Raw genomic sequence first — 57,671 nt, 5'->3', positions numbered from 1 at the left:
CTGCGCGTTGAAGCCTCTTCCAGCGATGATGTTGATTCCCAGCGTGGGGAAGAAGTCGTTGCCAACGGTGTTGAAGTCCTCCGCCGTAAATTTGTTTTTCACGACCTTCTCGCCCTCGGGCAGAAAATCGGAGTTGCTCATGGAACCCGCAAGATAGGCCGTAGCTGACGGCGTTACATGCGCCACGCCGGGCAAACCTGCCATTCTGGCCTCGAGCTGCTGGTGCAGCGCCACATCTTTTCCGGCCGGGTAGCGGGCTGCGGGGGGACTGACGTCGAAGAGCACCAGGTGGTCCGTGTTGAAGCCGACATCCTGCGAGTCGAGCGCCGTCAGCGTGCGCAGAAAGAGGCCGGCACCGATCACCAGCATGGTCGAAAGCGCAATCTGCAGCCCTACGAGGGCCTTACCGCTGAGGCCGCGTCTGCGGCGGGTCGTGGTCTGGGCCGATTCCTTGAGACTGCTCGAGACCTCTGTTCTTGCTGCGAACAGAGCCGGCGCCAGTCCGAAGAGAATTCCGGTCGCCAGAATGATGAGCGCTGTGCAGGCAAACACCGCCCAATCGAACGGAACGCGGATGTTGAAGTCTTCCCACGAATTCGTCAGCAGGCGCGGAAGGACATTGCGGCCCACATAGCCCAGCAGCAAGCCGCCGCAGCCGCCCAGCAAAGCCAGTAGCAGGCTCTCAGTGAGCAACTGCCGAGCCACGCGCGCACGCGCAGCTCCCAGCGCCATGCGCACGCTCATCTCGCGCTGCCGGTGGGCTCCGCGCGCCAGCAAAAGATTTGCTACGTTTGCGCAGGCAAGCAGCAGAACCAGCCCCGTGAGACCGAGCAACACCATCATGGGCTTCTTGAACATGCGGTCTGCCCAGTGCAGGCCGCGGCTGCCATCCACGAGTTGAAGGCGGGGAATCGTGTCGCCCTGCTTGACGGTGGCCAGCGCCCGAACCACCGCCTCAAACTGCACGCCGAGGCCTTGCTGGGCTTCGGTTTCCGGGATGCCGGGCTTTACGCGGCCTACAATATTCAGCCACCAGAAATCGGGGTTGACGAGATCGGAGCTCTTTTCTCTCTGCACGGTCAGCAGAGGCTCCAAGCTGATGGGCACGAAGAGGTCCGGAGATTCCAGCACGTTCTTGGCGCCCGTGAAGTGCGCGGGATTCACACCGACAATCGTCAGCTTCGCCTGGTTCAGAGTGATGGTCTGGCCAAGCGCATCCGGCGAGCGGCCGAACTCGCGGCTCCACAACCCATCGCTGATGACTGCCACGTTGCCCGATTCCGAACTGGTTTCATCAGCGAGCTGAATCGCCCTGCCCAGCTGCGGGCGGACCCCGAGTGTGTCGTAGTAGTTTCCTGTCACCTCCGCGACCGTCACGCGCCGCGCCGTTCCGCGCACGGTGGCGTTCATACCGTCTTCCTTGAAACCGGCAAGACTCTCCATGCCGGCGGGGTGCAGGCTCATCTCGCGGAAGATGGGGAAGGGAAACACGCTGCTCGTCTGCGAGCGGTCCGGCAAGGTATCGAAATCTCCCCACGAGTGGTGCGCGATGACCTTGTCGTCGCCGATCCAGCGCAACATCTTCAGCTGCTCGGCATTCGGAATCTGCAGGCGGTCGTACAAGAGCACTTTGGCAACCGAGAAGATCGCCGTATTTGCCCCGATCGCCAGAGCCAGCGAGCCGGCGGCGATTGCCGTGAACCCGGGGCTCTTGCGGAGCATGCGGGTCGCGTAGCGTAGGTCAGCTCCGAGCTCGTCGAACCAGCGCAGTCCCAGCGAGGTCCGCATCCCCTCCTTGTGCGTAAGCGCGGTGCCGAGTGCGATGCGAGCCTGTCTCGCGGCTTCCTGCGGCGACTTCCCTGCCCGGATCAGATCCGCCGTGACCGCCTCGAGATGAAACTCAAGTTCGGCGTCCATCTCCTGCTCCACGCGTCTGCGCTGCGTCACGGCCTTAAGCCAGGAGCTCAACTCTGCCGCCTTACGGCTCGCCCAGCTTTGCCCGCTCATAGGCTCCCCGGCGTCGCGCTGAGGATTCCGGCGATGATGCCGGCCATGCGATTCCACTTCTCGGTTTCGGCGTCCAGACGCTTCTTCCCGGCCGTGGTCAGCCGGTAGTACTTGGCGCGCCGGTTGTTTTCACTATCGCCCCACTCGCTTGCGATGGCGCCCTGATGCTCGAGCCGGTAAAGCGCGGGGTAGAGAGAGCCCTGCTGGACGATCAGCTCTTCGCCCGATATCTGCTGGATGCGCAGCAGGACTCCGTAGCCATGCAGCGGCCCCAGCGACACGGCCTTCAAGATCAGCAAGTCGAGCGTGCCCTGCAGCAGTTCTGTCTGTTTCTCTTCCGGTTTAGCGACCACGGGCTTCTCTCCTTGACTGTCTAGGAAAGAAGCCTACACGCACTCTCCTAGGCCGTCAAGGAGAGCGGCGAGAAATGTTACGAGCTGTGACCTCTACGCGGGCGGGCGAATCCGCATCTTACTTGCTGCTGTACGGAACTCGGAGAAAAGTGTAGTCGTTTGCTGGGTTTGCGGTGTATGCTCCCTTGCTGCAGAAGGACTGACGTCAAACTCATCCCCCAAACGGTCCACTATTCCAATCTGTTTCACAATCCCATCAACCAAGGAGGAACAAGAATATGGGTCATGGATTGATTGCCTGGATCATCATCGGGGTTATCGCAGGCTGGCTCACAGGAAAGCTCATGAAGGGGTCCGGATTCGGCTTCTTCATGGACATGATCGTTGGACTCGTCGGCGCGCTGGTCGGCGGATTTCTCTCAAGCCACATGGGCATGGGTGGCGTCGGCGAGCACGGGCTCATCATCAGCATCGTTATAGCGGTCATCGGCGCTGTGCTGCTCACCGTCATTCTGCGCCTGATCACCGGCAACCGCTCAGCCGAGCTGTAACTCCCACGCCATTACCAGTCCCGTTCATCGCGAAGCTGTGCCCCGTGTATCGCGGGCATCTTCGCGATGAGCGGAACGTTGTCTTCATCGCGATTCAGCGTGTACCTTTCGCGTTCTGCTCTTTCAACCACTGATAGAGCGGAGCAAAGTAGTCGAGCATCGGCTGCGCGTCGAGATGATCGGTGCCGGTCATCGCCTTCAGCGTCTCCTGCCACGGCTTCGACTGCCCGGCCTCGAGCATCTGGTTGAGCTTGTCACCTGCGGCTTTCGAGCCGTAGAAGCTGCACCGGTTCAGCGGCCCCTTGTATCCGCTCGCGTCGCACATGGCCTTGTAGAACTGGAACTGGTAGATCCGCGCGAGGAAGTACCGCGCGTACGGGACGTTGGTTGGCACATGATTCTTTGCGCCGGCGTCGAAGTCGGCCTCGGTCCTCTCGACGGGCGGAGCCACGCCCTGGTACTTCTCCCTTAGCGTCCACCATGCCTTGTTGTAATCACCCGGCTTGATCTCGCCGGAGAAGACTTCCCATCGCCACTTGTCCAGCGCCAGCGCAAACGGCAGAAAGGCAACTTTGTCCAGGGCTGTGCGCAGCTGCAGCGGGATGTCTGCGTCGGCCGGCGGCTCAGTGTCGGTCAGTCCCAGGTTTTTCAGATACGCCGGCGTGATCGATAGTGCAATTGCATCGCCGATCGCCTCGTGGAATCCGTCGTTCGCGCCGTTGCGGAAAAGGAACGGCTGCTTGTTGTAGGCCCGCTGGTAGAAGTTGTGTCCCAGCTCGTGATGTACCGTGGTGAAGTAGTCGGCGTTGACCTCGATGCACATCTTCACGCGCAGATCTTCGGCGTTGTCCACGTCCCACGCCGACGCGTGGCACACCACCTCGCGATCGCGCGGGTGAACAAACTGCGACCGTTCCCAGAATGTCGCAGGCAGCGGCGCGAAGCCAAGCGATTTGAAGAAGTCCTCTCCGTAGCGCACCATGGCGCGACCGGCAGCCAGGCTGGCCGCATGGCCCGTGTCGGACGTAAGGTCGACACCTTCTTTGAATGCCGGCGCTGCTGCCGGATCTTTCTCCGCGATTTGCTGCTTCAGCGCCGCCTCAAGATCGACCGGCTTGAACTGCGCGAGCTTCGGATCTGTGGGCGCAACGATGTCGTAGATGTTGCCCCACTCCTGCGCCCACATGTTGCCCAGCAGCTGCGCCGGAATCATGCCATCGGACCGCTCTGCCGCCTTGCCGTACTTTGCGATGAGCCGGCTCCGCACGTACTTGTGCAGCTCGCGATAGAGCGGCTCGAGCTGCGCCCACGCACGGTCCACCTCCGCCGAGAACTGTGCCGGAGTCATATCGTATCCCGCACGCCACAGCTCGCCGGTATCGTGATAGCCCAGTTCTTTGGCGCCGACATTCTGCAGCTCGATAAAGCGCGCGTACTTGTTGCGCATCGGCGCCCCCACTGCGTGCCAGCCGACCCATAGCCGGGTCAGCTCTTCGGGGTCGCGCGAATGCGCCATGATGTTCGAGACCGCATCGATGCCGAGGCACTTGCCTTGCTGCGGACAATACTTGCCTTTGCCGTACATGCCGGTGAGCTGAGCCGCAAGCTGCGTCTGCTCCTCCAGCAGATTCGGCTCCTTCGGGGCTGCCGGCGTTCCCAGCTGCAGCAGCTTCATTTGCCGCTGAAGGTCCGGCGGCAGCTCGGCCTTCAGTTTGTCCCAGCGATGGCTCTCTGCCGCGAGCGCCAGCATGCGCGCCGTGAATTGCTGGTTCAACAGAGCAGTGGTCGATTCCGTGTCTCCGGTGATGTCCGTCTCCGCGGTCCATGCGGCCCGGGATGTCTGCGCCGAAAGCTTCAGAAGCTCCGCATTGGTTTTGTCGATGAAGTCCCTGGCCTCAGTGGAAGACGTCGTTTTTTGTACGTGTGGTTCTTGAGCAAGAATCGCTGGAACGGCCGCCATGCAGAGAAGTAGTCCCGGGATAACGTGAGCACGCATGATCGGCAGTATAAAAGTTTCGACCCGGTGGCGGCAGTGACCCGCTGCAGCGCGCCTCAGTCAAGCTTCATCTCATCCCAAAAGATCCCCTGATCCCCTCTGCGTATGAGAGACTTGCCGGAGGCGCACACCCCCGAGCGCCATCGAGCACCTGCCAGCGAGGTCACAACCTTGAGCCTGCTTCGAGATCTGCAGTTCTCTCTTCGCCAGTTGCGCCGCGCCAAAGTCTTTGCCGCCGTTGCGATTCTCACGCTCGCGCTCGGCATCGGGTCGAACACCGCGATCTTCAGCGTTTTCTACTCGGTGCTGCTGCGCCCGCTCGGCTTCCGCGACGCCGATCGGATCGTGATGGTGAACGAGCGCGCAAAGCAGTTCCCCAGCCTTTCCGTATCGTGGCAGAACCTCAGGGACTGGGAGACGCAGAGCACGTCGTTTGAAGAATTTGGTGCGGCACGTGTCTTCACCATGGCGCTGACCGGCAATGGCGAGCCCGAGCAGGTGCCGAGCGAAATGATCAGCGGCAACCTGCTGCATCTGCTCGGCGTGAATGTTGCCGCCGGCCGCGGCATCAGCCCTTCCGACGATCAGCCCTCGTCTTCAGCCGTCGCGCTGCTTGGATACAACTTGTGGCAGCGCAAGTACTCGGGCTCGACGGACGTGCTGGGAAAATCCATCACCCTCGATCGCCAGAGCTACACAATCGTCGGGATCATGCCCAAGGGCTACGAACTCCTGCAGCAGACGCCGGACGTGGTGATCGCGATGGGGCCGTGGGCCGCAAAACTGCCCGACGATCGCTCGTGGCATCCGGGCATCTTTGCCATCGCGCGGCTCAAGCAAAACGTGACGCTCGCGCAGGCTCGCGCCGAGATGAGCACCATCGCGCACCGGCTGTATGAGAAATATCCCAACGACAACATCGCGATCGATGCCGTCGTGAACCTCATGCACGAGCAGCTCGTGAGCCAGTCGCGGCCTGCCCTGCTGACGCTTCTCGGAGCCGTCATCTTCGTGTTGCTGATCGCGTGTGGCAACATCGCCAACCTGATGCTCACGCGCGCGACGGCGCGAAGGCGCGAGTTGTCTATCCGTATCTCACTCGGTGCATCGGACTGGCAGATCATCCGCCAGCTCATCCTTGAAGGGCTTTTGCTGTCGCTGATGGGAGCAGTCGCGGGCGTCGCTCTGGCCTATGCGCTTTTGCCTTCTTTGATTCGGCTGGCGGGAACCTCGCTGCCGCCGAACGCCGATGTCCGCATCGACATGCACGTGCTGCTCTTCACCGCGCTGCTTTCGATTTGCGCCGGAGTGTTCTTCGGCGTGGCTCCGGCGGGGCACGTCCGCATATCGGATCTGCGTTCAATCTTGAATGAATCGGAACGAGCCGGAGTCGGCCGGCAGGCTCGCGCATTGCGTAACATTCTCGTCGTCTCCGAAATCTCGCTGGCGCTTCTGCTGCTGATGGGCGCAGGACTCTTCGTGCGCAGTCTCAATCGGCTCTCGGCGGTGAGCCTCGGCTTTTCCGACGATCACATCCTGGTCGCCGACCTTCAGGTTCCGCCGCCCTCCCCTGTGCCTGCCGACGCCCACCGCAACATGGACTTCTACGAGAACACGCTGCGCGAACTGCACTCGCTGCCGGGCGTGCGCTCCGTGGCTGCGGCTTCCGTGCTCCCCGTCAGCGGACAAGGCTCCGTGATTCACTTCAACATCCAGGGCCGCCCGCCGCGCAACGGCTCTGAATACATCATGGCCAACTACCGGACCGTGAGCGCTGAATACTTTCAGACGCTGCGGATCCCCCTGCTGCAGGGCCGCTGGATCGAGACCACCGATCGCGAGAACATGCCGCCCATCGTCGTCATCAACGAGGCGATGGCAAAGACATACTTTCCAAACCAGAACCCCATCGGCAAGAAGATGCAGATCGGCGCAACACCGGAGAACGACGTACCGTGGATGATGATTGTCGGCGTGGTCGGTAATGTGAAGCAGTCGCTCGTGGCCGACATGCCCACCGAGTTCTACGTTCCCTACCGCCAGGCCAACGAAGTACTCCCCGTGCGCACCATGTCCGTCGTTCTCCGCACCGAGGTGGATCCGCGCGCGCTAATTCCCGACCTCCGCGCCACCGTGCATCGCGTCAATCCCAATCAGCCCGTCGTGAAAATCCGAACGATGGAAGACAACGTCGCGCAGAACTTCTCGCAGCCGCGCTTCCGCACTCTGCTGCTCGTCGTGTTTGCTGGAATCGCGCTACTCATTGCAGCCGTCGGAGTGTACGGCGTGATGGCCTACGCCACCGTCCAGCGCGCCGGTGAGATGGCGATCCGCATGGCCCTCGGCTGCAGCGTCGAGAAAGTGTTCATGCTCGTCGTCACCGACGGCCTTCGCCTCACGCTCATCGGCATCGCGATCGGTACAGCCTTCGGACTTGCACTGAGCCGGTGGCTGAAATCGCTCCTGTTTGGGGTGTCCGCTACGGATGCGCTGACATTGGCCGGGTCGATTTGCGTAGTGCTTGTTGCGGGCGTCGCGGCTACGTTGATTCCAGCACGAAGGGCTTCCAGAATCCAGATTGCCACCATGATGCGCGAAAACTAGTGAGAGAATGGTTCGGTGAAGAAACAGTACAAGCTGAGTGCGGACCAGATACAAACTCTAGTCACAGCGCGCGGGTCGTGTATCGCAAGTGATCGCATCACCGTGGACGGAATGCGTGTCGGCTATATGTATCGCGAGAAAAGTCAGGATCCTTCTGACAGCGGCTGGAACTTCTTTTCCGGCGACGAGCCGCAGGATTACGTAGACGACCCGCGGAACTTGGGGATGTACAACGTCAACACAATCGCCAACTACGACCCCGACATCGTTCCGCTGTTAGACAAGCCGTTCGGAACCGCTTGGGCACGCGACGAGAAGGGAGAATTCGTCGAGGATCAGATCAACCCAATCGAATGACTGTTGAGACAACGAAGACTCTCGGCGCTTATCGAGCTATGATCCCGGTCGCAACCTGACAAACACCGACACCCCCGCCGGATCCGATCCATACACCGCCTGCAGCGGCTTGCCGACTCCATACGCCGTGACCTGAGCCCCAAGCGCGGTGGACAATCCGCGCCAGCGCGAGACCTCGCGATCGTATCCAGCCGTATACGCCTGGACATGCGTTAACGGCTCTTCGTGAAATTCCGCAGGTAGCGGCTGCTCTCCCAGCAACAGCTCATTCGTCCGCCCCGCATTCTCGATCCGCGTCCACGCATAGTTGCGATCCCTGAACCGAAGTGTCGACTCGAGCAGGTAGCTGTTTTCTCTGGCATCATCCGCCAGCGACCGCGTCCGTCCCCACAGCAGCGTGTTCGCCCAATTCCCATGCGCAACCGGACGGTTGTACATCACGGAAGCCGTCGTACGCGCCTGGTCCTCATCCGGAAACAGCGCCTCCGGGCTCTTGATGCGCGCATACGATACCTGCCCGCTCCAGTTTTGCCCAGGCTGCACAGTGAGCCGCGTCGCCCATGAATCGATTTTGCCCTGATCGATGTTCCAGCGGTGCTCATCCGGCTCGCGCCCGTGAAATCCGCCCGCCTCGACGCGGACGATGCCCTTCGTGTAGCCGATCGTGATTACATCGTTGGCAATGTGGGTCGAATCCTGCTGATGATGACCCAGCGTCCCCACTGGATTCTCCGAAGCCGAAGCACGGTGCGGGTAAGCTGTCGGCCCGATTGCCGGATCTCCGATCGGCGCCGCATAGATACTCAGCAGCTGATCTTTGCCGAGATGCAGGTCATAGATCGCCGCCAGCTCCATGAAGAAATCATGCGGATGCTGCCCGTCGGCAATTGGAATCCCATAGGCCGTTTCGCCCTGCTGAAAGAGCAGCGGATAGCGCTCTGATGTGACGGTCGCCGGCTCCAGGCTGAACATTCCGCGCACTGTCAGCTGGCCCGGACCCAGCTCGCGCTCGGCCATCGGCATGAACCAGTTGGTGGAGAAAAGCTTGTCCCCGCCGCGCTGGCTCGACTGCTGCGTGTCCAGCACAAAGGCGTTTGCGTGGAACATCAGCATCCACACGCCTTTCATGCTCATCACCATTGGCACCGGCGTCGAATTCGGCTCCGCGCTCGTGCCTGAAGAAGCATGATGCTCGATCGCTTGCACGAACGTCTTCGGATGCATCTCGCCCATCAGCCGCATCATGCCTTGATCTTTGCCCGAGTCCATCCCACCCATGGAGTGCGCAGGCTGTTGCTGCCCACGGCCAAACAAAGAGAACATCAATAGCAAAATGAAGACTGCGTAATGAACGAGACGATTAAGCATTCACCCTTTCGATGCACCACCCGCACCACGGATTCCAATCTCATTGAAGTACACGCGGCCGGCGCACTGATCATGGTTTTACCACGCTCCATCACAGCGTCATCGCGATGAGGGGAATCGGGCAGGAGTCCGCGCGAGCATGCTTACAAGCCGGAATGAAACATCCGGCTTCGCCGGCTTGCTCGCGCTTGGTAACTTCATCTCACTCCCTCGTCCCACGGGCGAGGACTTCCCCATTCCCCAGGAGAAAAGTACGACATGCACGCCCTCCCCCGCACTCTCTCGGCGCGGTACGCAACCATCGCGCTTCAGCGCGGACTGAACCTCGCTACCCTGCTTGCATTCAGCTTCGCAACACTCTCGCTTAGCGCATCTCCGAGCCAGCCCATTCAAGTTCCCATGGCGCCGGAGAGCTTTGTGCTGTCAACTCCCAACGGCAGTTCCGCAACCAGCCCACAATTCGTAGAGCATCTCGGTCGTGAGGCCGTCGACCTTCCGTCAGGCCTTCTCAACGTGAAGGACTCGAAGATGCGCGACGGAATCATCGACGTAGACATCGCAACCAAGCCCAACGCCCTCTTCGCCGGGATCGCCTTCCGCACAGAATCTGACGCAAATCTCGAGATGGTGTATATCCGGCCGGGCCTCACCGACACACTCGAAGCCATGCAGTACACCCCGCGTCTGAATGGAGACGCAATCTGGCAGCTGCTCAACACGAACCACGAAAAAGCCAGCGCGCATTTTCCTAAAGACCAGTGGTTCCATATCAAGTTAGTGGTCAGCGGCCGCACCTGCGTGGTCTTCATGAACAACAGCCCGGATCCCGCAATGACAGTCACCAATCTTCGCCGAGGAGACAGCGAGGGAGCCATTGGACTGTGGGGTCTCGGCGGCGGCGCTTATTTCAGCAATCTGAGCTACACTCCCGCGCCGGACAGGACACAGCTTGCTGACTTGCCGCCTTTCCAAGAGGCCGGAGTTATTTCGCATTGGGAGCTCTCTGCTGCGTTTGACGCTGCCGACGTGGATGCGACGACTTACCCGACGTCCATCTCACAATGGGACAGAGTCCAGGCTGAGGATCCCGGATTCGTTCTGATCAACCGCTACCGCACCAGCCCAGCTATATTTCCCATGCCGCCTCGTGAGGAGATGCAAAAGGGCCGCGTCAAGGGCGCGAAAGTCGTCTTCGCCCGCGCCCACGTCGCTTCGGGCAGCGCCGCAGACAAGATACTCACGATCGGATACAGCGATGACATCGTCGTTTATCTGAATGGGAAGCAGGTTTTCTCGGGCAAGAACGCGCTCGGCTATCGCAGTGACGACGCGCTCGGCGTCTTCGGGCTCAATGACCAGGTGCCCATCCACCTGAATCCAGGCGATAACCAACTTCTGGTCGCCGTAACCGAGTACAACGGCGGCTGGGCTTTTGAATGCAAGCTTTCACAATGAATCGGGTGCCCATGGTCCCTCGCAGATTTGGGACCAGGGATCGTCGGTTCGGACGAAGACTCAGCCACAAACAAAAACGCCCTGCCGATTTGGCAGGGCGTTTCATTCGAATTAATGCCGGCGATCACCTAATCTCCCACACAGTCACCCGTGCAGTACCATCGGCCCAGCGAGGCTTAACTTCCGTGTTCGGGATGGGAACGGGTGATCCCTCGCAGTATGGTCACCGGCAAGGTTGGTAGCGCCTGGCGGGTGGTTTCCCGCAGCTTACTGCACCCGGCTTGTTCTGTCCGGGGCGGGGTGTTCTACAGCATGCCAGCGCTAAAACTTTGCTCAGCCTTTGAGCTGATTGACACGAAATTGATTGAGCCGTACAAGGCTTTGTCTGAAGAGTATCCGCGAACAACCTGTACTGCGCGGAGTTAATTCTATGGACAAGCCGAACGGGCGATTAGTACTGGTAAGCTGCACGCATTACTGCGCTTTCACATCCAGCCTATCAACCAGGTGGTCTTCCTGGGCCCTTCGGGGAGATCTCATCTTGGAGCGTGCTTCCCGCTTATATGCATTCAGCGGTTATCACAACCGAACTTCGCTACCCAGCCGTGCCCTTGGCAGGACAACTGGAACACAAGAGGTTCGTTCATCCCGGTCCTCTCGTACTAAGGACAACCCTCCTCAAATCTCCTACGCCCACAGCAGATAGGGACCGAACTGTCTCGCGACGTTCTGAACCCAGCTCACGTACCGCTTTAATAGGCGAACAGCCTAACCCTTGGAACCTTCTACAGCTCCAGGATGCGATGAGCCGACATCGAGGTGCCAAACCATTGCGTCGATATGAACTCTTGGCAATGATCAGCCTGTTATCCCCGGCGTACCTTTTATCCGTTGAGCGATGGCCCTTCCATACAGAACCACCGGATCACTAAGGCCTGCTTTCGCACCTGCTCGACTTGTAGGTCTCACAGTTAACCACTCTTATGCCTTTGCACTCGACGGCTGATTTCCAAACAGCCTGAGAGTAGCTTCGCGCGCCTCCGTTACATTTTAGGAGGCGACCGCCCCAGTCAAACTACCCGCCTAACTATGTCCCTCTCCCGGATCACGGGAGGAGGTTAGAATCACAGCACTCGCAGGATGGTATCTCACCGTTGGCTCCACCAAGTCCGAGAACCTGGTATCAAAGCCTCCCATCTATCCTGCGCAGCGAGAACCGTAACTCACAGTTAAGGTGTAGTAAAGGTGCACGGGGTCTTTCCGTCTAGCTGCGGGTAACCGGCATCTTCACCGGTACTACAAGTTCGCCGAGCAACTCGTTAAGACAGTCGTACGATCGTTACGCCATTCGTGCAGGTCGGAACTTACCCGACAAGGAATTTCGCTACCTTAGGACCGTTATAGTTACGGCCGCCGTTCACCGGGGCTTCAATTCAAAGCTTCGCTTGCGCTAACCTCTCCTTTTAACCTTCCGGCACCGGGCAGGCGTCAGCCCCTATACGTCGTTTTCGACTTAGCAGAGACCTGTGTTTTTGTTAAACAGTCGCCGTACGCGCTTCACTGCGGCCCACTTGCGTGGGCGCTCCTTCTCCCGAAGTTACGGAGCCAATTTGCCGAGTTCCTTAACGAGCTTTCACTCGAGCGCCTTTGGATATTCTCCTCGTCTACCTGTGTCGGTTTGGGGTACGGTTCCCTCTGTTCTCCTTAGAGGTTTTTCTCGGCAGCGTGAAATCAGCATCGTAAGCCCCATACGGGACTGTGTAACACCTCACTGTTAATGACCTGACGGATTTGCCTACCAGGTCCAGCTTACGTGCCACAACCGCAATAGCCATAGTGCGGCATGCTTATCCTTCTGCGTCACCCCATCGTGATAACGAACATTGGGAGGAACGGAATATTAACCGTCTGTCCATCGACTACGCCTTTCGGCCTCGCCTTAGGGACCGCCTAACCCTGAGCGGATTAACCTTCCTCAGGAAACCTTAGACTTTCGGCGCGGAGGGTTCTCACCTCCGTTATCGCTACTTATGCCGGCAGGGTCTCTTCGCAACGCTCCATCAGTCTTCTCAGTCTGACTTCGCCGCTGTTGAGAATGCTCTCCTACCACGCACGACCTAAATCGTGCATCCGCTGCTTCGGTGTACAGTTTGAGCCCCGTTGTATTGTCGGCACCGGACCGCTTGACCAGTGAGCTATTACGCTTTCTTTAAAGGATGGCTGCTTCTAAGCCAACCTCCTGGCTGTCTGAGCGTTCCGACTTCCTTTCCCACTTAACTGTAACTTGGGGACCTTAGCAGGCGGTCTGGGCTGTTTCCCTCTCGACGATGAGGCTTAGCCCCCACCGTCTGACTCCCGGACTGGTTGTCACTGGCATTCGCAGTTTGGTTGGATTCAGTAAGCCGGAAAGCCCCCTAGTCCATCCATCTCTCTACCACCAGTGCAAATCATCCGAGGCTAGCCCTAAAGCTATTTCGGAGAGAACGAGCTATCACGGAATTTGATTAGCCTTTCACCCCTACCCACAGCTCATCCGAGCTTTTTTCAACAAACACCGGTTCGGTCCTCCAGTGGGTGTTACCCCACCTTCAACCTGGCCATGGGTAGATCATCCCGCTTCGCGTCTATTCCTGCCAACTGAATCGCCCTATTAAGACTCGCTTTCGCTGCGGCTCGCTTACGCTTAACCTTGCTGACAAGAATAACTAGCCGGCTCATTATGCAATAGGCACGCGGTCAGACATTCCCTTGCGGGCATAGTCCTCCCACTGCTTGTAGGCACACGGTTTCAGGTACTTTGCACTCCCCTCGACGGGGTTCTTTTCGCCTTTCCCTCACGGTACTGGTTCACTATCGGTCAGAGACTAGTATTTAGCCTTGCGGAATGGTCTCCGCGGATTCAAGCAGGGTTTCACGTGCCCCGCCTTACTCAGGTACCGGCTTCGAGTCTGGAGTATTTTCGCCTACGCGCCTGTCACGCTCTATGGCTCCCCTTTCCAGAGGATTCGGCTAACACCCAGATTGGTAACTCTACTGTTGCCGGCCCTACAACCCCCGAAGCACCGAAATGCTACGGGTTTGGGCTGTTCCGATTTCGCTCGCCACTACTTTCGGAATCGAGGTTTCTTTCTTTTCCTTCAGGTACTGAGATGGTTCACTTCCCTGAGTTCGCTCTAGCCTGCCTATGTATTCAGCAGGTAGTTCTCGAGGTTTGCTCGAGAGGGTTTCCCCATTCGGAGATCTCCGGTTATAACGCCTGTGTGCGGCTTACCGAAGCTTATCGCAGCTTGCCACGTCCTTCATCGCCTGTCTCTGCCAAGGCATCCACCGTGCGCCCTTAGTAGCTTGACCATAGAATTAACTCCAGCGCAGGGAGCTGAATCGCTTCAGTCCTGCCTCAAGTTAGTCCCAGTTATTCGCCTTGAGAGCAACCACAACCGCATTCACATGCGTTCGGGCTGCAACTCCTAAAGACACTCTTCTTACTTGAACACTTGCCTGAATCATCGCTGATTCAATGCTTGTGCTCGGCCTTGTATGTATACGCCCTTGGAAACTTTTGCTGCTGACCTGTGCGCCTCACGGCGGACACGCAGCTTTCCAAGTGCGTTACCCAATCAATTTCGTTGTCAAACATCCAAACCCTCTCTTTCGCCGAGAAGGGCCAGCCCTGAGGCTGATGAAACCTGCTGCCAATCCGAAGATCGCAGCCTGCTTCCAGATTGAAGTCTCTATCAGTAGATGATCGAGGCTTCGATCTGGACGCAGCCGAATGACTGATTTGGTGGAGCTGACCGGGATCGAACCGGTGACCCCCTGCTTGCAAAGCAGGTGCTCTCCCAGCTGAGCTACAGCCCCACAAAAGCTTTCAGCTCGTAGCCGTCAGCTATCAGGAGAACTGCTCTGAAAGCTGAGAGCTGAAGGCTGACAGCTTGCAAAGTGGTGGGCCTGGGTAGAGTCGAACTACCGACCTCACCCTTATCAGGGGTGCGCTCTAACCAACTGAGCTACAGGCCCGCGTTGCGCGCTCCCCCGCCGAGAAAAGCCGGCGGCTCGCCCAAATCTCATTCAGTGCTTTCTAAATGGGTTTCGAGGACAAAGGTTGAACATGCTGAGCAGCTACGCCGCTCATGACCATCGCGAAAATGCGATCGGTAAAAGAAGGCTTGTATCGTATTTTCTGCTCTGCCAACTAATCAGCACAACAGAATGGATGGGAACTTATCCGATCACCCGAGGTGACTCCGCCATCGCGGAAGGAATAAGCGCGCCATCGTTTCTCTTTTAGAAAGGAGGTGATCCAGCCGCAGGTTCTCCTACGGCTACCTTGTTACGACTTCACCCCAATCATGAATTACACCTTGGGCGGCTGCCTCCTTGCGGTTGGCTCACCGACTTCTAGTGCAACCCACTTTCGTGATGTGACGGGCGGTGTGTACAAGGCCCGGGAACGTATTCACCGCGGCGTTCTGATCCGCGATTACTAGCGATTCCAGCTTCATGGAGTCGAGTTGCAGACTCCAATCCGAACTGAGGCCGGCTTTTTCCGATTAGCTCCCCCTCACGGGTTTGCGACGGTTTGTACCGGCCATTGTAGCACGTGTGTAGCCCTGGACATAAAGGCCATGAGGACTTGACGTCATCCCCACCTTCCTCCCCGTTATCCGAGGCGGTTTCGTCAGAGTGCTCAACTAAATGGTAGCAACTGAAGATAAGGGTTGCGCTCGTTGCGGGACTTAACCCAACATCTCACGACACGAGCTGACGACAGCCATGCAGCACCTATATACAGGTCCCTTGCGGGACGCCAATGTTTCCACTGGATTCCTGTACATTTCGAGCCCAGGTAAGGTTCTTCGCGTTGCGTCGAATTAAACCACATGCTCCACCGCTTGTGCGGGCCCCCGTCAATTCCTTTGAGTTTCAGCCTTGCGACCGTACTCCCCAGGCGGACTGCTTAACGCGTTAGCTACGGCACGGCGGGATTGGGTACCCGTCACACCAAGCAGTCATCGTTTAGGGCTAGGACTACCAGGGTATCTAATCCTGTTTGCTCCCCTAGCTTTCGTGCATCAGCGTCAGTTATGGTCCAGTGAGCCGCTTTCGCCACAGGTGTTCCTCCTGATATCTACGCATTTCACCGCTACACCAGGAATTCCACTCACCTCTCCCACACTCAAGCCCGGCAGTTTCCGATGCAGACTATGAGTTGAGCCCATAGATTTCACATCAGACTTACCAAACCGCCTACGCACCCTTTACGCCCAATAATTCCGAACAACGCTCGCCCCCCTCGTATTACCGCGGCTGCTGGCACGAAGTTAGCCGGGGCTTCTTCTTCCGGTACCGTCATAATCGTCCCGATCGAAAGGAGTTTACGTCCCGAAGGACTTCATCCTCCACGCGGCGTTGCTGCGTCAGGGTTTCCCCCATTGCGCAAAATTCCCCACTGCTGCCTCCCGTAGGAGTCTGGACCGTGTTTCAGTTCCAGTGTGTCCGTGCGCCCTCTCAGGCCGGATACCGATCATCGTCTTGGTAGGCCATTACCCTGCCAACTAACTAATCGGCCGCGACCCCCTCCAGAAGCGAATTGCTCCTTTGACCCGTAGGTGTTATGCGGTATTAGCTAAGGTTTCCCTCAGTTATCCCCCACTCCTGGGTAGGTTAGTCACGTGTTACTCACCCGTGCGCCACTTTACTCATGGATTGCTCCACTTTCTCGTTCGACTTGCATGTGTTAGGCACGCCGCCAGCGTTGATTCTGAGCCAGGATCAAACTCTCGTTTGAAACCTAGTTGTCGTCCTCTCCGACGGAGGTCAGAGAAGGATCGACTCGTCCGCGCATCACTGCGCAGGACGTCTTACTTACCTTGTGAGAATGATCAAGCCAAACCTGATCGTCTTCTCACGACTGGCACGTTCAACCTTATTGTCAAAGATCCTTATGACTGACCGCCTGAGCGGAGTCGCTTGGATCGAGGCCCGGACTGTGACGTCAGGGTTGTCCTCGAACTTGGTGCGCCTGGCTGATCTGCACTTCACTGCAATCTCAACCGTTTTTGCGCGAACTTTTTAAAACTATCGAACTTCGGCTACCGTGTCAAGCAACGATTCTTACAGAATCTTTTGCGTAAACACCTGCCTGAATGCTCGCCAGAATCGAAGGTTTTGCCTTCGTCCTTTGCTGTCGCACTGGGTCCTAAAGGACTCAGTCACGATCCATTCGCACAAGCGCCAATTCTCAAAGAACGACCAGCGACTTAATCGCCCCGCGCATTTCGCGCGCACAGAAGGACTCGCCTTCTGGGTCTTGCAATGGGTTTGTTCTCTGCGGGATTCCCTACAGGGGTCAGGGGCGCGGTATCCGCTACCTCTATCTAACCCTACGAACCGGCTTCCCACTTCCCTTATCGGGCAGGTCCTTCATCTACCAGCGCTTTCGCGCTAAAGGGACCACCGGGAGGCTCCACTGCTACATCTGCAACTTTTTAAGAGTAACACAGGCTACTCTTCAGTGCAACTCGCGATTGGCCTTGTTCTTAGCACCGTTTCGCGACTTACTGAGAATACCAACGACTCCCCTATCCTGCAACTCCGCCTGGCTGTGGAAAGGAGCCCGATTCTGTGGGAAAGCGCCTCAAACCCGCGCCAATGCAGGTTCACACGATGTTGCACTCGCAGGCGGCCTGCGCGGAAGAGTTGAACCGCTTCGGTTCCTGAAGGCATCTAAAGTCCTTAGATTCAGGAGACTTGCGCCGCACTCAACGGACAACTTCTGGGTTCTGTGATTTCCCTTAAGAATCATGATCTGTTCTGTCATGGAGGTTTCAGATGGAGGAAAAGTTCGATTTCTCCCAGCCCGGTGACGCGCCCCTCGATATCGCGCTCGCCGAGCTCTGCAGGAGGGTGGAAGCGCTGGCCCAGGGCTCGAGAACCGGGGTCTGCATCGCCAGCCCCGACCACGCAAAGCTCGAACGGGCCGTTTTTCCCAGCCTACCCGCAACCTTTCAGGCCACCCTCACCGATCTGCCCATGGGGCCACCCTATATCGGCTGCTGCACTGCGGCTATGGATGGCAAGGAAGTCATCACCTCGCATGACCTCACGCACGAAAGCCGTTTCAGCGAGGCCTTTATCGCTACGTGCCTCGAACACGGCATCAAGTCGCTCCAATCCCGTCCCGTCTATGGCCGCGATCAGCAGCCGATCGGCACCTTTGTGATGGGATACGGCGAACCCAGCGAGGACCAGCGCTTCGCCGCCCCGTACATGGAGTTCGCCGCCGACGCCGTGGCCGCTCTTCTGCAGGAAGAACTGGATAAAACAGAGAAATAGGCCAGACGATCGGGTCAGCAACCGCTGCGATGTCTGATCACTGATCCCTGACCACTGAACACTGCTCTACCGGTACACCAGCTCTTCCCTGCTCGGCTGCGCCGCCTTTGAAGCCAGATACAACGACAGCACCGTGATATCGTCCGTCTGCCCGAAGTGCTTGGCCGTTTGCGCAATGTACCGCGCCGATTCATTCGCCACCTGCTGCGTCCGCTCAAACCCAAAAAGCTCGCCCTGATCGTTCTGCGCCTCAACCACGCCATCGGACAGAAACACCAGCCGGTCTCCGCGGTTCAGCTGAAACGTCGTCGCCTCGTACTCCGCTTCCGCGATCACGCCCAGCGGCAGGCTCGGCATCAGCGCCACTTCGCGTCCGTCGCGATACGGACTCAGATGCCCCGCATTCGCAATCGTCACCGTGCCGTCGGGATACACGCGCGCGCAAAGGCACGTCGCATAGCACGGCGCGCAATCCAGCTCCTTCACCGCCGTTCCCGGCGACGCCACTGCGCCGATCAACACGTGATTCAGGTGCTTCAGCACCGTCGCCGGATCGTGCGAAAGCTCATTGCGCAGCGCTCCTACCAGCGTGCTCGAGTTCATGGCCGCCTGCAGCCCCTTGCCGCTCACATCGCCCACAACGATCAGCAGCGATCGTCCTTCAGCGGCAGCACCTGGAAGAAGTCGCCGCCCACCCCATGCACCGGCAGATACGCGCTCTCCAGCATGTAGTTCTCGTTCGACGGCAGCTGCGTCGGGATCAACAGCGCCTGCACGCTCTTTGCGGCCGATATCTCCGCGGCCGACTTCTGCTCCTCCTGGCTGATGTGCACGAACCGGTACAGGATCACCGCAATCAGGCTGCTCAGAAAGATCAGGTCTGAGAGATTGCCGATGTTGTACTCAATCGGCCCGACGTGAAACACCGGTGCGCCAAACTTCTGCGCAATCCAGTTCCGGCTCGCCGCCAGTGAAAGAGCCATCGTGATCAGGTCGGTTGCCGCCGCCAGAAAGAACGGCACCAGCATCGCGCCGGCATCGCCCCGCCCTCTCCTCCATGACCGGTACAGAAGCGCCGTCACCGCAATGCAGAACACGCCTTCCGCAATCAGCCACACCGCCGTCGTGAACGCATCCCATGGCAGGAACTGCAGAAACGGCACAACGAGCGCCAGAATCTGCAACGCCCTCACGACGCGCTTCGATTTGCTCTCGGTAAACCGCAGAACAAATTCCAGCGTGATCGCCATGAAGATGAATCCGGCAAAACTGCTCGATATCGAGAAGGCCCGCAAGGACATCACGCCGAGCCCAAAGATCACATGGATGATCCGCTCGGTCGCCGCCGCCACGCACAGGATCGCGAGCCACATGTACTCGCTGTGCCCCACCTGCGCGAGATAGAGCGCGCCGCCCAGCACGGCAACGCAGAGAAACAGGAACGCCAGCACCAGCCCGAAGGTCGCCAGCCTGTTCCATTGCTGGCCGATCGCCATCGATTGCCGCTCGGCCAGATCGGTCGCACCGCCGATCTCGACCCGCTGCAGAATGCCGCGGCTCACCGTCACCTTCGGCCCGGTCCACGTTCTCACCGCAATCACCACGGGCCCCGGATTTACCGTAGGGAAAGCAAGAAGCAGCGGGGCGGATTCGTACTCCGTCGGAGAGTCCGTCAGGCCGCGCGTATGGCCGATCTCATAGCCGTTCACGAACGCCGAAAATTGCCCCACCGAGTTGCCGGTCACCAGCAGAGCCAGCGCCTGTCCGCCAGTCATGCTGCTGAACTGAGCCAACTGCGCCGGCTGGAGCTTCAGCCGGTACCAGGCGTATCCCGTGTACGTGTCGAATCCCTGCTCGGCGAGCGACTGGCTGAGATTCACCGGCTGCCAGCTTGAGTCATCCATTGCTGGATCGGCCCAGGACGGGTCATCCCCGGCGCGAAACCTCCACTGGCCGTCCAGGTTCACGGCCCCGTGCAGACCGGCAAGGGGATTTTGCGTTTTCGCGTCGGATGCCGGCACGCTCGGCGCACTATTCTGCTTCGCGGCCGCTTGCTGCGCCGGTGAACCAGCCGCGAAGAAACCGGCAAGCAAAAACGAGCAGAGAACCGCTCGCCAAAAGAGCTGTCCCGCTGCTCGTCGATTCACTCGCATGCGTGTCAATGAAATTAGAGCACGGCCCGACCGTCCCGTCTCACGCTTCAGAAGACGAACCGGCCTACGCTGCCGACCTGTCAGGTTGTACGAGTTTCGATCCGGATCCGTTCCTACCGCCGCGCTTTCACCGCCTCTTTCGCCTCGGCATGGCCCGTCGCTGGAACCTCGGGCACCTCGGCTTTCGCCGCTGCCCCAATCCCAAGCTTCTTCCGCACCTCGCCATCCATCCTGGCGAAGATGTCGCGATTCTCCTTCAGGAAATTGCGCGTATTCTCGCGGCCTTGGCCGATGCGCTCGCCGGAGTAGCTGTACCACGCGCCTGACTTCTCCACGATGTTGTGCGCCACCGCCAGGTCCAGCACGTCGCCTTCGCGGCTGATGCCTTCACCGTAAAGGATGTCGAACTCAGCCTCGCGGAACGGCGCCGCCACCTTGTTCTTCACAATCTTTACCTTGGTGCGATTACCGACAACCGAATCGCCTTCCTTAATGGCTGCGATTCTGCGGATGTCGACTCGGACGGAAGAGTAGAACTTCAGCGCGCGACCACCCGTTGTCGTCTCCGGATTGCCGAACATCACGCCGATCTTTTCGCGAATTTGATTAATAAAGATCAGGCAGGTCCGCGACTTCGAAACTGTGCCGGTCAGCTTGCGCAGCGCCTGCGACATCAGCCGTGCCTGCAATCCCACGTGCGAATCGCCCATCTCGCCGTCGAGTTCGGCCTTCGGCACCAGGGCAGCCACAGAGTCCACCACCAGCACGTCGATTGCGCCCGAGCGCACCAGCGCCTCCGTGATCTCAAGCGCCTGTTCGCCCGAATCCGGCTGCGAGACCAGCAGGTTGTCGACATCCACGCCCAGCTTCTTCGCGTACGCAGGATCGAGCGCATGCTCGGCGTCCACAAACGCCGCCAGGCCGCCGTTCTTCTGCGCCTCCGCGATGATCTGCAGCGTGATAGTCGTCTTGCCCGACGACTCCGGCCCGAAGATCTCGATGACGCGGCCCCGCGGCACGCCGCCCACACCGAGCGCGCCGTCAAAACTGATCGACCCCGTCGAGACCACAGAGATGGGAACCAGAGCCTCCCGCGATCCGAGGCGGACAATGGACCCCTTCCCGAACTGCTTCTCAATCTGGCTCAGGGCTAATTCAACGGCTTTAGAGCGCTCATCGGCGACCGGCATGGTGCTTCTCCTCTATAAATACTCGCCCTGCGCGCCTCGTTGGGATGGCAAAAACACGCGTCGGCTAGTTGATTTCGAACGGATTCTAGCAGTTTGTTACATCCCAATGATATCGAAAAAGCGAAGAAAAGGTGAACAGAACGGCACCCCTGTATCCGTCATCACGAATCCAGAGGAAAACCCGGTACAAAACCGATGTTGGAACTAGCCCAGCTACAAGCTGCTAACTACTAGCGACCGGCAACTGGCTACCGCTGTTGGCTACTGGCAAGTGGCTACCGGCGACCGGCTACCGGCTACCGGCTACCGGCTACCGGCTACTAAACCGTATACGCCCCGACCCGTGTCTCCTTCTGAGTCAGCGCGTCGCAGGCTCGATCCAGTTCCTCATACGCCGCGTCGTGATCTTTGCGGAAGGCTCGAAATGCCTCTTCGCTTTTCCAGCGGTCGATCGTCAGGTACGACCCGCTAATGTACGCGTCCCGCAGCAGCTCTGTGCCGTGATACTCCGGTGAACTCCGGAACAGCTGTGCCCAGTTCCCCTCCGGACCGTACGCCGCTTCAAATGCAGCCACCTTCTCCTCGGCAATCTCAAACTGCCACACCACAACAAACATGCATCCCCTCGATTTCTCCTCCATCGTAGCGCACCCCTCCCTGTCCGGAGCTACACTGGCATCCATGCCGGCCGCGACCATCGACGAGCTCTTCGCGCAAACACTAAGAGGCGACTACGACGACAACAAAGCCTGGGATGCCATCCACTCCCTGCGCGCCACCGGCTCGCGCGAGGTCTTCGACAAAGCCGTCGCCTGGTGCCGTTCCACCGAGCCGCTGAAACGAGCGCGCGGCGCAGAAGTCCTCGCGCAGTTCGGCCACACCGCCGAAAACCAGACCACCCTTTTCGCAGGCGAATCGTTTACCATCCTGGCCGGCATGCTCGACACCGAAACCGACCCCGTCGCCCTCAGCGCCATCGTCACGGCCTTCGGCCACCTCGAGAACCCGTCGATCATTCCCCAGATTCTTCCCTTCAGCTACCACTCCGACGTCGATGTCCGCTACGGTCTCGCCTTCACCCTCGGCTGCTTCGCCGACGATGAGCGCACCGTCTCCACGCTCATCAAGCTCATGAGCGACAAGGACAGCGAAGTGCGCGACTGGGCCACGTTCGGACTCGGCGGCCTGGGCAATTTCGACTCGCCAAAGATTCGCGAAGCCCTCTTCAAGAATCTCAACGACGAAGACGAAGACGTCCGCGAAGAGGCGCTCGTCGGCCTCGCGCGCCGCAAAGATCCGCGCTCCGTGAGTGAGGTGATCAGCGCGCTCAAGGACGAAGACCGCGCCGCGCGTGCCCTTGAAGCCGCAAATTTTCTGCTGGACCGGGATCGCGAACCCCTCGAGGATTCAGCCGCCGCGGTTAAAGCGCTGCGGCAGCAGTACCCCGATCAAAGCTGAAGTCGCACCTGGCGCATAGCTCCATTGAAGGCTGCGAGTCTCAAACCCAACTCGGCTGATAAGTGCGCTCGATCTCTGGCATTGCGTGCATCGCACACGCGCAAGTCCGAGATTCTCTTTCTTGGCTTTCGTCTCTTCCGCGCCCTTTCTGCGAAATGAGCAAATCTTTGACCGAGCCGAGGTTGGGTTGAAGCGGCACAATTGCGGTTGCGCAACCACGGCTGTTGCGGCATCATGATTGCGCAACTAAGTACACATCTGAGCTGTTTCGAGGCTAATCGATGGGCCGATCCATTCTCGTTTTTGCCTTCGCATCTATCTGCGCCTGTATGGGCATCTCAGCCCAGGAGAATGGCGCGCCACTGCCAGCGCCTGCTCCGCCGCCCGCTCCACAAATGAGGCCCGGCGATCGCATTGTTACCAAGAAAGAGTCGGAGACCGTGAATGCCGCGATTGCCGAGGCACGCAAGGCCACGGCAGAAAAGCGCTATGCCGATTCCGAAGCCCTCATGGGAAAGACCACAACCGAGAATCCCAATCTGATCCTGCCTTGGCTTGAGCTCGGACTCGCTCAGCTCGGAGACAAGAAATACCCTGACGCCGAGAACAGCTTCAAGATGGCGCTCGGGATCGATCCCGAATCCCTTAAGAGGGCGCACTCCGATGACTTCTACCAGAAGCCGGATGCTCCGGGTGTCGTCGCAGCCTCTGCCACCCGCGCATCCCGCAACACTGCGAGCGGCGGGGTCGTCTCCACTGGAGAAGCGCGCACTCCCGAGGTGCAGGGTGTCGCCTGGGCTAGTCTCGGCGAAGTCTACGCCCACGAAGGCAAGATCCCGGAGTCCCAGGCCGCTTTCGATTCGGCTGTGAAGGCCCTCCCAGCCCAGGCTGCTCAATATCGGCACAACGAAGCCGTTGTCTTCTTCCAGTCGGGGAACCCCGACGCCCAACTTGCCGCAGCAGAGCAGGCCATCGCACTTGAACCCGGCCGCGCTGCAAACTACTACTTCAAAGGGCAGGCGCTCGTTGGCAAAGCCACTCTGGACTCGAAGAGCGGAAAAATGTTACTGCCGGCAGGGTGTGCCGAGGCTTACCAAAAGTATCTGCAATTGGAACCGAAGGGTCCATTTTCCGCGGATGCCAAAGGTGTCCTGGCCGCGGCCGGCAAGAGCTGAAGGGGCTCGCCACGGTTCTTTTCGACTCGCGCACACTCGCCCATCTCAGGAGACGAACGACATGTCCTGGTTTGTACTCGCCTGGCAGCGCGCCACCGACTTGAGCGGCCGATCGCGGCGCAAAGAATACTGGTATTTCAATCTCTTCAACGGCGTAGTCATGATCTTCCTGGCGCTCTTCGCCATCGCCTTCTCTGAAGATCGCAAGCCGGCGACGTTCCCCTTCTTCCTGATGTTCGCCTACGGTCTGGTTCTGTTCGTCCCGGCGCTTGCCGTCACCATCCGGCGCCTGCACGATATCGGCAAGAGCGGCTGGTGGTACTTCATTGCTTTCGTTCCGCTCGTAGGCGGCATCGTCCTGTTCGTCTTCACCCTGCTCGACAGCGAACCCTACGCGAATCAATGGGGCCTCGACCCCAAAGCCGCCGAACGCGCCGCAATCCCGCCACCTCCTTCTCCGATCTACCGCTAACCTCATCCGCCGCAGGAGGTCTTACGCCCGGCCTTGCGAACGCTATGGCACGAGTTTTCGCACCGGAACAATGCTAAAATTCGTGTACAGGGAGTCTGAGATGAGAACCACCATTGCGCTTGATGACGACTTGATCAAGAAGGCAGAGCAGTACACGGGAATCAAGGAAAAGGCAGCTCTTATCCGCGAGGCGCTGACAAGACTTGTACGTCAGGAAGCGGCGCGCCGCCTTGCGACCCTGGGCGGCACGGACCCAGACGCAAAAGCAGCTCCGCGCAAGCGGGTAAAGCTGTGATTCTTGTCGATACCTCCGTGTGGATCGATCACCTGCGGAAGGCCGAGCCCAGGCTCAAGGAACTGCTCGAGAACGACGAAGTCGTAACCCATCCTTACATCACGTTGGAGTTGGCGCTGGGCTCGATCGCGAACAGAGCGAGGTTCCTCGAGGACATGGCTCTGCTGCATCAGATGCCGCTCGCCGAGATCTCTGAGCTGCTTGAGCTGATTGAGCGGCGGAAGCTACATAGGCGTGGAATCGACGTCACAGACATTCACCTGATTGCCTCTGTGCTCTTCAATCAATCCGTCCGAATCTGGACACGAGACCGAAGATTCGGCGAGGTTGCAGAAGAGCTCGGAATCCGTGCTGCCCTTCCCTGAGCATCTCTGGACATTCGAAGATCGAGCACCCGGCGGCCTCGAAACGCGATAGCGCACACACCCCCAAACATCAGCCTGTGATGACGGATACATTCCGTCGCGAACTCCTCCGATACCCTGCTCTCGATTGTTGAATTTGGACCCGAATGGTCCAGATGCACCGCCCCGGGAGAACGCATGGGATCGCTGCCCGCGAAAGATCCGGCTGCTGAGAGATGCCTCTCCGCCAACTCCTCGATGCAGCTCACGCGCGCGTCCGACTACGCCGTGCGCGTCCTCATCCACCTCGCCACGCTGCCCGACCACACCCGCGTACTCCTTCCCGACATTGCCCTGGCCACCGCCGCGCCCGAGAGCTTTCTTTCGAAAGTCCTTCAGTCCCTTGCTCACGCCGGACTCATCTCCTCGCGCCGCGGCAAACTCGGCGGCTTCGCCATCCTTCCCCGTGGGCGCGAGGCGACCATCCTTCAGATCATCGAGGCGATCGACGGGCCCGTGTGTCTCAACGTCTGCCTCAATGGCGGCAAGGACTGCGAGCGGAAATCCACCTGCCCGGCTCACCCCGTCTGGGTCCGCGCCCAGCGCGCCATGTTCGACGTCCTCATCTCGGCCACCGTCTCCTCGCTCGCGGTTAAAGCAGCCCCCCCACCCGCACCCTCATCGCTTCCCATCGCCTGATCCGCGCCGTCGCTTAACCTGGTGCCCCGCTTTCAGCTAAGAGCTAACAGCGAATAGCTGCGGTACCATGGTCTCGATTGAATTTTCCGCATCAGCGCTCCGCAGAACAGCACCCAGCGCCAACTCCGCCAGTTCCGCTCCCCGCATCCAACCCTCAGAGGATCCATCGAATGCGCCAGAAATTCGCATCCCTGTTCGCTCTTGCCGCTCTCGCCGTTCTGCCCACCGCCTGCAAGAAAGAAATCGACACCACCCAGCTCAAGACCGCCATCAACAACTCCTACGCCGGCAAGCACGAGTGCCTCTGGCCCGAGCCCATCAAGATGCCCGCCGAGGCGGATCCCGCAAAGGACGATCGCGTCCGCGACTTCGATGCCCTTACCGACGCTGGCCTTCTCGCCCGCGCGCCGGAAGAGAAGAAGCGCTTCCTCATCGGCTCCAAGCAGGTCAACCTCTACGACCTCTCCGACAAGGGCCACAGCATCTGGACCCCCGACGCCAGCCGGCCCGGCTACGGCAACTTCTGCTTCGGGCACTTCAACGTCACCGCCGTCTCCAGCGCCGTCCCCAACGATCCCAACAACCCAACCGAGTACAAAGTCACGTACCAGTACGAGGTCGAGGGCATCCCCGGATGGGCCACCACTCCCGAGTCGCGCCGCGCCTTCCCCAAAATCTCCAAAGACACCTCCATCCAGTCCGCCACCGCCACCCTCGTCAAGGACAGCAACGGCGGCTGGGTGGTTCAACCCATCGCTCCCGCCGGCGAAGAACCACCCGTCAGCCAATAGCCTTCAGCCGGTAGCTTGTAGCCCGTAGCCATCAGCCCTAATCTGCAAGCTACCGGCTACCAGCTACCAGCTACCGGCAATCTTGTCACCTCGTCCCCTCCTCCATTCGGTTGATCGCCCACCGCACCTTCCGCCCCGTATACTTCCCCCATGTTCCCGGCAATCCGTGCGTTGAGTCTCTCTGCCCTTCTTGTGGCGTCCACTTTTCCCCTCATCCAGGCCCAGCAAAAGCCGACACAGGGCCTCGACTCCGCCCACACCGTCGAATCCAATCACGCCGTCCAGCTTGACGCCGAGCACCGTGTCATCACCGCCGGCGGATTCGTCAAATCCGGCCCCATCGTCTTCCAGGACACCTCCGAAAAAGCCGGCCTCAACAAGTGGACCCACCACATGGGCACGCCCGCCAAGGACTACATCATCGAGACCAAGGGCTCCGGCGTCTGCCTCTTCGACTTTGACAACGACGGCTGGCTCGACATCTATCTCGTTAACGGCTCCTCGCTCGAAGCCCTCGCCGGCAAAGCTCCGGCCCCCCACGCGGCCCTCTTCCACAACAACCACGACGGCACATTTACTGACGTCTCCGCCAAAGCCGGCGTGCAGAACGACCGCTGGGGTTTCGGCTGCGCCGTAGCCGACTACGACAACGACGGCTACCCCGACCTCTACGTCTCCAACTTCGGCAAGAATCGCCTCTACCACAACAACAAGAACGGCACCTTCACTGACATCGCCGACAAAGCCGGAGTCCAGCTCGGCAACTGGTCAACAGGCGTCACGTGGGGCGATTACGACGGCGACGGCAAACCTGATCTCTTCGTGGCCGGCTATCTCCACTGGGACTGGGACAATCCTCCCGCCAAAGGCGGCGAAGGCGGCTCCAGCAACGCTTTCTGCACCTTCCGCGGAGAAGCCACCGCCTGCGGCCCGCGCGGCCTCAAAGGCGAGCCCGACCATCTCTTCCATAACAACGGCGACGGCACCTTCACTGATGTAAGCGACAAAGCAGGCGTGGCCGACAAGCCCGGCTACTACGGTCTCGGCGCCGTCTTCGTCGATATCAATAACGATGGCAAGCCCGACCTGCTCGTCGGCAACGACTCCACGCCCAACTACCTCTACATCAACAAGGGCGACGGCACCTTCGAAGACGTCAGCTACGCCTCAGGCTACGCTCTGAACGAAGCCGGCCGCGAAACCGCGTCTATGGGCATCGCCGTCGGCGACACCCAGAACAAAGGCATGCTCGACGTCTTCAACACCACCTTCTCCGACGACTACAAGCCCCTCTACCGCAACGAAGGCGACGCCAACTTCACTGATGTCAGCTACCACGTCGGTCTCGGCGAAGTCACCGTCCCCTTCCTCAGTTGGGGCGATGCCTTCTTCGACTACGACAACGACGGCTGGAAAGACCTCATGATGTCCGACGGCCACGTCTACCCGCAGGCCGACAAATACAACTGGGGCACCAGCTGGAAAGAACGTCCCATGCTCTTCCACAACCTCCAGGGCAAATCATTTGAGAACGTCCCTGCCGTGGAAGGCACTGGCCTCGCCGCCGTCATCGCTGGGCGCGGCATGGCCGTGGGCGATCTCTTCAACGACGGCAAAGTCGACGCGGTCTTCAGCGTGATGGACGGCCACCCCGTCCTTCTCCGCAACGTCGATCCCAACAGGAATCACTGGATCGAACTGAAGCTCACCGGCAGCGGCAAATCTCCGCGCGACGCGACAGGCACCGTCGTCTACGTCACCTCCGGAGGAGTGAAGCAGCGCGGCGACGTCATCAGTGGCGGCAGCTATCTCTCCAACAACGACCCCCGCGTCCACTTCGGCCTCGGCTCGGCAACCAAGATCGACGACGTCGAGATCCACTGGCCCGACGGCACCGTCCAGCACGCCGCCGCCCCGCTCGACAAAATCACCCCCATCACCGAATCCACAAATAATCCAATTCCCTAATCAGGAAGTCTGGGTGCCCCATGTCTCCTTCTTTTGGAGACATGGGATCCCATAGGCTCGTTCGCTAATTCATTCCAACTTCCGTCGTCCTGTCATCCATCACCTTCGCGATCTCTCGCTCCGGCTTCGGCTGCACAGAGAGTTCCGTCTGCACACCCGACATGCCCTGCGCAAATCGCACCGACAGCAGATGGAATCCACGCTCATCGCGCAAAAACACCAGGCTGTTCTTAGGCTTGATTTCAAGGCTGCGCGATGTATGAACCAGCAGGCCTGCTTGAATGCCCGTCTCGGTGCTCACAACGCGGAGATAGTTGTCTGCGTCACGAAACACGCGATACTCTCCAGCAGCAAAGGCCTGGTCATTCGCCGAAAACGCGAAAGGAATCGTCACCTGCGAAGCATACTGCGCTTGCGCGCTCTGCGTATTCATCATGCCCAAAGTGACTACGATTGCACCTGCGAAGAACGCGAAGCGCGCTCTCAATTGATTCAGTGCGGGGGAAACCGCGGCTCGGATGTTCATGTGTTCAGTACTCTCTCTTTCTGATTTCGATCGAAGGTTGATCAGCCTTAACTATGGAGCCGATCCCTGTCTGCCCGATTGATCCAGCAGCCCGTGTTTTTGCTCAAAGCACCCGATCTAAAACCAGCTCATCTCTACAAAAAGAGCGTCCACTTCGCACACCACAACATCGCATTCCATCTTTATCCCCACAAATCTGGGTGCCCCATGTCTCCCGACTTTGGAGACGTGCGAGACAAGGAACTCGGATGCCGCGTGCCCCTGGTCCGTCGCATTTGTGGACCAGCGACCGAACTTGAAGGGAGCATGGGCCTTCTCTGGTCCGGTGACTACGCCTCGCAGCACAAAGGCAACATTCCCGAAGACGTCATCCAGACCCTCGCGCAGACCTGCGCCGAGCGCCTCCGCCACGAATGGGAAAAGAACTGACCAAAAGAAAAAGGGCCGTGAATCACAACGATCCACGACCCCGAGCACAATCTGATCACTACCACTAACAACTGATCACTGACCACTGCCCTTGAACGACTTATTCGGATACGCCGGATGCTGAGGCACCGGCCGCGGATCGGCCTTGATCTCCTCCTGCAGCAACTTCAGCGCCGCATTCAGTTGTTCATCGTTCCCCGCATAGGTTCCGTGCGGCAGATCATCCACGGCGATATCCGGCTCCGCTCCGTGGCCCTCGATCAGCCATTTCCCTTCCGGCCCGTAGACGCCGATCTCCGCCGCGGAAGCGATTCCGTTGTCGGCCTGCGTATTGCTGAAGCTCAGCCACACCTCGCCGCCCCATGTCCGCATGCCGATCACCTTGCCGAGTCCGAGCCTCTTGAACCCTTCGGTGAACGCCTCGCCATCGGAAGCCGTCGATTGGTCGCAGAGCACCACGATGTGTCCGCGGAAGGCATACTGCATATTCCACGACGGGCTCCCCACCCGCGGCTGGAAGTAGAACCACGCCTTGCGCATCAACTTCGAAAGCAGCCACGAATCGATGTTTCCGCCATTGTTATGCCGTACGTCGATGATCAGACCCTGGCGATCGAAGACGGGATAGAACTCCCGTGCCCACTGGTCGATATCGCCGGAGCCCATCGCGCGCAGGTGAACGTAGCCGACCGTATTGTTCGACTCCTTCTCCACCTGAGTCCGTCGCGAATACTCCCACTCGGCGTACCGCAGACGCGCCTCATCTCTCCCGCTCATCGGCGTCACCAGCAGTTCGCGCGTGGTACCCGCCGCATTCTTCACCTTCAGCAACACCTGCGTTCCAGCCTTGCCGCGCAGCAGCGCCCGCTCGTCCGTCACCCCAAGCAGGTCCTGCCCATCCATTGCGACAATCACTTCTCCCTCGCGGACCAGCGACTCAGGCCTTGCGAGCGGCGGAGCCATATCCGGCATATCGGGATCGTGCAGATACACGTGCTCCACCACGAAGCCGCCCGCCTTCTCATCGCGCCGCAGACGCGCGCCGAGCGATGCCAGATCGATCTGGTCCGCGGGCTTGCGCTGATCGCCACCCACCACAAAGATGTGCAGCGCCGAAAGCTCGCCGACCATCTGCGCAATGACCCCATTCAGCTCGTCGCGATTCGCCACACGATCCACCAGCGGCAGGTAGCGGTCGCGCATCGCTGCCCAGTCCACCCCGTGCATGTTCTTGTCGTAGAAGTAGTCGCGCTCCAGCCGCCACGCATCCAGAAATATCCCGCGATACTCGTCCACCGGCTTGGTCGAAAACGTCCAGCGCGACAGGTTGATCGACTGTTTCGCCAAGGCCTTCGCATCGCCCAGCGCCGAGGGCTTCACATCTGAATCAAGAATGAAGAACTCATCTCCCTTGCGCACCAGCAGCTTCTTCCGGTTCTGCGAAATCTCAAACTGCTTCACGTCGCCCATCACGTTATCGACTTCGTCGCCCTTGTTCGCCACATCCACGCACTGCAGCGCAAGATGCTGATGCGTATTGTCGCCGTCGCTGAGCCAGCAGAGCCGCTTCTCTGTGGCTTGCAGGTTGCCGTAGTTCCCCGCCGGCACCGGCACCTCCGTCAGTCGTGATGACAACTCTGCGAAGTCGATCTTCACCTCCGGCGGCTTCTTCTCCTCTTTTTTGTCGTCTTTCTTCTCGTCAGGCTTTTTCTCGCCGGCCTTCTTCGCCATATCAGGCGACTTCTTATCGTCCTTCTTCACATCTTTCGACTTGTCGTCGTCCTTCTTCTCGTCCTTTGCCGCATCGCCATCTGGATGCAGTTCATCCGGCGGCAGGAACGGCGAGCGCAGATCCGGCACCAGGGCAAGCTGATAGACCTTCACCTGGTGATCGAAGAAAGGCTCCGGCTGACGCGGCCCCCAGGGCGACTCCACCACCGTCTTCAGCGCACGGTCCGAAAGGAAGTACATCCACTTCCCATCCGCGCTCCACACGGGATTGATGCTGTCATAGCGGTCCGACGTAATCTCCTTGATCTCGCCCGACCCGACATTCAGCACCTTGATCTGCGCGAACTGGTTGTTCGCTGCCTGCACAAACGCCAGCCACTTGCTGTCGGGCGACCACTGCAGGTCGGCGAAGTCTCCAGTCATCGACTCCGCAATCAGCTTCTCCTTCTTCGCCTTCACATCGAAGAGCCACAGCTTCTCGTCCTTGTCGTGGTGCGCCAGCCAGTTCCCGTCGGGAGAAACCAGCCCATCCCATCGCAGCACCTTGGCATCGTTTGTCCACTGCTCCGCCTTGCCTTCTCCGTTTGCCGGGAACTTCCAGAACTCCGTCTCCCCGCTCTCGGTCGACACCGCAAGGATGTTCTTCCCATCCGGCAGGAATCGCGCCTCGCGATAGCGCACCGCCGAGTTTGCCGCGACCTTTACGGTGCGTCCGTTGCGCAGCGGCAGCGTAAACACCTCGCCGCGTGCCGTGAACACCGCGCTGTTTCCATCGGGCGCAATGTGCACTGCGGTCAGATAATCCGAAGGCTTCTTCACCCAGTGCTCGCGAAGCTGCTCAAAATCCGAGGTCAGCGTGACCGGCACCACCTGCTCTTTCCCACTCTTCAAATCCAACAGCCACAGGTCCGCGCCGCTCGCGTACACAATGCGCCCACCATCCAGCGACGCCGACGTGATATCGAATTCCTTTTGATGGCTCTCCTGCTTGACGCCCTTGCCGTCCTCATCCATCGAGTACACATTCATCACGCCGTCACGATCGCTGAGGAAGTACACGCGCTTCTCCCACACCATCGGCTGCGTCGACGCGCCCTCATAGTCGCCGGTCAGCGGCACCGCTTCGCCTTTTCCGTCGAACTTCCAGATGCTCTCTGCCGTTCCGCCCTTGTAGCGCTTCGTCTCGCTGGGCTGCTTGTACCAGCGCGTGAAAAACAGATTGTGCTCCTCAGGCGAATACGCGCCCTGCGCTGCCTGCGCCAGCGGCACAATTTCGCGCGCGCCCACATCATTCACCAGCACCAGCTGCGTCTCCGGCAGAGTCGCATACCGCGACGTCGCAACCATCAGCCGCCCGTCCGGCGCAAAACCTGCGGGCCGCGAATCTCCGTCCCACGTGCGCCGCTGCGGAATCCCGCCCTCCACCGGCATCGTGTACACCTCGGTCGGGCCCTCGAACTCCGCACTGAACGCCACCGTCTTGCCATCGGCCGACAACACTGCCGACCACTCCGTTCCCGGGTTCGAGGTCAGCCTGCGCGCCACCCCGCCTTGCACGCCGACGACCCACAGATCGCCCTCCGACGTGAACACGATGTTCTCTCCGCGCACAGCCGGATACGTGTAATACCCGCGGTGCATCGGAGTGGCAGGGTTCCCGGCACTCTGGGCTCCCACAATCTGCGCCGACACTGCTACTCCAAAAGCAAGTGCACCCGCCAGCACACCGCGGCGAACTGCAAACACATTCTGCATACCCATTCCTTTGCGATTGACCAAACGGAGAGAGTGAGGCGATCCCGCTGCAGAGACCGCAGGAAACTCAAGCTGAAAAGAGGACGACTGAGAGGGAAGTTTACTACGGCTATTCTGTTTTTCGCGCGCCTGCTGTGACCATCGGCGCAGCAAGTTCGTATACCTGAATCGCGTCCCCGTTCAGAATCGCAACGCGCTCGCCGCTCGGCGACACCGCCACGTTTCCGCCGCCGTCGTAGACCGGCTTGATGGGAGCCTCCATCGCGACCTTCCCGGTTGCCGTGTCGTACACGCGCACCATCTGCCCCTGCACGTCTTCGATCTTTACTCCCGTGGTGTACTTCTCCGCCGAGCGCCTCAGCACCAGCGTCTCGCGCGCCGCACGCGATCCGTTACGCGCCGCCGTCAGCAGAGGCCACATCGTGTTGCTGCCGATATGCGCTTCCCACTCATTCTTCTTTGAGGTGGTGTTGAGTGCCGCCAATTTCCAGCCATCCTGCGGATCGCACCTGCTCACCAGCAGTTCCGTCTCCGTGACAAACGCACTCTTCGGCACGCAGACAGATTTTGTATCCACGACATTCCAGCCCTTCGAATCGTCGAACGCCTGGTACCGAATCACCCAAACCGCGCCGCTGTCGCGCATATTCATGAAGTATCCCTCGGAGTTCATCGGGAAGTCCGAGGTCTGCGCTGTCCACGGCGCCTGCGTTGTCTTCACAACCTCGCCGGTGTCGCGCTTCACCGTGCGGATGGTCAACACATCCTTCTTCTCCGCAGGCTTCGCGCTCTCGAGAGGCTTCTCTCCCTGCGTCTTCGCCGCTTCCTCCGCCTTCTCTTCCGATCCCGGCTCAACGGAGTTCGCAGTGAGATATTTCTGCAGCGGATCCATCTGGATCCACATCAGCCGCCCTGGCCAATGCATATACGCCTTGGTCTTCAGCTCGGCATCGCCCTCTTCCAGGCCATCGGCAGTCCGCAGCAGAAAATGCCCGTCGTTCAGCATCCAGAGATAGCGCCTGCGGTCCGGCATCGCCCAGTCTGCCTCGGCTCCGGCCTTGCCCGTCGCAACATCGACCACCACAGCATGAATCCGCTGCGCCGCCTCCTGGTCCGTCTCCGCATTCCGCTCCCGCAAACCGGACGCAACATGAAAGCTGAAGAGCAGCCGGTCTTCATCGAGAAAATCCAGGCTCACCAGCTGCTGCTGCCGGAGGAGATAACTTGTACCCGGAATCGAGAAGCCCAGCGGGCTTACCGGAATCGAGTACGCCGGCTGCACGCTCGGCTGCTCCGGGAAGTGCTCCATATACTTCTTCGGCGGCCCCGCGCCATGCGGAGCATCCGGAATCATCGGCATCGACGGCACGCTGAAGTTCGTCTGCCCATACGACTCGCCCGCGCCTGCCGCCAGCAGCAGCGCAGCCAGACCCGCTCCCACGCACACCCGTCTCATTAGAACTCGATTCTAGCCATCCGCCGTGTCCACCGCTCTAACCCTTTCGGGCTACTCCACTGTGACCGACTTCGCCAGATTGCGTGGCTGATCCACATCGCACCCGCGCCGCACAGCGATGTAGTACGCCAGCAGCTGCAGCGGCACAATCTCAATCAGCGGCGACAGCAGCTCAAACGCGGGCGGCACATGAATCACCTGCTCCACCAGCCCGCCAATCGTCTCATCGCCCTGCGTCGCCACCGCAATTACCCGACCCGACCGCGCCGTCACTTCCTGAATATTTGACAGCGTCTTCTCATACCGCAGCTTCGACGCCGGATCACCCTCGTCCCGTGTCGCCAGCACCACCACCGGCAGCGTCTCGTCGATCAGCGCATTCGGCCCGTGCTTCATCTCTCCCGCCGGATACCCCTCCGCGTGAATGTACGAAATCTCCTTCAGCTTCAGCGCACCCTCCAGCGCAATCGGAAAATGAATGCCACGCCCCAGGTACAAGAAGTCCCGCGCATTCGCAAAGCTCGACGCCAGCTGCTCGCATTGCCCCGAACAGCTCTTCAGCACTTCCTCAATCTTTGCCGGAACACGGCTCAGCTCCTCGATCAGCTCCACCGATCGTTCTTTATTCAACCGCCCCCGCAGCTGCCCAAGCTTCAGCGCCAGCAGAAACAGCGCCGTCAACTGCGCCGTAAACGCCTTCGTCGAAGCCACTCCGATCTCCGGCCCCGCATGCGTGTAGATCGCGCCGTGCGCCTCGCGCGCCACCATCGCCCCCACCACATTGCAGATCGCCACCGTCTTCGAACCCAGCGTCTTCATCTCGCGCTGCGCCGCCAGCGTATCCGCCGTCTCGCCCGACTGCGTAATCAGCAACCCCAGCGCATTCCTGTCCGGAATCGGATTTCGATACCGATACTCGCTGGCATAGTCCACATCCACCGGCAACCGCGCCAGCCGTTCGATCATGTACTTGCCCGCAAGCGCCGAGTGCCAGCTGGTGCCGCACGCCGCAATGTTGATGCTCGAAGCCGCTGCCAGCTCCTCGTCATCAATCTCCATCTCGCCCAGAAAAATGCTTCCCGAATCCAGGCTCACCCGCCCCAGCGTCGTATCGCGAATCGCCCGCGGCTGCTCCCAGATTTCCTTCAGCATGAAGTGCTTGTAGCCGCCCTTCTCTGCCTGAATCGGATCCCACTGAATCCTCTGCAACTGCCGCTCGATCGGCTTGCCGTTGAAGTCCGTCAGCTTCACGCCATCCAGCGTGATGATCGCCATATCGCCATCAGCCAGAAAATAGATATTCCGCGTGTGGTGCAGAATCCCCGGCACATCTGAGGCAACGAAGTATTCGCCCTCGCCCACGCCAATCACCACGGGAGGCCCCGACCGCGCCGCAATAATCTTGTCCGGCTCAGCCGACGACAGAATCCCCAGCGCAAATGCTCCCGTCAGCCGCTTCACCGCCTTGCGAACCGCATCCTCCAGCGCAATCTTCGCGCCGTCCTTCTCCGCCTCTTTCTGGATCTCCTCAATCAGGTGCGCAATGATCTCGGTGTCAGTTTCCGTGACGAACTTGTGTCCCTTCGCCGTCAGCTCGCGCTTCAGCTCGAGATAGTTCTCCACGATCCCGTTGTGCACCACGACGATACGCCCCGTGCAGTCTCTGTGCGGATGCGCATTCTCTTCCGTCGGCCGGCCGTGCGTCGCCCAGCGCGTATGCCCGATGCCGAAGGTTCCCTCCAGCGGCTTCTCGCGCAGCACTTCCTCAAGGTTGCCCAGCTTCCCAGGCGCCCGGCACACCTCTAGCAGAGCCGTATTCGGCCCGCCCACCGCAATGCCTGCCGAGTCATACCCGCGATACTCAAGCCGCCGCAGTCCCTCGATGATGACGGGGACCACCTTCTTACGCCCGACGTACCCTACGATTCCACACATGCCCTGATTCTATGCGAGTTGTCATCGGGCTCGTCGCCGCCTCTACCGGGCCATATCCGCCTGCCACATTCGTAATCAACCGCGGATGCCCGGTAACCTCGAACCGGTAATTTGAAAATCTTCGTTTCTGCAGCGATCATCAATCTCGTGAAAGCCTACGCGATCAACTACGGCCTCGATGTGACCACTCAAGTCACTGTCCAGTACGGCGCAGAACCAACCCCCGACGCGCGCTACTCCACGCGCGAGCGAGCCGCACTCGATTGCGTGCGCCTCAATCAAAGCCGCCACTATGTCGGATCGCACCAGTGCGCCTTCGCCGTCGACAAACTCCCCGACGGCCACTACGGCATCATCTGCACCTGCCACCCGCACCAGTCCCCCAGAGCCTGAGACTCACTTCGCCAGATACAAGTCCTGCCATTTTCCGCGCGAAGGAATCAGCGCTCCGACAGCAGCACCCAGCCCTCCGAAAAGCGGAGCCGAAACCGCCGCACATTGCCCCCTCGTGAACCACGCATCCTTACCGCCGCAAGAACCCACGCCAAAGCCCACCCCAACTCCGGCCCCCACCCCCAGGCCGATCAGCGCGTTGCGCCCGTGATGGCCCGAACTCCACAACCGCACGCGCTGAACCTCTCCCCGCTGGATCACTTCGTCTCTGCCGATCCGCAGATCGACGTCCGTAACGGTTTTGACCTTTCCTACGCGCGACTTCCCGTCCGCGGTTTGCACCTGAACCTTTTTCCCAGGCGTCAGCTGTCTTAGGATTCCCCACTCGCTCGTTTGCGCAAGTGAGATGCAGTTGGACACGACCAGCAATGCGACTACCGGAAGCCAACGACGGATGCACATCCGTACACCTCGCCCTCCAGGTTTTGGGGAAGGTCCACAATAGCACCGTTTCAACCGCACGACTGTGCGTTGTCAGAGGAAGTGCGTATCCGAGATACGCAAGCGCGCAACAGCTGAGGCTTTTGATCTGAAGACGAAAACTGACAACTGAGGACTGGTGACTGACAACTGCCTCTAAATCAGTTCATCCCGCCCCGACAGCCCCAGCTCCTTCACCACCTTGCCCACATCCTGCGAGTGGTCGCGGTGCGCGATCAGCAGTGCATCCTCGGTATCCACGATCACCAGGTTCTCCACACCCACCAGCGCCACAAACTTCTTCGGGCTGTAAATGTAGTTGTTCCCGGCCTCGATCGTCAGGTGGCCATCGGTCTCGGCAACGTTGCCGTCGCCATCCCCGCGCAGCCGCGTCTCCATCTGGTACTCGTAGAGCGAAGCCCACGATCCCAGATCGTTCCACGCAAACTCTGCCGGCACACAATACAGGTGCGACGCGTGTTCGCCCTTCGCGGATCGCGGCTCCAGTACCGCGTAGTCCACCGAGATGTTCTCGCAAGCCGGATACCACTCGCGGAAAACATCTTCAAACTGAGGCGTCCCGTATGCCTTGGCAATCTTCTCGAGCAGCGGAGCCGTCTCCGGCAGATGCTCTCGCACCGCGTTCGCCAGTGTCTTCGCCGACCACAGGAACATGCCCGAGTTCCAGTAGTAGTTCCCGGCCGCCACAAACTCCTGCGCCCGGTTCAGGTTCGGCTTCTCTGTGAACCGCCGCACCCGCAGCGCGCCCTTCTCTTCCGAGTCTTCGCCGGTCTCGATGTAGCCGTAGCCGGTCTCCGGCCGCGTCGGTTCAATGCCAAGCACAACAATGTTCGCGCCCGCCGCCGCCAGCCCGATCCCCTTTTGCAGCGCCTTCAGGAAGCGCGGTTCATCCGCGATCACGTGGTCCGAGGGAAACACACCCAGCACCGCATCGGGATTGTCGCGTTCGATCAGAAACGCCGCCAGCCCGCATGCCGGCGCAGTATTGCGCGCCACAGGCTCTTCAATAATCTGTTGCCGCGGCACGCCCTTCAGCTGGTCCGCAATCTCGTGCGCGAGAAATTCGTTCGTGATCACCCACGTCTTTTCGTGTGAGGCCAGGGGCTTCAGCCGCTCCACCGTCTGCTGAATCATCGAGCGCTCGCCATCGAGCGCCAGCACCTGCTTGGCCCGTGCGCGGCGCGACCGCGGCCAGAACCGCGTTCCGCTGCCACCCGCAAGAATAACTGGACGAAAATCAATCGACTTCGGCATGGAAAACACATCCTACCCGACAAAAGCTAGGTTTGCACAGTGATGCAAATTACCGGGACCCACAGATACCGCATCCCAGCGTCCGACAATGTTCTTTGTACTGGTTTTAGCCCTTCGAAACTGCCTGGCCATCCTGCGTAGAAACAAGGTTAGCATTTTTAGATGTAAACGTTCCGCAAGGACCCGATCAGAGCCTGTTTGTCTCAGGGCATGGCTTCAGAGCTCGCTGAAATGGTCAGAAACGGCGCCGGTTTTGAAAGGGCACGATTTAGTCGTGCCGGAACGCGCCGTTAGGCGCAAAGGTCGTTAGCCCCGCGCCTTCAGCGCGGGGTTCGTAGGTAAGTAGACAATGAGTCCTGTAGGGACGGTGCACCAGCGCATGGCTTCAGCCATGCCGCCACCATGTCACTGATCGACACGTGCTTAGCCCGCGTCACACTCTCTTCCACGCTCTTTTCCCGCGACTCTCACCTTTTCTTCCGTTAAGCTACCTGCATGTTCAGCGGCCAGGGTTCGTTTCGCATCTTCCGCATCGCGGGAATCACCGTCTACCTCAACTGGACCTGGTTCCTGGTTGCCGTCTTCGAGATCCAGACCCGCGGACGCCACTACACTTCGCCCCTCTGGAACATCCTCGAATACCTCGCCCTCTTCGGAATCGTTCTCCTTCACGAGTTCGGCCACGCGCTCGCCTGCCGTTCGGTGGGCGGCAAAGCTGACACCATCCTTCTGTGGCCACTCGGCGGCGTAGCCTATGTTGACCCGCCGCAGCGCCCCGGCGCCACCCTCTGGAGCATCGCCGCCGGCCCGCTCGTTAACGTCGTACTCGCCCCCATCCTCTACGCAGCCCTGCAATTTGCGCGAGCCGCGCACTGGCGAGCGACGATGCCGAACGCATACCTTCTCATCGGCGCCATTCTTACGACAGATGTCGCGCTGCTCATCTTCAACATCCTGCCCATCTATCCGCTCGACGGCGGGCAGATCCTCCGCTCTCTCCTCTGGTTCCCGCTCGGCCGTGCCCGCAGCCTGCTGGTCGCTTCAGTCCTCGGTTTTGTCGGCGTGGCCGGGTTCATCGCCCTCGCCCTTTACCTGCAATCTCTCTGGACCGGCATCATCGCTGCCTACGCCGCCATGAACTGCTGGAGCGGCTTCAAGCAAGCCCAGGCGCTGCGCAAGCTCGAGAAGATCCCGCGCCGCACCGGCTTCGCCTGCCCCAGCTGCCACACTGCCCCGCCCGTGGGCCTCTTCTGGACCTGCAACCAGTGCAGCACCCGCTTCGACACCTTCGAAACCGGCGGCATCTGCCCCTCCTGTGCCACCCGCTTCACAAACACGATGTGTCTCGATTGCCGCCACCAGGCGCCCACCGCCGAGTGGCAGCCCGGCTTCGTCCCCGGCACCGGCGTCCTCAGCTCGCAGGTGGGCGCTTAAAGTATCAAAATCTGGGTGCCCCAGAGCCTGTCCTGAGCGAAGTCGAAGGATCCCTCGCACTTGTGGACCTGGGAGAGATGCCGATGTCTCGGCTGTCATCCTGGAGCGGAGCGGGTTTCATCAGCGGAGCGAAGGATCTGCTTTTTAGCTGATAGTTTCACCACGATGTCGGGTGCCCCAGGTCTCCCGACTCTGGAGACCTGGGAACCAGAAACTCAAACTGCAAAACAAAAAGGCCCGGATCCCTCCGGGCCTTCTCATTCTTCAATGGACGGTCTGACTACAGATTCCCCAGGAACTCACCCATCCGCCGCGTCCCCTCGTCGATATTCTCCTTCGTCACCGGGTACGACAGCCGAATATGCTCGCCCGTCCCGAACGCCTCGCCCGGCACCGTCACCACGTGCCCCTCGTGCAGCAGCTTCGTCGCCAGCTCTGTCGCCGACTTGATGCCGCCCTTGCCGATGAACTTCCCGATGTTCGGATACACGTAGAACGCGCCCTCAGGCTTCGTGCACGTCACACCCGGAATCTCGGCCAGCTTCTTCAGCATGTAATCCCGCAGCTCAATGAACTCCGCCCGGAACTCCGCCACGCACTCCTGCGAGCCCGCCAGCGCCGCAATGGCCGCTTTCTGCACCATGCTGGCCGCGTTCGACGTCGACTGCGACTGCAGCTTGTTCAAATTCGCGATCACCGGCTTCGCCGCCAGCGCATACCCCGCGCGCCATCCCGTCATCGAATACGTCTTCGACAGCGACCCAAGAATCACCACGTGCTCTTTCGCGAACGTATAGGATCCGCCCGACACCGGCTTCCCCGCATAGTTCAGGTACACATAGCACTCATCGAGCAGCAGGTAAATCCCGCGCTCGTGGGCTAGGTGAACGATCCGCTCCAGGTCCTCGGCCGACACCACTGCACCAGCCGGATTCGACGGCGAATTCAAAATAATCGCCTTCGTCCGCGGCGTAATCGCCTTCTCGATCGCGTCCGCCGTGATGCGGAAGTTCTCCGCCTCGTTCGTCTCGAGGAAGATCACCTTCCCGCCCGCATACTGAATGATGTCCTTGAAGCTCACCCAGTAGGGCACAGGCAGAATCACCTCATCGCCGTGATCAATGAGAACTTGGATGGTGTTGAACAGCGCCAGCTTTCCGCCCGTCGTGAACACCGCCTCATCGACCGTGTACTCGGATCCGAAATCCGTCGCGTGGCGTTCCACAATCGCCTTCCGCACATCGGGAATCCCCGGCACCACGGTATAGCGGGTGAAGTTCGCCTCGATCGCCGCGATCGCCGCATCCTTGATATGCCGCGGAGTGGCAAAGTGCGGCTCACCCGCACCAAAGTCCACCAGGTTCACGCCCTGCCCACGCAGCTTGGCAGCCTCGGCCGCTACAGCCATCGTTGCAGAAACCTCAATACGCCCAATCCGATCGGCAAACATTTTTGCAGGAGCAGCAACTGTCATGATGCTTCCATTCTCCCAGATTCCGCGCCCATCTCAAAACACAACAATTCGGAGGGAACGCGGGGCTTCGGCCCGGACCCAACTGCTCGCATGCGAGAAACGACTTTAGTCGTGCCGCACAAGTTCTTTAAAGGTCGTCGGGCTTCGGCCCCTGACGATCTTCCTTGAATGAATCGAACCTGCCACCCTCGCGCTCACCGCGCGGCCCCCGAATCCCCACCATCTACTCTCGATTTTCCCGAAACTAAATCCCCCAGCCCGGTTCTAGTGCTCTATGTCGCATGAAGAGCGTACTCACCTGCTGCACGAAATCGAAGAGATCAGAACCACGATCGAGCGCCTTCAACCCGAGGTCTACCGGCAGGAAGCCACCGGCACCGACAGCCGCCGTCCGCTTCTCGTCGCACTGCGCAAAGACCTGGCCCGCGACATGGAACAGCTGCACGCAAGCTGACGCTCCTCCGCAAGCACCAGAAAACCCGCACCCGCATCACCGCACGCGCCGAACCTGGACTCCGCAACCTGGATTCGCAACCTGGACTGCTGATGAACTCTGAAGACCACCGCGCGCAAGCCTCATGTCGACTCTTCGTACTCGGCCTGCTCGCCACCGTGGTCGTTGCCTTCCTTCTCGTACTCGGGCTCTTCCACCGCCCCTTCGTCATCCATCACCAGTTCCACACCGCCTCGCGCGCGCAGCGGAGATGACCGAACCGCGCGCGCAGCGCAGAGCACCTGATGACAGACACGCAGCCCCTGTCCCACACCCCGCACCGTGTGCGAAAAAAATCCGCCCCGAACCGTTTTCCTCAACCCTGCGCCAACTCTATTGCTGCATCGTTTTAGTGCGCAGATCCGCCGTAAAACCCGCAAAAACTGGGGATTTCCCCAACTTGCAACCGATCTCATTCATTGCTACGCTGAACACATCTCAACCAACTTTGAGGCTTCCCTATGCAGTACCCCCACCGTCGCAACCGCGACGGCTCCGTTGACTCCATCTGCCCACGTTGCATCGCCACCATCGCAAGTTCCACCCGCGAGGCTGATCTGAAATGTCCTGAGACGGCTCACGTCTGCGAGCCCTGGCGCCTGGCCTACTTTGAAGTGGAGAACTCGCTCGTCACTTGGTTCTCGCGATCCGTCCGGGACAACCGCGCATCTGCCTGACGCCCCGCCAGCCGCGCATTCATCGCGCTCACTGTGCGCATCGCATCAGAGTTCCACGCCGCCAACCACCCTGCGTAGATCCGATTCGCGACCAAAAAGCAGAAAGGCCCGCGTCATCATGGCCGAACACTGCGGGCCCTTCCAGCAAGTCCATGGGCTAGTGGACTGCACTCACCTTAAGCCCTCTCTCGCCTCATCGAAATAGCACTTACGCGCCCCGGGAATTCCCTCATTACCAACGAATTCCGCACACCCGCGCCGCAGGCAACCGATCAAAGACTGGCAACTGGCAACTGGCAACTGGCAACTGGCAACTGGCAACTGGCTACTGGCTACTGGCAACTGATCACTGTTCACTGACCACTGTCCTCAACTCCACCAGCCTCTTCATCAGCCCATACGCCGCCGACAGAATCGGCCCGCCCATCGGATCCTGGTTCAGCGCCTCTGTCGGACCCTGCCCCAGGTGAATCCCGCTCGGCGTCAGCAGATTGATCCGCACATTCCCCTTCTTCGGCTCCGGAGGCTTTGGCTGCGTCCATGCCGGAATCGCGCTCGCCACCACGCTCCCCGCCTGCAGCAGCTCGTCAATCAGCCCATCCAGCGTCTCGTCCCGCCGCTCCCACAGCACGCCCGCCCCGCCATAATTGAAGTACCGCGCCCGGTGATCGCGATAGGCCGCCACAATATCCAACCCCTTCGGCATGCCCACCTCCACCACAATCCCCAGCACCTCCTTCGCCTGGTCCGCCGGAGGCTTCTCGCCCAGCTCCCGCAGTGAGTGCCACGCCTGCAAAAAGATCCGCGTCTCCACATCCGGAGTCCGCACCACCGGCCGCAGCTCCCGTTTCGCGCCCTCCACATCCCCCGCATCGCGCAAATCCCGAGCCCGTTTGAACGCCGCCCACGGCTCCGCCAGCGTCATCTTCGGATGCGCCCGCACCACATCCTTCAGCGGAACATCCCCAAACAGCGTGTTCCGAATCTCCCGCTGAATCGACTCCGGCTTCAGTGCAACAAAGTCTGACACCCCAGAACCTCCCGCCGAGCCCCTAGTCCCTATGTCCCTAGTCCCAAGTCCCTTGCCCCTGAGCCTTCAGCTCTCAGCTCTCAGCTTTCGGCTTTTAGCTTCTAGCTTTTAGCTTTTAGCTTTTAGCTTTTAGCTACCGGCTACGAGCTAGAAGCTAATAGCTAATAGCTAATAGCTAACGGCTAACAGCTAGTCCCTAGTCCCTACGTCCCTAGTCCCTTGCCCTTAAGCCTCTTCAACACATTCGGCGGCACCAGCCCCGCCACATCGCCCCCAAAGCTGAACACTTCCTTCACCATCCGCGAGCTCACAAACGAGTACCGCCCCGCCGGCTGCAGAAACACCGTCTCAATCTCCGGCGCCAGCCGCCGATTCATCAGCGCCATCTGAAATTCATGCTCGTAGTCCGAAATCGCGCGAATCCCCCGCAGCACCGCCGTCGCCCCCAGCTGACGCGCAAAATCCACCATCAGCCCGTCAAACGTCGCCACGCTCACATTCCCGATCGCCGCCGTCGACTCCGTCAGCATCTCCACCCGCTCATCCACCGTGAACAGCGGATTCTTGATCGGATTCCGCAGCACCGCCACCGTCAGATGCTCAAACAGCTTCGCCCCACGCTGGATCAGGTCAATATGCCCGTTCGTCGGCGGATCAAACGTCCCGGGATACAGGGCCTTCACACTCATACCCACCGCTCCACCCTGATCCTACAGCACTTTCCCGCACAAGATACCCCCAGTCCAGTGCCAACCCAGATGCGCACACACCTACAAGACGGCTGTCATTCTGAGCGCACGGGGCCCCGGACGTTTTCTTCAGTCCGGGGGTGGTAAGCGAAGAATCTGCTTTTCCGACCTGTGCCGGGTGCCCGTCCTGAGCGGAGTCGAAGGATCCCTCGCACTTGGGGACCAGGGAGCGATGCTCGCACCTCGACGAACCTCAACTATCTAGACAAGGCTGTCATTCTGAGCGCACGGGGCCCCAGACGTTTTCTTCAGTCTGGGGGTGGTAAGCGAAGAATCTGCTTCTACACTCTGTTCGCGGCCACGCGCAGTACTCTTCTGATAACGGAAGCCTAACTATGCGAACCGAAGGCCAAGTTTTTCAAGAACTCTCCTCCCTCTGCACGTCTCCCGGTTATGTACACGCGCTTGCTTATTTTTGTTTCCGAGATAGCATCATTCCCTACGTGGACGAAATGCGGGTCGAGGACACTATGCATCTCTTCTCCCCGGAGCGACTCATCCGCACTGAGACTTCTACTCTCATCGGACTCATGATCCAACAGAAAATTGATTGGACATTACCAAATCCACGCGATACGCAGCAATACATCGACAAGACTGAAGAACTCCTCAAAGAGCTTCATGAGGCGATGTTTGCTCCGACAATTGATCAAATGAAAAGTCTCTTCGCGTCAGGTGACAGAACAAATCCATTTCAAAAGGGAGAGAACTTACGAGAACCGATCTTCTATTGCGGGGAATCTGCTTATTCATTCCAATTCCGCGACCTTTCGGTGCCAAAGTACAAGAGCGATAACGCATGGCTTGAGCAGCACAAGAAGTTCTCAATCGAACAAGCTCGAGACGTCGTCAAAGCGCTCATTGAACTTCAGAACGAGAAGTTCACTGATGCACTTCCCGAACTCGCGAACCGTAATAACAGCGAATGGACACTCTTGCCGTACTTTTTATTCACGAATGAGGAGCTTTCAAAGTTCTCAGGCTTGGACACGACCTTGGTTGAATGTGTTGTGAACGCCTTCGTCCTGCCTGATGGCCATGAAAATCGGAGCTTTCGTGCGATCGATGACTTCAATGTTGCATCGGCCATGCCAATCATTCGCGCCGACGAGGGTCGTTTCCTATTGCTTGAACAGTACACACTACAGCAGTCGCTTTATGAGTCCCCCTTTTTCTGGATGCTCGACGATGCGACTTATCGCGAAACTGCCTTCCGCAATCGAGGCAAGTTCGTTGAGGAATTCTCTCTGGCAAGGCTACAGACAGTCTTCGGACAGAAGTCGGTGTTTTCGAATGTTAGGTTCCCCAACGTCAAGGGAAAGGATGAAATCGACACGCTCGTGCTTTTCGGAAACCGCGCTATTGTTGTGCAGGCCAAGTCAAAACGCCTGACTTTGGAGGCTCGGAAGGGAAATGACAACCTCATCCGAAATGATTTCAAAAAGAGTGTTCAGGATTCTTACGACCAAGCTGCGGCATGCGCAAGGGCGCTACTCATTCCGAACCAAATTCTCATTGCAAACGATGGAACTAGATTCGAAGTTCCGCAGAAACTGACGGAGATTTATTTGTTCTGCGTAGTCTCAGATCACTATCCGGCGCTGAGTTTCCAAGTTCACGAATTCTTGAAATTCGAAGAGCACGACAAGGTCCAACCACCGTTTGTTCTCGATATCTTCACGTTAGATGTGATGTCGGAGATGTTAGATACTCCCCTCTACTTCCTGAGCTACGTCAATCGACGAACAGGTTATCAGGATAAGATCTTGGCCGGGCACGAGTTGACAGTTCTGTCCTATCACCTCAAACACAACCTTTGGTTCGACAAGAAATACAACCTTATCCAACTAGGGGACGATGCCGCGGCCGATTTAGACCTGTCGATGTTGGTTAGGCGCGAGGGGAGACCTGGCGCACGTACCCCAGACGGGATTTTAACAAGGCTGAAGCACACAAGAGTCGGCGCAATCATAGCAGAGATAGAATCTCGACCACACCCTGGGACCATCAATCTCGGGCTTGCCTTGTTGAAGTTGAGTGAGAATGCGGCGGTCAACCTGAGCGAGGCGATCGACTCGATGACTCGTCGATCATCGATCGACCGCGATCACCACGATCTCACCATCCCTATGGGTGAAAGTCGGGATGGTTTAACTGTGCATTGCAACAATGCATCGATCGCGATAGCCGGTCCCAAGCTCGAAAACCATTGTCTCGTTCGAAAGTACAAGGCAAGGGCTGAGCGTTGGTACGGTATTTGTCTCGCTCCGGATGCCTCCGTTCGATTCGGCGTCAGTCTGGATTTCCCGTGGGTTCAAGAGCAGAATATGGAACGCATTTTGAGAGAGATGCCAAGAACTGGTTCGACCATGAACATGGCCTCGTCCGTCAAAAAAAGCCACAAGATAGGGCGCAATGAGCTATGCCCGTGTGGGAGTGGGCGGAAGTACAAGAAATGCTGCTTACTGTGATCTCCGCCATCAGACCGTTTCAGTACTTCCCTCATTTCCTTGATAAATTCAGATACGACTCTGATCCCGACCTCCGAGGGCCCTCATGCAAATCACCCGCCGCCATCTCCTGCATCGCTCCGCGCTCGCAGCCGGAGCGCTCTGTCTCCCCAACCTCCCCGCCATCGCCATCGAGCCCCAATCCCAACCCACCCCGCCCGCCGGCGACGACCTCTTCTCCCGCATGACATGGTTCAACCCGCCCGCCTCCAGCAAAATCAACGGCGGCGAACTCATCGTCCGCAGCAAACCCAAAACCGACTTCTGGCAGAAAACATACGACGGCTACGCCGCCGACACGGGACACTTCTTCCACCTCCCCGCCTCCGGCGACTTCAAATTCACCGCCCTCTGCAACGGAAACTTCGCCACCCAGTACGACCAGAACGGCCTCATGGTCCGCATCGACGCCGACAACTGGATGCGCTGCGGCACCGAATTCATTGACGGCAAGCGCTCCGCCTCGGTCGTCTTCACCCGCACCTATTCCGACGGCTCCACGCTCCCCGACCTCTCCCAGACCGCCCCCGTCTGGTGGCGCCTCGTCCGCAAAAACGACTCCATCGAAACCTTCTGCTCCCTCGACGGCGAAAAATACCTCTCCGTTCGCATGGGCTACTTCCCCAAACAGAATCCAGTCCAGGTCGGCGTCATGTGCTGCGCCCCCACCGGCGGCAAAGACTTCGACTCCACCTTCACCCACCTGAAGCTGGAATAGTGCTCAGTGCTCAGTGACCAGCTCTCAGCTGTCAGCTCTCAGCCTTCAGTTTTTGCTTTCGGCATCTCGCAGTTGGCAACTGGCATCCAGCCCTGACCACTGACCACTGAATTCTGCTCCCCGTTTTGCAGTGAATTAGCACCTTTCGGCGCACAATAGAGAGGTAGTGCTTGAACGCTCCGGACAGCGATACTGCCCGTTGCCGCTCAGTTGAGGGGGACCAGCCTCAAAAACTCAAGCCTGAAACGTAAGCGATTGATTCGAGATAATTTAAGCAACTTAGCCTTTGTCTTCAGTAATTTAGCCCGATTCTGAGCTGTAAGCCACTGATTTCAATAGCCACCCCGGGAGGGGGGTATCAGCTCAACAAAAGCCAGGATCCCTGACATTGACAGCTGATCTCTGTTCTCTGTCTGTCCCCTGATCCCCTCGTCAGCTGTGTCCAAAATCACCTTTTCCCTTGCAGTCAATTACCACCCAAAAGCGCATACTCAGATCAAGCTCGACACACTCGACCCGCCGAGCCCGAGTTTCAGAGAGGAAAAGGGAGCGAAAGGCGTCAGAAGAGCTGGAAACGGCCTCTAAGGCCTTCGAGAAGATACACTTACAGCTAAGTCCATTGGGTAGATACACCTGCGGCCGCCCATCCGCCGTAAGCCCAACAAAAAGGGCACTTGTTCACCAAGGCATACCCCAGGGGGGAGGGGCCCCCATTGCACACTGAACGCCGACACTGACCGCTGGCTACCAGCTACCAGCTACAGGCTACTGGCTCCTGGCTACTGGCAACTGGCAACTGGCTCCTGGCTTCACTGCCCCAGCGGCGTGAACTGCGCATTGAGCATCGACAGCGTCTCGTTGACGAAGATTGCCCGATGCGCGCCCGATGCCCGCTCCACAAGGCCCGCAGGCAGCGTGTTGCGGTTGTACTGGCAGATTCCACCGAACCGCGGATGAGCGTTGATGAAGCTCTCGAGGCCCCACTCATACTTCAGCAGCTTCGTCACGTCCTGGTCCGGTCCCATCTCCCAGGTCATGTCGCCCGTCGCCCACAGCCCCGCAAACCCGTCCCGGATCGAACGGTCGTATTCGGTATTCAGGCTGTCCAGCATCGCGTCGATCTCGAACCGGCCGTCAATGAGGTGTGGCCTCGCCGAAGACGCCACCAGCCTTCCGCGCCGAATTTCAGCATCGACCTCGACGCCCTCCGCGCGCAGGCTCGACAGAAACGCCGCGACCATCTGTTCGCTGTTGAGGTAGATGCAACGGTAGTTCTTGAGCAACTGCTTGCGCAGCGCCAGCGCGACCGGCCGGAGGGCCCAGTTCGCCGGCCCGTCGTAAACCATGCACTTGTGCCGGGGAATCTCTGTCATGGCTTGACCTTGCTCGCCAGTGTAAGCCCGCGAGAGCCATTAGCAAAGGCCTGTGTTTCCTGCTTACTGCGCTTGTCTCTCCGAGTAGTCCGGCGCGCGCACGATCCGCATCAGCTCGCCGTGATCGAGCCAGTTCAGCTCGCAGTGCTCGCAGTCGTCGATGATCACATTCCCCGGCCCGTTGTAGAAGTGCGTATCCATCTTGCGATGGCAGTGCGGACACCCGATCTTGCGCAGCAGATCGTGCCGGTCCGGAGTCGGCGAAATCAACGTTCCCGGATCGCCCGCGCGCAGCGTCTCGACCAGCGCCAGGAACGCGCCCATCGGGATCAGCATTCCGTGACACTTCGTGCAGTAGCGGATGCGGATCTTCGCCATCGCCGCGTGCTTCAGCGGCACGGTGCAGACCGGACACTCTTCGCCCGACTCCACCTCCAGCACGCTCACTCCCTCATCGTCCTTCGAGGGATAGAACACGCTCTTGCAGTAGTCGCACTTCAGGCAGTCTTCGTCGTCATTGAGCCGCATCGGCGCGCCGCAGGAAGGACAGTTCATTGTTCCCGCCCGCACGATGGACAATACTTCGCGCCGTCCGGAATCGCCGAGCCGCAGTCGACGCAGTGTCTCTGCCGCCCCATCACGAGAGAGGAATCATCCTCCTCGTCGTCCGATCGGCGCTCAGGTGCCGCGATCGGCACATCCATCAAATCGTCGAGGTCCAAGTCCCGTTTCGCACCCAAATCCGGAGTCATCGTGCCTCCCCTGGCGCCGGCCGGCCCGCAGCTATTCGTCTGGAATGAACTTACCGAAGACTCTACAGCATTCTCTGCTGAACGGCGAGTAACCATCGGCCACCGCCACCGGCCGAAACGGCCCCGCTGTCCGCACGCGCGTAACGTCCATAAAAAAGGCGGACCGTGTCGGTCCGCCCTAAAGATCTCTTTGCCAGAGATGTACCAAACCATTTCAGGAGGCAGCATCAGAGTAGCTCTACCCCGGCCCCTCGTCTTGAGTCGTTCGAACGACCCCCACCTCCACCAATGGATTGAGAACTTCCCAAACAAATAGAAGCACTTATCTCTAAACTCGTTCCAGACCTCATAATCAAATCAGCGTTCCTTTGAGCACTGGATCCAGTCACCTTGACGCGAGCTGATTCGAACCCGACACGCACTCGCCCCAATCAGGTCTCGACTGCATCCCTGCCCCTTCGCAGCCTCTGGGTTGTCGCTTTTGTTCTGTCCGCAGTCTCCGCGAGCCGCGCGCTCGAGCCCGGTACTCCGCTGGCCAGCTACAGCCGCCAATCCTGGGTGATGGAGAACGGCCTGCCGCAGAACACCGTTCAGGCCCTCGCCCAAACCACCGACGGCTTTCTCTGGATAGGCACCGAGATCGGCCTCGTCCGCTTCGACGGCAACAGCTTCGTCACCTACGACCAGAACTCAAAGCCGGCCCTCCCCGGCAACGACATCCAGTCGCTCCTCACCACTCCCGACGGCGCGCTCTGGATCGGGACTACCGACGGTCTCTCCCGTCTGCTGAACGGCGCGATCAACACGTTCACCACGGCCAACGGCCTTCCGTCGAACTCCATCCGTTCGCTCAAGCTGGCGCCCGACGGATCGATCCTCGTCGTCACGCAGACCGGAGCCGTCGCGCTGAAGGACTCTCACGTAGCCCCAGCGTCCTTCAACGACTCGGGCTATCTCTTCACGGGCCCGCTCTCCGACGACGGAAACGCCGTGGTCAGCAGAACAGCCATCACGGTCACCGGCAAGACCCGTCATCAGCAGGCGTTCACGATCGGTCACGACCTTCCTGGCACCCGTATCCAGACCGCCTTCGCCGATCGCTCCGGCTCCCTCTGGATTGGCACCAACAACGGCCTCGTCCGCTACGCCTCCGGCAAGCTCGACCGTTTTCCCCTCACCGACCCCCTTGCTTCCGCCTCCATCCTCTCCATCCTCGAAGACCACGAAGGCAATTTGTGGGTTGGCACCGAATCAAACGGCCTCCACATCCTCCGCGACGAGCGCTTCCGGACCCTCGGCGCCCGGGATGGCCTCTCCTCCGACTCCACCACCACCGTCGTCGAAGACGCCGCAGGGACGCTCTGGGTCGGAACCAGCGGCTACGGCCTCAACGCCGTCACCCGTTCCGGCGCAGCGTTCGCAAAGACGAAAACCTACACCGTCCGCGACGGCCTTACCAGCGACATCATCCTCTCCCTCGCCGCCGCCCCCGATGGCGACCTTTGGGTCGGCACCCCCGACGGCCTCAACCGCCTCCACCGCGGCACAATCATCCCCTACACCACTGCCGAAGGCCTGCCTGACGACTTCATCCGCTCGCTTCACGTAGATGCGGACAACTCCCTCTGGATCGGCACGCGGCGCGGCCTCGCGCACCTGGAGTTCAGCGGCGGCAACCCACACATCGACACCTACACGCAATCAACCGGCCTCGCAAGCGACCTCGTCGGCGCCATGGCCCGCGATACAAAGGGCAGCCTTTGGGTTGCCACTCTCGCAGGCCTCTCCCGCTTAGCCGGAAGCATAAATCCACGGATCACCAACTTCACCACGACCAATGGCCTCTCCAGCAACATCATCACTTCGCTACTTTCACGCGCGAACGGCGATCTGCTCATCGGCACACAAGATCACGGCTGGAATCTCTGGAACGGCCAGTCCTTCTCTCCCGTCGAAAACCCCGACCACGGCCAGACCACGATCCACGCCATACTCGACGACGAAAAAGGGCACGTCTGGTTTGCCACCGCGAACGGTATCGCCCGATGGGACTGCAGCAAGAACGGCGGCTGCTCTCACGGGATGGAATTCGGCCCCGCCGACGGACTTCGCACCCGACAGATGGCCACCAATAGTCACCCCTCCGCATGGCGCTCGCACGACGGCCTTCTCTGGTTTGCCACGCCCAAGGGCCTCGTCGAAGTGGACCCCGCCCACTTCCCTGTCAACACTGTCCCTCCTCCCGTAGCCCTGATCCATTTTGCGGTAGACGATGTCGATCAGCCGCTCAACGGTGATGTTCTCAAGGTGCCTGCGGGACACAACCACTTTCAGTTCGACTACGCCGGCCTCAGCTTCACCGCACCGCAGAAGGTCCGCTACCGCTACATGCTCGAGGGCTTCGACCACCAATGGACGGAAGCCGGATCCCGCCGCTCCGCCTACTACACCAGCATCCCCCCCGGCACCTACACCTTCCGCGTCCAAGCCGCCAACAACGACGGCCTCTGGAACGACTCCGGCGCCTCTCTCGCGTTCCAACTCCGCCCACACTTTTACCAGACGGTCTGGTTCTACCTGCTCCTCCTCGCCTTCGCTGCTGCCCTCGTCTTCCTCGCATTTCGACTGCGTCTGCTCCGTGCCGAACGAGAGTTTCGTGCTGTCCTCGCCGAGCGCAACCGGATCGCACGCGAGGTGCACGACACTCTCGCACAAGGCTATGTGGGCGTTTCGGTCCAATTGGAAGTGCTCTCCGAACTCCTTCGGCACAACAAAGCCGAAGCGGCGATCCACCATCTGGACACGACGCGCCAGCACGTTCGAGAAGGCCTCGCCGACGCGCGCCAATCCATTTGGGCTCTCCGCTCACAGGACACCGGCGAGACAACGCTGCCCGTCCAGCTGCGCCGCGCGACCGAGAACGCCAACGGGCACGGCCTCGAAGCCACCTTTAGCCTTTACGGCGCTTACCGGCAGCTGCCTCCGGGCACCGAGCGCGAAATGCTCCGCATCGGTCAGGAGGCAATCCATAATGTGAAGAAGCACGCCGGAGCAAAGCACCTTACTGTGCAACTCGAATACGGACCCGCCGAAGTCGCCCTCATCGTCAGAGACGACGGCCGAGGATTTGCTGCCAGTAACGGATCATCCCCGGCGGGACACTATGGACTGACCGGCATGCATGAGCGTGCCGAGCTGATCGGGGGCACACTGGATGTCGTAAGCGAATCCGGGAAAGGCACGACCGTGCACCTGCACCTGACTGCACCCAAAGACGCCCGCGCCGCAGAAATCAAAGAAGGAATGGAGTCCTGATGGCAGCCGAAGAAACCATCCGCGTTCTCGTTGTCGAAGATCATCACGTAGTTCGCCAAGGCCTCGTAGCTCTGCTCAACGTGGTCGACGGCATCGAAGTTGTAGGCGAAGCAGCCGATGGCGTCGACGCTATTACGCAGATCCGCAAGCATCAGCCTCACGTCACGCTGATCGATCTGAGAATGCCCCGGCTCACTGGCGTCGAGGTCATCCAGCGCATCCGCATGGAGACACCTCAGGCGCGCTTCATTGTTCTGACCACCTATGATGGCGACGAGGACATCTACCGCGCCCTTCAAGCTGGCGCCAAGGCATATCTGCTTAAGGGCATGACGACGGATGACCTCGTGACTACCATTCGCGCGGTGCACTCCGGAAAGTCTCACATACCACCCGCTATCGCTCAGCGATTAGCGGAGCGCATGGGTACTGAAGAACTGACGCCGCGCGAGTTCGACGTTCTCGAGCAGATCGTGCATGGACGCAGCAACAAGGAGATTGCCTCGTTTCTCGACATCTCGGAAGCCACCGTCAAGACCCACATCAATAGCCTGCTCGGCAAACTCGGCGTAACCGACCGCACCCAGGCTGCAACCGCAGCCATTCAGCGCGGCATCGTTCCTCTCGAATCTCTCCGCAAGCAGAAACCATAAGGTGACCATGAAGCGCTTCTCTCTTTTCGTACTCCTCGCCCTTACCTTCGCGTTCAGCCTGCATGCGCAGAACCCAGCGTGGCGCCAAGCCACCAGTTCGGAACTTGGCTCCCTGCTGCCGGCGCGCGCGCCGGTGATCAAGGAGCACATCGAAACCGAAATGCGCACAGCCAGCGGCATTGTTGACGGCAAAGGACACTCCATAGCTGGAGTCGTTCTGATCACCGCCGGTTATAGCGCCGAAGGCAAATACTCGCATTATCTTGTCGTGCAATGGCCCATCAAGATTGGCGGAGTCAGCCTCAGGCCAGGAGAATACGTCTTCGGCTATACGCACTCTGGCGACGTGCTGAATGTGCACTTTAACGAAGCGGCAACCGGAAATCTCATCGGCACTACCGATGCTCATATCATGGCCGGCAACCGCACCGTTACGCAGCTTCAGATCTGGCCTCCTTCATCAAAGGCAGTCTTCCAGATCGGCCGTTTCGCCATCCCCTACGAGCTCGGAGAGAAATAGGCGTACTTGGAACGAAGCGAGGGCCTCGCAGCGGAAGCGGCGCGAAAGGCTCGCCAACACGCGGCAGGTCGCCCATTCAGGATCCCAGCAGCACGTTGAAACGCTGCAAGATCCAGGTCGCCGCGACGTCCATAAGAGCGATGCCCTCAATCATGCCTGCGAACCTCATGGTCTTCCCGACATTCTCTGTAAAACCAGACCTGTCTTCGCCTGATAATGGCTCATGACCTCGCTGGGCTATCCGACACAACTCAAATACCACATTGTCGACGTGTTCACCGAAACTCCGCTCCAGGGGAACGGCCTCGCCGTCGTCTTTGACACCATGGGACTGCGTACCGAGCGCATGCAGGCCATCGCGCGCGAGTTCAACCTTTCCGAGACCACCTTCATCCAGCGCCGCGACCCCGCGATTGAGAAGCGAGAAGGTGTCCGCGTCCGAATCTTCACAACTCAGGAAGAGCTCCCCTTCGCCGGGCACCCGACCCTCGGCACTGCGAGCGTTCTCAAACAGCACGCTCCTGAACTCCTCATCGACCACACCGTCCTCTTAGCCCTGAACGTCGGCCCCATTCCCGTACGCTTCAAAACTGAAACCCTCTTCGGCGAGATGACGCAACGCAATCCCGAGTTCCTGGATCAGCTCGACCCATGCGAGGTCGCCCGCCTCTGCGGTCTGCGCGCTGAAGATCTCCACCCAGCCGTCCCACCACAGATCGTCTCCACCGGCACCGCGTTCGCCATCGTGGCGCTACGGTCGCACGAGCCCCTCTACCGCTTGCGCGTAGACCAAGAGCCAGCAACCCGGTATCTTCGCGAGCACGGCGGCCGGTGGTTCTACGTCATGGGTCCCACCGGCGGAGATGCTCCTGCATGGCGCGCGCGCATGCAGTTTTACGGCGGTGAAGATCCAGCCACCGGCTCAGCAGCTGGATGCGCCATCAGCTATCTTGTGGGTCACAAAATCGTCACTGCGGGCAAACAAATTCACGTGCAGCAGGGTGTCGAAATTGGCCGCACAAGCGATTTATTTCTAGCTGCCGATGTACTTGACGGCAAAGTTACGAATGTCCGCGTCGCAGGCAGCACCGTTCCAGTTGCAAAGGGAACCATTTTCCTGCCGTAATACACACGCTTTTCAACAGAATTTAATCAGTCCAAGTTACTCAATGTATTCATTCTGACGTTTTTTCCTTTGTTTCAAGATCAGTTTCGTGCAGATTTTCGCTTCCTATTCTCTCTTTTCACGGTCCTCCGCAATCCGTACTCTTGCCCAAGCATTGAACGAAATTCAACCGGATCATCTTCCGGTTTTCATAACGGCTTCAAACACAATCTGACCGCAAAAGGTTCTCCTTCCAAGGGAATGATTGCCACAGGAGTCGCCTGAAGGGGTCGCGTTCTTCATCAAAACGCGCGAGCCCTCAGCGAACCAGTGCGCCCATTTTCCATGCAGGACTCCTGCGCGGCCGACGGCCCCGGACTTTGACGAGCCTACCCGACATAACAAGCGGGCATCGCTGCTGTGCGCTCAACTCCGGACCAACAGATCTCTACGACAGGAGCAGGACCAACACGATGCGCCCCAAAAAAGTGATACTTTGCGTAGACGATAACGAACAGGATCTGTCCGTTCTCAAATTCATGCTCACCACCAACGGATACCGCGTTCTGGCTGCTACCAACGGCCCGGATGCAATCGCCCTCTTTGCCGACAATCAAATCGACCTCGTCCTGGTCGATCACGCCATGCCTCAGATGACCGGCGACCAGTTAGTCCATAAGCTCAAACATATTGCATCCCACATTCCCATGGTGATCCTCGGCGACCCTCAAAAGATGAACGGCCAGATACACGGCGCCGACGCTCTGCTCGCAAAGAAGACCTGCTCGCCGCAGGAACTGCTCGAGCGCGTAAAGATTATGAGCGCTCGCAAACGCGGCCCCCGCAAAGGCATCTCTCGCCTGGTCAGCGCCGAGCTGGCCGTAGCCTCCTAATGTCAATTCGAAAGGGCAAATCCGTGAGCTTGCCGGGATGGACCGGAGTAACGCACACGCCAGTGTCGTCCGTGCCCATTCTGGTGACCGCCGCCCTCTTGACGATGTAAAGGGCCGATGGGCATACTCGCCATCGTGTTAAAACTGGTGTATTTCCTGACGCCAGTGGAAGCAGGCTCTGTATGGATCTCGTCCTTGTTCGGCTTCTTTTCGTTGTCTTGCTCTCGTCGGTTTGCTACTTCCTTCAGCCTTTCGGAGCGAAGGGCTGGGAAGCAGCACTTGGCGGTGCATTGGCCGCCGCAGCTGTCATCGTTTTCGAGTTTCGAGTACGTGCACTCACGCTTCGCCGTCTGATTGGCGCAGTCGCGGGAAGCGTGCTCGGCATCTTCGGTGCGGCGCTCTTCTGCCTCGTGCTGCGTTCCGCTCCTCTCAGTCCGTCCACGTCGGCGGTGCTGCAGATCTTCGTCCTGCTGTTGATGACCTACGTCGGCCTGCTTGTCGGCGCCAGCAAGGGAGACCTGCTCAACCCTGCTGCACTCGGAAACCTTTTCGCAGGCGAACGCCCTTCGCGCAAGTCAGCCAAGGTTCTCGATACCAGCGTCATCATTGATGGCCGGATCGCCGACATAGCCGAAGCTGGATTTATCGATGGCATGATGGTCGTTCCCGAATTCGTGCTTCGCGAACTCCAGGTTGTCGCTGACTCGACCGACGGCTCCAAGCGCCAGCGCGGTCGCCGCGGTCTCGACATGCTGCAGCGCATGCAGTCCAGTCCCAACATTCAGGTCCAGATCGTCCCAGACGACTTCCCATCGATACGTGAAGTCGATCTCAAACTTCTCGAACTCGCCAAGAAGTGGGAGGCCAAAGTCGTCACCAACGACTTCAACCTGAACAAGGTTGCTCATCTTCATCGCGTCGAGGTCCTCAACATCAACGACCTAGCCAACGCGCTCAAGCCAGTCGTTCTGCCGGGCGAGAAGATGCACGTGCTCATCCTCAAGGAAGGCAAGGAATACAACCAGGGCGTCGGCTACCTCGATGACGGTACGATGGTCGTCGTCGATCATGCGCGGAAAATGATCGGCCGCGCCGTCGAAATCTCCGTCACGAGCGTTCTTCAGACCGCCAGCGGCAAGATGATCTTCGGCAAGATGGACGAGAACGGCAAAGGCGCTCCAGAGCCAGCCAAATCCACCGGTGCCGTGGAAATGGCGCGGTAACCCTCATTTCAATACCAAAAAAACGCCGGCGCAAAGCCGGCGTTTTTCTCGCTTTCAAAGCAGTCTAGATCTCTCGAATCTCGCTGACTTGGATAACCGGCTCGATGTTGGTGTAATTCGGAATGTCTCCCTGAAGCTGCCCAACCACAGGCATAAACGCCGCGGTGAACGCCTCAACCGTTTCGGACGTGAAGCCCACAA

General features: G+C 59.4%; 47 protein-coding genes, 2 tRNA genes and 3 rRNA genes (2 of these 52 running past the window's edge). 25 read left to right on the top strand and 27 right to left on the bottom strand.

All coding sequences use genetic code 11. The features are described 5' to 3' along the window. Both DHV10_RS11120 and DHV10_RS11115 read right to left on the bottom strand, forming a co-directional pair. Positions 1–1,968 carry the 5' portion of an ABC transporter permease gene (locus DHV10_RS11120; protein WP_239461493.1) on the bottom strand. 756 nt of this gene lie to the left of the window's left edge, so the window shows 1,968 of its 2,724 coding nt (coding positions 1–1,968); its start codon is at positions 1,966–1,968; the stop codon falls past the left edge of the window. A gap of 35 nt (positions 1,969–2,003) precedes the next feature. After that, positions 2,004–2,360, bottom strand: a complete 357-nt coding sequence (locus DHV10_RS11115; RefSeq protein ID WP_109486386.1) for a PadR family transcriptional regulator — start codon at positions 2,358–2,360, stop codon at positions 2,004–2,006. Positions 2,361–2,638: 278 nt separating this feature from the next. On the opposite strand from DHV10_RS11115, the gene DHV10_RS11110 reads away from it, so the two are divergent. Further along, a complete protein-coding gene (locus DHV10_RS11110; RefSeq protein WP_109486385.1) occupies positions 2,639–2,911 on the top strand; it encodes a GlsB/YeaQ/YmgE family stress response membrane protein in 273 nt (90 codons plus the stop codon). Positions 2,912–3,005: 94 nt separating this feature from the next. On the opposite strand, the gene DHV10_RS11105 is transcribed toward DHV10_RS11110, so the two are convergent. Further along, a complete protein-coding gene (locus tag DHV10_RS11105) occupies positions 3,006–4,871 on the bottom strand; it encodes a M2 family metallopeptidase (RefSeq protein ID WP_109486557.1) in 1,866 nt (621 codons plus the stop codon). Between the two features lie 207 nt (positions 4,872–5,078). On the opposite strand from DHV10_RS11105, the gene DHV10_RS11100 reads away from it, so the two are divergent. Together DHV10_RS11100 and DHV10_RS11095 are read left to right on the top strand one after the other, a co-directional pair. Beyond that, a complete protein-coding gene (locus DHV10_RS11100) occupies positions 5,079–7,511 on the top strand; it encodes an ABC transporter permease (RefSeq protein WP_162601434.1) in 2,433 nt (810 codons plus the stop codon). Positions 7,512–7,526: 15 nt separating this feature from the next. Next, the gene (locus tag DHV10_RS11095; RefSeq protein ID WP_109486383.1) at positions 7,527–7,868 is read left to right on the top strand and encodes a DUF2185 domain-containing protein; all 342 of its coding nucleotides are present in this window, start codon (positions 7,527–7,529) and stop codon (positions 7,866–7,868) included. A 36-nt stretch (positions 7,869–7,904) separates the two neighbouring features. On the opposite strand, the gene DHV10_RS11090 is transcribed toward DHV10_RS11095, so the two are convergent. Next, positions 7,905–9,236 (bottom strand): hypothetical protein, encoded by a 1,332-nt coding sequence (locus DHV10_RS11090; protein WP_239461490.1) that lies wholly within the window; start codon positions 9,234–9,236, stop codon positions 7,905–7,907. A gap of 258 nt (positions 9,237–9,494) precedes the next feature. Here DHV10_RS11090 and DHV10_RS11085 point away from each other — a divergent pair, with 258 nt between their 5' ends. Beyond that, positions 9,495–10,691 carry a 3-keto-alpha-glucoside-1,2-lyase-like domain-containing protein gene (locus DHV10_RS11085; protein ID WP_109486382.1) on the top strand — a complete coding sequence of 399 codons (1,197 nt, stop codon included), beginning with the start codon at positions 9,495–9,497 and terminating at the stop codon, positions 10,689–10,691. A 115-nt stretch (positions 10,692–10,806) separates the two neighbouring features. Here DHV10_RS11085 and rrf read toward each other — a convergent pair. The 5 genes from rrf to DHV10_RS11060 all read right to left on the bottom strand — a co-directional run bounded on the left by rrf (position 10,807) and on the right by DHV10_RS11060 (position 16,479). Continuing rightward, positions 10,807–10,922, bottom strand: a 5S ribosomal RNA gene (gene rrf, locus DHV10_RS11080). A gap of 199 nt (positions 10,923–11,121) precedes the next feature. Further along, a 23S ribosomal RNA gene (locus DHV10_RS11075) occupies positions 11,122–14,042 on the bottom strand. Positions 14,043–14,473: 431 nt separating this feature from the next. Then, a tRNA-Ala gene (locus DHV10_RS11070) sits at positions 14,474–14,549 on the bottom strand. An 82-nt stretch (positions 14,550–14,631) separates the two neighbouring features. Then, a tRNA-Ile gene (locus DHV10_RS11065) sits at positions 14,632–14,708 on the bottom strand. Positions 14,709–14,979: 271 nt separating this feature from the next. Further along, positions 14,980–16,479: ribosomal RNA gene (locus DHV10_RS11060) — 16S ribosomal RNA — on the bottom strand. Together the 16S, 23S and 5S rRNA genes with 2 tRNA genes alongside form the textbook arrangement of a ribosomal RNA operon. Before the next feature lie 1,043 nt (positions 16,480–17,522). Between DHV10_RS11060 and DHV10_RS11055 the strand changes: the two genes are divergently transcribed. Beyond that, a complete protein-coding gene (locus tag DHV10_RS11055) occupies positions 17,523–18,026 on the top strand; it encodes a GAF domain-containing protein (protein ID WP_109486381.1) in 504 nt (167 codons plus the stop codon). Between the two features lie 66 nt (positions 18,027–18,092). Here the strand turns inward: DHV10_RS11055 and DHV10_RS11050 are convergent, their stop codons facing one another. From DHV10_RS11050 to DHV10_RS11040, 4 genes are all read right to left on the bottom strand, one after another. Next, the gene (locus DHV10_RS11050) at positions 18,093–18,629 is read right to left on the bottom strand and encodes a PP2C family protein-serine/threonine phosphatase (RefSeq protein WP_239461487.1); all 537 of its coding nucleotides are present in this window, start codon (positions 18,627–18,629) and stop codon (positions 18,093–18,095) included. Positions 18,630–18,670: 41 nt separating this feature from the next. Continuing rightward, on the bottom strand, positions 18,671–20,173 hold the full coding sequence (locus DHV10_RS27085; RefSeq protein WP_162601432.1) for a hypothetical protein: 1,503 nt from the start codon (positions 20,171–20,173) through the stop codon (positions 18,671–18,673). 119 nt (positions 20,174–20,292) lie between these two features. Then, a complete protein-coding gene (recA, locus tag DHV10_RS11045; protein ID WP_109486379.1) occupies positions 20,293–21,369 on the bottom strand; it encodes a recombinase RecA in 1,077 nt (358 codons plus the stop codon). A gap of 320 nt (positions 21,370–21,689) precedes the next feature. Further along, positions 21,690–22,010, bottom strand: coding sequence for an antibiotic biosynthesis monooxygenase family protein (locus tag DHV10_RS11040; protein ID WP_162601431.1), 321 nt, complete (start codon positions 22,008–22,010; stop codon positions 21,690–21,692). Between the two features lie 40 nt (positions 22,011–22,050). On the opposite strand from DHV10_RS11040, the gene DHV10_RS11035 reads away from it, so the two are divergent. From DHV10_RS11035 to DHV10_RS11000, 8 genes are all read left to right on the top strand, one after another. Next, on the top strand, positions 22,051–22,827 hold the full coding sequence (locus tag DHV10_RS11035) for a HEAT repeat domain-containing protein (protein ID WP_162601430.1): 777 nt from the start codon (positions 22,051–22,053) through the stop codon (positions 22,825–22,827). A gap of 281 nt (positions 22,828–23,108) precedes the next feature. After that, positions 23,109–24,002 (top strand): tetratricopeptide repeat protein, encoded by an 894-nt coding sequence (locus DHV10_RS11030; RefSeq protein ID WP_109486376.1) that lies wholly within the window; start codon positions 23,109–23,111, stop codon positions 24,000–24,002. A gap of 61 nt (positions 24,003–24,063) precedes the next feature. Then, entirely contained in the window at positions 24,064–24,474 is a 411-nt protein-coding gene (locus tag DHV10_RS11025) for a DUF805 domain-containing protein (protein WP_109486375.1), read from the top strand. A gap of 100 nt (positions 24,475–24,574) precedes the next feature. Next, a complete protein-coding gene (locus DHV10_RS11020) occupies positions 24,575–24,769 on the top strand; it encodes a type II toxin-antitoxin system VapB family antitoxin (protein ID WP_109486374.1) in 195 nt (64 codons plus the stop codon). After that, positions 24,766–25,134, top strand: coding sequence for a PIN domain-containing protein (locus tag DHV10_RS11015; protein WP_109486373.1), 369 nt, complete (start codon positions 24,766–24,768; stop codon positions 25,132–25,134). The genes DHV10_RS11020 and DHV10_RS11015 overlap by 4 nt, the downstream gene beginning before the upstream one ends. 177 nt (positions 25,135–25,311) lie before the next feature. After that, a complete protein-coding gene (locus tag DHV10_RS11010; protein WP_204101387.1) occupies positions 25,312–25,812 on the top strand; it encodes an RrF2 family transcriptional regulator in 501 nt (166 codons plus the stop codon). A gap of 170 nt (positions 25,813–25,982) precedes the next feature. Then, positions 25,983–26,603 (top strand): hypothetical protein, encoded by a 621-nt coding sequence (locus tag DHV10_RS11005; RefSeq protein WP_109486372.1) that lies wholly within the window; start codon positions 25,983–25,985, stop codon positions 26,601–26,603. Between the two features lie 150 nt (positions 26,604–26,753). Next, on the top strand, positions 26,754–28,571 hold the full coding sequence (locus DHV10_RS11000; RefSeq protein ID WP_109486371.1) for a CRTAC1 family protein: 1,818 nt from the start codon (positions 26,754–26,756) through the stop codon (positions 28,569–28,571). A gap of 64 nt (positions 28,572–28,635) precedes the next feature. On the opposite strand, the gene DHV10_RS10995 is transcribed toward DHV10_RS11000, so the two are convergent. Continuing rightward, a complete protein-coding gene (locus tag DHV10_RS10995; protein WP_109486370.1) occupies positions 28,636–29,097 on the bottom strand; it encodes a hypothetical protein in 462 nt (153 codons plus the stop codon). A gap of 93 nt (positions 29,098–29,190) precedes the next feature. Between DHV10_RS10995 and DHV10_RS10990 the strand changes: the two genes are divergently transcribed. Then, a complete protein-coding gene (locus DHV10_RS10990) occupies positions 29,191–29,526 on the top strand; it encodes a hypothetical protein (RefSeq protein ID WP_162601429.1) in 336 nt (111 codons plus the stop codon). Between the two features lie 75 nt (positions 29,527–29,601). On the opposite strand, the gene DHV10_RS10985 is transcribed toward DHV10_RS10990, so the two are convergent. The 3 genes from DHV10_RS10985 to glmS all read right to left on the bottom strand — a co-directional run bounded on the left by DHV10_RS10985 (position 29,602) and on the right by glmS (position 36,403). Beyond that, positions 29,602–33,012, bottom strand: coding sequence for a S41 family peptidase (locus DHV10_RS10985; RefSeq protein ID WP_162601428.1), 3,411 nt, complete (start codon positions 33,010–33,012; stop codon positions 29,602–29,604). A gap of 109 nt (positions 33,013–33,121) precedes the next feature. Continuing rightward, positions 33,122–34,468 (bottom strand): hypothetical protein, encoded by a 1,347-nt coding sequence (locus DHV10_RS10980; protein WP_162601427.1) that lies wholly within the window; start codon positions 34,466–34,468, stop codon positions 33,122–33,124. A gap of 51 nt (positions 34,469–34,519) precedes the next feature. Beyond that, positions 34,520–36,403, bottom strand: coding sequence for a glutamine--fructose-6-phosphate transaminase (isomerizing) (glmS, locus tag DHV10_RS10975; RefSeq protein WP_109486366.1), 1,884 nt, complete (start codon positions 36,401–36,403; stop codon positions 34,520–34,522). A gap of 111 nt (positions 36,404–36,514) precedes the next feature. Between glmS and DHV10_RS10970 the strand changes: the two genes are divergently transcribed. Further along, positions 36,515–36,796, top strand: a complete 282-nt coding sequence (locus DHV10_RS10970; protein WP_109486365.1) for a hypothetical protein — start codon at positions 36,515–36,517, stop codon at positions 36,794–36,796. A 3-nt stretch (positions 36,797–36,799) separates the two neighbouring features. On the opposite strand, the gene DHV10_RS10965 is transcribed toward DHV10_RS10970, so the two are convergent. Together DHV10_RS10965 and DHV10_RS10960 are read right to left on the bottom strand one after the other, a co-directional pair. Then, the gene (locus DHV10_RS10965; RefSeq protein ID WP_109486364.1) at positions 36,800–37,258 is read right to left on the bottom strand and encodes a hypothetical protein; all 459 of its coding nucleotides are present in this window, start codon (positions 37,256–37,258) and stop codon (positions 36,800–36,802) included. 174 nt (positions 37,259–37,432) lie between these two features. Next, positions 37,433–38,551 carry a mannose-1-phosphate guanylyltransferase gene (locus tag DHV10_RS10960; protein WP_109486363.1) on the bottom strand — a complete coding sequence of 373 codons (1,119 nt, stop codon included), beginning with the start codon at positions 38,549–38,551 and terminating at the stop codon, positions 37,433–37,435. A 495-nt stretch (positions 38,552–39,046) separates the two neighbouring features. Here DHV10_RS10960 and DHV10_RS10955 point away from each other — a divergent pair, with 495 nt between their 5' ends. Continuing rightward, positions 39,047–39,985, top strand: a complete 939-nt coding sequence (locus DHV10_RS10955) for a M50 family metallopeptidase (RefSeq protein WP_109486362.1) — start codon at positions 39,047–39,049, stop codon at positions 39,983–39,985. A 280-nt stretch (positions 39,986–40,265) separates the two neighbouring features. On the opposite strand, the gene DHV10_RS10950 is transcribed toward DHV10_RS10955, so the two are convergent. Further along, the gene (locus DHV10_RS10950; RefSeq protein WP_239461484.1) at positions 40,266–41,459 is read right to left on the bottom strand and encodes a pyridoxal phosphate-dependent aminotransferase; all 1,194 of its coding nucleotides are present in this window, start codon (positions 41,457–41,459) and stop codon (positions 40,266–40,268) included. Positions 41,460–41,733: 274 nt separating this feature from the next. Between DHV10_RS10950 and DHV10_RS10945 the strand changes: the two genes are divergently transcribed. Beyond that, complete coding sequence (locus tag DHV10_RS10945) at positions 41,734–41,913, top strand: hypothetical protein (protein WP_109486361.1); 180 nt, start codon at positions 41,734–41,736, stop codon at positions 41,911–41,913. Between the two features lie 122 nt (positions 41,914–42,035). Here the strand turns inward: DHV10_RS10945 and DHV10_RS10940 are convergent, their stop codons facing one another. From DHV10_RS10940 to coaD, 3 genes are all read right to left on the bottom strand, one after another. Further along, a complete protein-coding gene (locus DHV10_RS10940) occupies positions 42,036–42,272 on the bottom strand; it encodes a hypothetical protein (RefSeq protein ID WP_162601426.1) in 237 nt (78 codons plus the stop codon). A 703-nt stretch (positions 42,273–42,975) separates the two neighbouring features. Next, a complete protein-coding gene (locus DHV10_RS10930; RefSeq protein WP_109486358.1) occupies positions 42,976–43,659 on the bottom strand; it encodes a hypothetical protein in 684 nt (227 codons plus the stop codon). A gap of 203 nt (positions 43,660–43,862) precedes the next feature. Further along, positions 43,863–44,348: a pantetheine-phosphate adenylyltransferase gene (coaD, locus tag DHV10_RS10925; RefSeq protein WP_109486357.1), complete on the bottom strand. Its 486-nt coding sequence runs from the start codon at positions 44,346–44,348 to the stop codon at positions 43,863–43,865. 395 nt (positions 44,349–44,743) lie between these two features. On the opposite strand from coaD, the gene DHV10_RS10920 reads away from it, so the two are divergent. Then, positions 44,744–46,879 carry an SEC-C metal-binding domain-containing protein gene (locus DHV10_RS10920; RefSeq protein WP_109486553.1) on the top strand — a complete coding sequence of 712 codons (2,136 nt, stop codon included), beginning with the start codon at positions 44,744–44,746 and terminating at the stop codon, positions 46,877–46,879. Positions 46,880–46,964: 85 nt separating this feature from the next. Beyond that, positions 46,965–47,636, top strand: a complete 672-nt coding sequence (locus tag DHV10_RS10915) for a DUF1349 domain-containing protein (protein WP_109486356.1) — start codon at positions 46,965–46,967, stop codon at positions 47,634–47,636. A gap of 809 nt (positions 47,637–48,445) precedes the next feature. On the opposite strand, the gene DHV10_RS10910 is transcribed toward DHV10_RS10915, so the two are convergent. The 3 genes from DHV10_RS10910 to DHV10_RS28260 all read right to left on the bottom strand — a co-directional run bounded on the left by DHV10_RS10910 (position 48,446) and on the right by DHV10_RS28260 (position 49,647). Further along, on the bottom strand, positions 48,446–49,009 hold the full coding sequence (locus tag DHV10_RS10910) for an MEDS domain-containing protein (protein WP_109486355.1): 564 nt from the start codon (positions 49,007–49,009) through the stop codon (positions 48,446–48,448). Between the two features lie 63 nt (positions 49,010–49,072). Next, positions 49,073–49,564, bottom strand: a complete 492-nt coding sequence (locus DHV10_RS10905) for a zf-TFIIB domain-containing protein (protein ID WP_109486354.1) — start codon at positions 49,562–49,564, stop codon at positions 49,073–49,075. Next, positions 49,561–49,647, bottom strand: a complete 87-nt coding sequence (locus tag DHV10_RS28260) for a zinc-ribbon domain-containing protein (protein WP_420818745.1) — start codon at positions 49,645–49,647, stop codon at positions 49,561–49,563. Before DHV10_RS28260 ends, DHV10_RS10905 begins: the two co-directional genes overlap by 4 nt. A gap of 504 nt (positions 49,648–50,151) precedes the next feature. On the opposite strand from DHV10_RS28260, the gene DHV10_RS10895 reads away from it, so the two are divergent. The 6 genes from DHV10_RS10895 to DHV10_RS10870 all read left to right on the top strand — a co-directional run bounded on the left by DHV10_RS10895 (position 50,152) and on the right by DHV10_RS10870 (position 57,470). Continuing rightward, positions 50,152–53,076 carry a sensor histidine kinase gene (locus DHV10_RS10895; protein ID WP_109486352.1) on the top strand — a complete coding sequence of 975 codons (2,925 nt, stop codon included), beginning with the start codon at positions 50,152–50,154 and terminating at the stop codon, positions 53,074–53,076. Further along, entirely contained in the window at positions 53,076–53,729 is a 654-nt protein-coding gene (locus tag DHV10_RS10890; RefSeq protein WP_109486351.1) for a response regulator, read from the top strand. Before DHV10_RS10895 ends, DHV10_RS10890 begins: the two co-directional genes overlap by 1 nt. Positions 53,730–53,736: 7 nt before the next feature. Next, positions 53,737–54,249, top strand: a complete 513-nt coding sequence (locus DHV10_RS10885; protein WP_109486552.1) for a hypothetical protein — start codon at positions 53,737–53,739, stop codon at positions 54,247–54,249. A gap of 223 nt (positions 54,250–54,472) precedes the next feature. Continuing rightward, positions 54,473–55,375: a PhzF family phenazine biosynthesis protein gene (locus DHV10_RS10880; RefSeq protein WP_109486350.1), complete on the top strand. Its 903-nt coding sequence runs from the start codon at positions 54,473–54,475 to the stop codon at positions 55,373–55,375. Between the two features lie 452 nt (positions 55,376–55,827). Then, positions 55,828–56,247, top strand: a complete 420-nt coding sequence (locus DHV10_RS10875) for a response regulator (RefSeq protein ID WP_109486349.1) — start codon at positions 55,828–55,830, stop codon at positions 56,245–56,247. A gap of 182 nt (positions 56,248–56,429) precedes the next feature. Further along, entirely contained in the window at positions 56,430–57,470 is a 1,041-nt protein-coding gene (locus DHV10_RS10870) for a PIN/TRAM domain-containing protein (RefSeq protein WP_109486348.1), read from the top strand. Between the two features lie 64 nt (positions 57,471–57,534). Here the strand turns inward: DHV10_RS10870 and DHV10_RS10865 are convergent, their stop codons facing one another. Beyond that, positions 57,535–57,671: the 3' portion of an EthD family reductase gene (locus DHV10_RS10865; protein WP_109486347.1), read on the bottom strand. It continues 178 nt past the right edge of the window; only the last 137 of its 315 coding nucleotides appear in the window; its start codon lies off the right edge, out of view; the stop codon is at positions 57,535–57,537.

This window comes from Occallatibacter savannae (assembly GCF_003131205.1).
GTDB lineage: Bacteria > Acidobacteriota > Terriglobia > Terriglobales > Acidobacteriaceae > Telmatobacter > Telmatobacter savannae.
This window is presented reverse-complemented; position numbering and strand designations above follow the sequence as displayed.

Excerpts from the sequence above, each read along its gene's own strand:
- DHV10_RS11110 (WP_109486385.1), top strand. The coding sequence starts at position 2,639 with ATGGGTCATGGATTGATTGCCTGGATCATCATCGGGGTTATCGCAGGC.
- DHV10_RS11105 (WP_109486557.1), bottom strand. The coding sequence starts at position 4,871 with ATGGCGGCCGTTCCAGCGATTCTTGCTCAAGAACCACACGTACAAAAA.
- DHV10_RS11090 (WP_239461490.1), bottom strand. The coding sequence starts at position 9,236 with ATGCTTAATCGTCTCGTTCATTACGCAGTCTTCATTTTGCTATTGATG.
- DHV10_RS11085 (WP_109486382.1), top strand. The coding sequence starts at position 9,495 with ATGCACGCCCTCCCCCGCACTCTCTCGGCGCGGTACGCAACCATCGCG.
- DHV10_RS11055 (WP_109486381.1), top strand. The coding sequence starts at position 17,523 with ATGGAGGAAAAGTTCGATTTCTCCCAGCCCGGTGACGCGCCCCTCGAT.
- DHV10_RS11050 (WP_239461487.1), bottom strand. The coding sequence starts at position 18,629 with ATGAACTCGAGCACGCTGGTAGGAGCGCTGCGCAATGAGCTTTCGCAC.
- recA (WP_109486379.1), bottom strand. The coding sequence starts at position 21,369 with ATGCCGGTCGCCGATGAGCGCTCTAAAGCCGTTGAATTAGCCCTGAGC.
- DHV10_RS11040 (WP_162601431.1), bottom strand. The coding sequence starts at position 22,010 with ATGGAGGAGAAATCGAGGGGATGCATGTTTGTTGTGGTGTGGCAGTTT.
- DHV10_RS11035 (WP_162601430.1), top strand. The coding sequence starts at position 22,051 with ATGCCGGCCGCGACCATCGACGAGCTCTTCGCGCAAACACTAAGAGGC.
- DHV10_RS11030 (WP_109486376.1), top strand. The coding sequence starts at position 23,109 with ATGGGCCGATCCATTCTCGTTTTTGCCTTCGCATCTATCTGCGCCTGT.
- DHV10_RS11025 (WP_109486375.1), top strand. The coding sequence starts at position 24,064 with ATGTCCTGGTTTGTACTCGCCTGGCAGCGCGCCACCGACTTGAGCGGC.
- DHV10_RS11020 (WP_109486374.1), top strand. The coding sequence starts at position 24,575 with ATGAGAACCACCATTGCGCTTGATGACGACTTGATCAAGAAGGCAGAG.
- DHV10_RS11010 (WP_204101387.1), top strand. The coding sequence starts at position 25,312 with ATGGGATCGCTGCCCGCGAAAGATCCGGCTGCTGAGAGATGCCTCTCC.
- DHV10_RS11005 (WP_109486372.1), top strand. The coding sequence starts at position 25,983 with ATGCGCCAGAAATTCGCATCCCTGTTCGCTCTTGCCGCTCTCGCCGTT.
- DHV10_RS11000 (WP_109486371.1), top strand. The coding sequence starts at position 26,754 with ATGTTCCCGGCAATCCGTGCGTTGAGTCTCTCTGCCCTTCTTGTGGCG.
- DHV10_RS10995 (WP_109486370.1), bottom strand. The coding sequence starts at position 29,097 with ATGAACATCCGAGCCGCGGTTTCCCCCGCACTGAATCAATTGAGAGCG.
- DHV10_RS10985 (WP_162601428.1), bottom strand. The coding sequence starts at position 33,012 with ATGCAGAATGTGTTTGCAGTTCGCCGCGGTGTGCTGGCGGGTGCACTT.
- DHV10_RS10980 (WP_162601427.1), bottom strand. The coding sequence starts at position 34,468 with ATGAGACGGGTGTGCGTGGGAGCGGGTCTGGCTGCGCTGCTGCTGGCG.
- glmS (WP_109486366.1), bottom strand. The coding sequence starts at position 36,403 with ATGTGTGGAATCGTAGGGTACGTCGGGCGTAAGAAGGTGGTCCCCGTC.
- DHV10_RS10965 (WP_109486364.1), bottom strand. The coding sequence starts at position 37,258 with ATGTGCATCCGTCGTTGGCTTCCGGTAGTCGCATTGCTGGTCGTGTCC.
- DHV10_RS10960 (WP_109486363.1), bottom strand. The coding sequence starts at position 38,551 with ATGCCGAAGTCGATTGATTTTCGTCCAGTTATTCTTGCGGGTGGCAGC.
- DHV10_RS10955 (WP_109486362.1), top strand. The coding sequence starts at position 39,047 with ATGTTCAGCGGCCAGGGTTCGTTTCGCATCTTCCGCATCGCGGGAATC.
- DHV10_RS10950 (WP_239461484.1), bottom strand. The coding sequence starts at position 41,459 with ATGACAGTTGCTGCTCCTGCAAAAATGTTTGCCGATCGGATTGGGCGT.
- DHV10_RS10945 (WP_109486361.1), top strand. The coding sequence starts at position 41,734 with ATGTCGCATGAAGAGCGTACTCACCTGCTGCACGAAATCGAAGAGATC.
- coaD (WP_109486357.1), bottom strand. The coding sequence starts at position 44,348 with ATGAGTGTGAAGGCCCTGTATCCCGGGACGTTTGATCCGCCGACGAAC.
- DHV10_RS10920 (WP_109486553.1), top strand. The coding sequence starts at position 44,744 with ATGCGAACCGAAGGCCAAGTTTTTCAAGAACTCTCCTCCCTCTGCACG.
- DHV10_RS10915 (WP_109486356.1), top strand. The coding sequence starts at position 46,965 with ATGCAAATCACCCGCCGCCATCTCCTGCATCGCTCCGCGCTCGCAGCC.
- DHV10_RS10910 (WP_109486355.1), bottom strand. The coding sequence starts at position 49,009 with ATGACAGAGATTCCCCGGCACAAGTGCATGGTTTACGACGGGCCGGCG.
- DHV10_RS10905 (WP_109486354.1), bottom strand. The coding sequence starts at position 49,564 with ATGAACTGTCCTTCCTGCGGCGCGCCGATGCGGCTCAATGACGACGAA.
- DHV10_RS28260 (WP_420818745.1), bottom strand. The coding sequence starts at position 49,647 with ATGGGGCGGCAGAGACACTGCGTCGACTGCGGCTCGGCGATTCCGGAC.
- DHV10_RS10890 (WP_109486351.1), top strand. The coding sequence starts at position 53,076 with ATGGCAGCCGAAGAAACCATCCGCGTTCTCGTTGTCGAAGATCATCAC.
- DHV10_RS10885 (WP_109486552.1), top strand. The coding sequence starts at position 53,737 with ATGAAGCGCTTCTCTCTTTTCGTACTCCTCGCCCTTACCTTCGCGTTC.
- DHV10_RS10880 (WP_109486350.1), top strand. The coding sequence starts at position 54,473 with ATGACCTCGCTGGGCTATCCGACACAACTCAAATACCACATTGTCGAC.
- DHV10_RS10875 (WP_109486349.1), top strand. The coding sequence starts at position 55,828 with ATGCGCCCCAAAAAAGTGATACTTTGCGTAGACGATAACGAACAGGAT.
- DHV10_RS10870 (WP_109486348.1), top strand. The coding sequence starts at position 56,430 with ATGGATCTCGTCCTTGTTCGGCTTCTTTTCGTTGTCTTGCTCTCGTCG.